This is a genomic window from Kribbella sp. CA-245084, assembly GCF_050942355.1.
Classification (GTDB): Bacteria; Actinomycetota; Actinomycetes; order Propionibacteriales; family Kribbellaceae; genus Kribbella.
Map to the genome: position 1 here is coordinate 7,125,588 of NZ_CP192053.1, position 56,580 is coordinate 7,182,167.

The following is a 56,580-nucleotide window of genomic DNA, read 5'->3' on the forward strand; positions in this document are numbered from 1 at the left end:
TGAGCTCGGCGCTGAGGATGAGGTACTCCGTGTTGACGACGTCGGGCCGCAATTCCGCGAGAACCTCTGCGGACGGCAGGTCGCGGCGATCCCACGGGAGCCAGATGCTCGCCTCGGGGTCGAGCGCCCGGACGGTCCTCAGCGCGTCGAGCGCTCCGCACCAGGCGACCCGTACTCCGGAACCCAGCACGACCTGCATCGCGGCATCGACGATCTCCGGCGCGCTGCTGTCGATCAGCAGTGTCGACGGCGTCCCGGCCGCGAGGCTGAGAACGTCCGCGAGGAGCGGGATGCCATCCTCGCCTTCGCCGAGCGCCGCGACGTCGGCCCAATCGACCTGCGAGATCTCCCGGTCAAGACCCCAGAGACGCTCGAGGGTCGCATCGTGCAGGAGTACGACGCGACCGTCCCGGGTCACCCGGAGGTCGATCTCGATGAACTCGGCGCCCGCGTCGACGGCCGAGCGCACCGCCGCGATCGTGTTCTCCCGGTGCCGTTCGACATCCCCGCGGTGTGCGGTGGCAGTACTCATGCCGCCGTTCCCTGGCCGGCGAGCTGACCGTCCTCGAACTCGAGCCACTTCTCGATCCTCGCCCAGCCGCTGGCCCCGACGGCGGGCGGTACGCCGGTCACATACGCACGCAGTACGGCGTCCTCGCGGCGCAGGTGCAGTTCGGCGAAATGCCCGCGCGGGACGACCCGCTCGACGGTCGCGGCGAGCCCGCGGGGATGCGCCTCGGGACCGAAGACGACGTCCTCGGGCCGGATCCCGAGCACGCCCGGGCCCGACACGACCCGGCCGTCCTTGATCGCGCCTTCGAGCCGGTTGAGACTCCCGATGAATGTCGCGACGAACTCCGTGGCCGGCGTTCCGTAGAGGTCGGCCGGCGTACTGAACTGTTCGATCCGGCCGTTGTTCATCACCGCGATCCGGTCCGAGACCGACATCGCCTCCTCCTGGTCGTGGGTGACGATGACAGTGGTGATGCCCAGCCGCTGCTGGATCTCGCGGATGTCCTCGCGGACCTTCACGCGCAACTTCGCGTCGAGGTTGCTGAGCGGCTCGTCGAGCAGCAGCAGTTCCGGCTCCTGGACGAGCGCCCGCGCGAGCGCCGTCCGTTGCTGCTCACCGCCGGAGATGCGCGCCGGGCGCGAGTCCTTGTGGTGCGTGAGGTTCACCAGCGCGAGGGCGGCGTCGACGCGTTCGGCGATCTCTGCCTTGGGCCGCTTACGCAGCTTGAGCGGGAAGCCGACGTTCTTGGCCACGGTCATGTGCGGCCAGAGCGCATAGTTCTGGAACACCATCGCGCTCGGACGGCGCTCGGGGCCCAGGTCCACGACCTCCCGGCCGCCGACCTTGATCGAGCCCGCGTCCGGGGTGAGGAAGCCCGCGATCATCCGCAGCGTCGTGGTCTTGCCGCAGCCGGACGGGCCGAGCAGCGAGACCAGCTCACCCGGACGGACCGTCATGTCGAGGCTGTGGATGATGCTCCGGCCGCCGAGCACCTTGTGCAGGCCCTCGATCTCGAGACCGCCAGAAACTGATGTCGTCATGGTGCCCTTACTTGATCTGGAAGCCCTCGGCGAGGTGTCCGCCGACGATGTGCTTGTGCGCGGCCAGCAGCAACGCCACGGAGGGGATGGCGAGCAGGATCGAGAAGACCGCCGCCACCTGGGTCGGGTAGTTGAGCACGAGGCTGTACATCTGGGTCGGCATCGTCATGTAGTCCGGCGCACCGACCAGGTACGTCCCCTGGGCCTCGTCGAAGGAGGACAGGAAGCTCATGATCGCGGCCACCAGGATCCCCGGCAGGGCCATCGGCAGCGTCACGCTGAAGAAGGTCCGCAGCTTCGACGCGCCCGCGTCCCGCGCGGCTTCCTCGAGGCTGCGCGGTACTGCGGCGAACGCCGCGGCCGGGATCCAGGTCATGAACACGACCGTGCCGAGCACGTGGACGACGAGGATGCCGAGGATCGTGTTCATCAGGTTGAGCGCGTAGAACAGCGCGGCGAGCGAGACGAACAGACCCATCTTCGGGAACGAGTTCGCCGCGAACACCCCGATCAGGAAGAACCGTCGCCCCGGAAACTCGAAACGCGCGAACGCGTACGCGGCCGGCAGGCAGATCACCGCGGAGACGAGCACGGTGATCGGAGCGAAGAACAGCGAGTTCTGTACGGCGACCCCGAGCGCCCGGTCGCTGAACACGACGCTCCACCAGCGGAAGGTCCAGGCATCCGGGAGCAGGTCGGGATACGTCCAGCTCGCCGCGAACGCCCGCATGGCCAGCCACAGCAGCGGTCCGATGATGAACAAAGCCAGGAGTGCGGCGAGCAGGACGACCACGCCGCGGGAGATTGCCCTGGGCATCAAACCGCCCCGCTTTCCTTGGCCGAGCGGAAGTTCGCCCAGACGTACACCGCCGCGATCCCGGACGCGATCGCGAACACGATGAAAGCGATCACGACGGCCTGCTGCGGCTGGTTGAACGCGGAGAAGTAGTTCGACATGTCGACCCCGAGCATGTTCGGCGAGTTCGGACCGGTGAAGTACGGCACGGTGAACGAGCCGAGGATCCCGATCGCGGTGAACGTCGTCGCGATGATGATCGGCACACCCGCCATCGGAACCACGACGCTCCCGACCACCCGCCAGAACGAGGCGCCGGCGTCACGCGCGGCGTCGATCATCGCCTGCGGGACGGCCTGCAGTCCCGAAGTGACCAGCAGGGTCGCGAACGGCAGCGACGTCCACACCGAGCCGATGACGACGGTCACCAGCGTGTAGGACCAGACCGGGAAGCCCAGTCCGAAATTGGCCGCCACACTGCGCAGGAACCCGTTCGCGGAGTAGAAGCCGAGGATGGCCCAGGAGGCGATGACGACCGGGATGAAGAGCGGGATCACCGCGAGCGCGGACAGCAGCTTGCCGATCAGCCCGCCGGAGAACTTCAGGTACAGCCCGATGCCGACCGCGAGCAGGATGACGACGGTGGTGCTCACGACCGTCACGACGACCGTGACGACCAGATCGCCGAGGAACCGCGCGTTCGTGAACATCTCGGCGTACGCCGAGAGCGTCGGGACGATGCCGTGCGCCGTGTGGACGTTCTGGCCGATCAGCGCGACGGTGCGGTTCAGGCCGCCGGTGAACCCGAGGCTGAAGCCGAACGCGAGGACGACCGGGAAGCCGATGAAGAACGCGATCAGCACCATCGGCGGCAGCGCCATCAGCAAGCCCCGCGTCCGGCCCGCCGCCGCAGGGGCAGCGGGCCGGACCACGACCGCGGGGCGGGCTTCGACCTCAGCCGTCACTTGCCGGGGACCTTCTGGTCCCAGAGCTGGTTGAGGTCCTTGGTCATCGAATCGAAGTAGCCCTTGCGCAGGTTGTTCGTGTCGGCGTTCGCGAACTTGGCCTGGAGCTCCTGCGGCACCTTGTCGATCGAGATCGCCGGGTAGCCCGAGATGTCCTTGACGATCATCGCCTGCTGCTCAGGCTGCTCGACGAAGTTCACCAGCTTCAGCGCCGCGTCCTTGCTGGGGCTGTTGGCCGGGATGCCGAGGTACGCCGCACCGCCGGTGAACGACGGGTCGGAGATCTGCGTGGACTTGACCGTCGCGGGGATCGCGCCGTTCGCGACAGCCGTCGTGAACATGTCGGACCAGACCGGGGCCATCGAGATCTGCCCGTTGGCGAGCAGGTCCAGCACCTGCTGGTTGCCGTTAGGGTAGACGCCCTTCTGGTACACGTACGGATTGAGGCCGTGCAGTGTCGCGAAGCCCTGGTTCCAGTTGGACTCGAGGCCCTTGTCGTAGCCGACCGTCATCTTCTGCCGGGCGTCGGCGGGGACGTACTTGTCGAGCACCGTGGCCACGAACGATCCACCGGAACCGCCCGACTTGGGCGAGTTGTAGGTGAACTTGCCCGGGTGCGCCTTGATCCACTCGAGCAGGTCGTCCAGCGTCTTCGGCGGGGCCGGGACGGTCTTGGTGTCATAGGCGAGCAGCACCGAGGATCCGCGGTACGGGATCCCGCCGGTGCCGCCGGCCTTGACGACGTCGGCCGGGATGTCGGCCAGCGCAGAGATCTTCGAGGGGTCCGCCGGATCGAGGAGGTTCGCGGTCGACGCCTTCGGCACGAAGCCGCCGTCGACCACGTCGAAGCCGGGGTCCTTCTTCTGCGCGACCGACGCCGACAGCTTCGCCATCGTCTGGGCGTCGTGCTCGCCGTGCAGGTCGAGCGTGACCTGCACCTTGTAGCCGGGGTTGGCCTTCTCGAACGCCGGGCCGAGGTCGTTCGCCCAGAGCTTCTGGATGTTCGTGTCGCCGCTGATGAAGACCCTGACCGTCTTCACGTCGCCGGCCCCGCCGCCCTGCGCGGCGGTGCTGCTCTTCGCACACCCACCCAGTGCGAGGGTCGCGGCGACGACCGCCGCGACGGCTCCGAATGCGGGCCTGAGCTTCATGGAAGCCTCCAACCATCGGTCCTTGTGTGGAATGCCCGGCGGGCAAAACCACGCCAATGGTGGCTGCGGCAGTTTCTTAAGTCAATAGGTTTCCAAGAAGCGTTTGATAACTGGTGGAAAACAACCAACGACGCAAAGGGAAAGTTGCTCTGAGCAACACTTCGGATCAGGCCGGGCGGGCTACCCCGTCGGTCGCGGCGGCTGCGGCGACCGCGGCGGCGACCGCCGGGGCGACACGCTCGTCGAACGGGGACGGGATGATGTAGTCAGGGCGCAGGTCGTCGGCCGAGATCAGCCCGGCGAGGGCGTTGGCGGCGGCGAGCTTCATACCCTCGGTGATCCGTGACGCGTTGGCGTCGAAGGCACCGCGGAAGATCCCCGGGAATGCCAGCACGTTGTTGATCTGGTTCGGGAAATCCGAGCGTCCGGTCGCGACCACCGCGGCGTGCCGCTGCGCGATATCCGGGTGCACCTCGGGATTCGGGTTCGCCAGCGCGAAAATCATCGCGTTCGCGGCCATTTTCGCGATGGCCTCCTCCGGCACGGTTCCGCCGGAGACACCGAGGAAGAGGTCCGCGCCCTCGAGCGCGTCGACCAACCGGCCCGACAGGCCGCCGGTGTTGGTGTCGCGGGCCAGCGACAGCTTCACCGGGTTGAGGTCGGCGCGGTCCTCGTGCAGCACGCCCTTGCTGTCCACCACGGCGAGGTCGCCGACGCCCGCCTGCAGCAGGATCCGCGCACACGCCACCCCAGCCGCACCTGCACCTGAGATCACCACTCGAATGTCCTCGATGGACTTGCCCGTGACCCGCAGCGCGTTGCGGAGCGCGGCGAGTACGACGACCGCCGTACCGTGCTGGTCGTCGTGGAAGACCGGGATGTCGAGCCGCTCCTTCAGCCGGCGCTCGATCTCGAAGCAGCGCGGCGCGGAGATGTCCTCGAGGTTGATCCCGCCGAACGTCGGCGCCATCCGCGCGACCGTCTCGACGAACTCGTCCACATCGGTGCAGTCCAGCGCGATCGGCACCGAGTCGACGCCGCCGAACTCCTTGAACAGCAGCGCTTTGCCCTCCATCACCGGCAGCGACGCGGCCGGGCCGATGTCGCCGAGCCCGAGGACGGCGGTGCCGTCGGTGACGACTGCGACCACGTTGGACTTCCACGTGTACCGGCGTACCAGCGAGGGGTCTTCGGCGATCGCGGTGCAGACCCGCGCGACGCCGGGCGTGTACGCCTTGGAGAGATCATCCGCGTCGCGGACGTGGATCGAGGACGACACCTCGATCTTGCCGCCGCGGTGCAGCTCGAAGACCGGATCACCGGCGTACGCATCGGAAACAGGAGATTCAAGGGGTTGGGCGACCATGGACGGACCCTTTCGGAAGACTCGGATCGGGTCCTGTCTGGTGATCCAGCGCCGTAGCGAGGAGGTGCTCGGTGCGGTGCATCGGCGCGCGGGGGCGAAGGGGTCGATGCAGAGCATCGTTCCCTTTGCACCCGTGCGGCGAGGCGCCGTGCCGAGTGCCCCGCAGTAGGCGCTGGATCACCAGACAGGACCCAAGTGTTCAGAAGCAGGGGATCGCCCGTGCGGAAAGTAAACCACAGACCTCACTGGTCTGCTGTGAGGGGTCCCACACCCCCCTCGTATGCCAGGATGCGGGATTCACAATCCCTGTCGAGGAGAACTCGCGATGAATTTCGTCCCCACTCTCCGCAAGACTCGAGCTGCTGTCGCGCTGGCCGCCGTACTCGGACTGTCCCTGTCCGCCTGCGGCAGCGACTCGGGCAGCAGTGGTTCCGATGACAAGGCGAAGGCGGCCGGCATCACGCTGGTCAAGCCCGGCAAGCTCACCGTCTGCACCCACCTGCCGTACAAGCCCTTCCAGTTCAAGGACGGCACCGACGTCGTCGGCTTCGACGTGGACCTGCTCAACCTGGTCGCCGACGACCTGGGCCTCAAGCAGGACGTGGTGAACATCGAGTGGGCCCAGGTGACGTCGGGCGCCGCGTTCCAGGCGAAGAAGTGCGACATGGGCATGGGCGCGATGACGATCACCAAGGAGCGTCAGGCCGCGATCAGCATCACCGATCCGTACATGGACGCCACCCAGGTGCTGATGGCCAAGAAGGACTCCGGCATCAAGTCGCTGGCCGACCTGCGGGGCAAGAAGATCGGCGCGCAGGCCGACACCACCGGCAAGAAGTACGCCGACGAGAACGCCGCGGCCAACGGGTACACGGTGATCCCGTTCAACGACCTCGCGCTGCAGGAGAACAACGTCAAGTCCGGCCGGGTCGCCGCCGCGATCAACGACAACGGCGTGCTGTACCCCTTCGTCAAGGACAACCCGGACATGGCGGTGGTCGCCGAGTTCAACACCGGTGAGCAGTACGGCTTCGGCGCGCTCAAGGACGGCAGCGGCCCGAAGCTGGTGTCGAAGTTCAACGAGCTGCTGACCAAGGCGAAGTCCGACGGCAAGTACAACGAGATCTACAAGAAGTGGTTCGGGGTTGAGCCGACGAAGTGAGCACCTCGACCCAGACAACCGTTGAGCGGAAGGGGCTGAGCCCGCGCCGGCGGGCCCAGCGCTCCCGCTGGATCCAGTACGCCGTACTCGTCGTGCTGATCCTGGTCGCCGTGTTCGTCGCGAACTGGCACCAGATCGGCAGCGTGTTCTTCAAGCCGGAGTTCATCAAGTCGACGTTCACCGACGGCGTCCTCAAGGCCCTGCTGAAGACGCTCGAGTACACGGCCGGCGCATTCGTCATCGGTCTGGCCGGTGGCACGTTGCTCGCGTTGATGAAGCTCAGCCAGGTCGGCCCGTACCGGTGGATCGCGACGGCGTACATCGAGTTCTTCCGCGGACTGCCCGCGATCGTGGTGTTCATCGCGTTCAGCCTGCTGCCGCTGGCGTTTCCGGGCATGACGATCCCGTGGGACCCGTACGGCGTGGTGTGGCTGGCGCTCGGGATCGTGGCATCGGCGTACATGGCCGAGGTGATCCGCGCCGGCATCCAGGCCGTGCCGAAGGGACAGGTCGAGGCGGCCCGTTCACTCGGTATGCCGGCCGGGCTGGCGATGCGGAAGATCGTTCTCCCGCAGGCGTTCCGGATCGTGCTGCCGCCGTTGACGAACGACCTGATCCTGCTGGTGAAGGACTCTTCGCTGGTGTTCATGATCGGCGTCGCCGCGGACGGCTACGAGCTGACCGGCTTCGGCCGGGACCTGGCCAACACGTACTCGAACCTGACCCCGATCGTGGTCTGCGGCTTCTGCTACCTGGTCATCACCCTGCCGCTGGGCATCCTGGCCCGCAGGCTCGAGGCCCGAACGGCGAGGACCCGCTGATGGCACTGGTAGAGATCAAGAACCTGCACAAGTCGTTCGGCAGCAACCACGTCCTGCGCGGTATCGACTTCACCGTCGAGCAGGGCGAAGTGGTCTGTGTCATCGGCCCGTCCGGATCGGGCAAGTCGACGCTGCTCCGCTGCGTGAACCTGCTCGAGAAACCCCAAGAGGGACAGGTGATCGTCCGCGGTGAGGACATCACCGACCCGGACTGCCACCTGGACGCGGCCCGGCAGCAGATCGGGATGGTGTTCCAGCAGTTCAACCTGTTCCCGCACCTGTCCGTGCTGGCCAACTGCACCGTTGCCCAGCGCACCGTTCTGAAGCGCGGGCCGCAGGACGCGGACCGGATCGCCCGCGCCAACCTCGAGCGGGTCGGGCTGAGTGACAAGATCGACGCGTACCCGGCGCAGCTGTCCGGCGGCCAGCAGCAACGGGTCGCGATCGCGCGGGCGCTGTCGATGGACCCGGCGCTGATGCTGTTCGACGAGCCGACGTCCGCGCTCGACCCGGAGCTCGTCGGCGACGTACTCACGGTCATGCGCAAACTCGCCCTGGACGGTATGACCATGCTCGTCGTCACGCACGAGATGGCCTTCGCCCGCGAGGTGGCCGACCGGGTCGTGTTCATGGATGCCGGCGTCATCGTCGAGCAAGGCCCGCCCGCCGACGTCGTCGGCAACCCCAAGGAGGAACGGACCCGCACCTTCCTGCGCCGCGTCCTCGATCCGACGCACGTCGAACCCACCTGATCGTCACGCTGCGTGCCCGGGTGATCGACGGGCCGCAGCGTGACGGGCGGTGACGACTACGAATAGGTCTCCTTTCCCGGTTGGTCCGTGCGCTGCCCGCAGGTCGTTGTGTCAAGATGCGGACACATGGCACCGGGGCCGACCGGTGCCCGGGTTTGGAGGACCTAGATGTCTGTCCTGCGTAGGACACTCGCGTTGTCCGGTGTCCTGGTTCTCGCCGCCGCCGGTTGCGGTTCGAACTCTCTCGAAGGTGGTTCGTCCACTTCCCCGTCGAGCGCCCCCTCCAGCGCTCCATCCAGCAGCGGCCCGGATCTGAGCGGCTCACTGCCGCCGAAGATCAAGTCGGCCGGGAAGATCGTCGTCGGCGTGGATGCCAGCTACCCGCCGAACGAGTTCCTGCAGGGCGGCAAGACCGTCGTCGGCATGGACGTCGACCTGTTCAACGCGGTGGCGCAGAAGTTCGGCGTCACGGTCGAGTGGCAGCCGGCCGGCTTCGACACGATCATCACCGGCGTCCAGAGCGGCAAGTACGACGTCGGCGTCTCGTCGTTCACGATCAACGACAAGCGCAAGGCGCAGGTCAACATGGTCAGCTACTTCAACGCCGGCACGCTGTGGGCGACCGCGAAGGGCAACCCGAAGGGCGTCAAGGCCGACGACGCGTGCGGCAAGACCGTCGCGGTGCAGAAGGGTACGACGCAGCTCGAGGACGACATGCCGAAGCGCCAGGCCGCGTGCAAGGCCGCCGGCAAGCCGGAGATCAAGCTGGTCGTCCGGGAGAAGCAGGACCAGGCCACCGCGGACCTCGTCGGCGGCAAGGCCGACGCGATGCTGGCCGACTCCCCCGTCGTGCTGTACGCGATCAAGCAGACCAACGGTCAGCTCGAGCAGCTCGGCGACATCTACGACGCCGCGCCGTACGGCTATGTGATCCCGAAGGCGGAGACCGCGTTCGCGCAGTCGATCACCGAGGCGCTGAAGTCGCTGAACACCGAGGGCACCTACAAGAGCACGCTGCAGAAGTGGAACAACGACTCGGGTGCGCTCACCGATTTCGCCGTGAACCCGTGAGGCTTCGATGAGCACGGATACCGCTGAGACCCGGCCGACGGACGCAAGCGCCGATCGGCCGGGCGCGATCGACGCCGTACCGGTGCGGCATCCGGGCCGCTGGGTCGCGATCGCCGTGATCGTCGTCCTGGCCGCGATGCTGGTGCACCTGCTGGTGACGAACAAGGCCTTCGACTGGAGCTTCGTCTTCAAGGCGATGAACCAGCAGCCGGTGATCAACGGCTTCATCAAGGGCACGCTGCTGGTCACCGCGCTGTCGATGATCGTCGGCGTCGGGGGCGGCGTGCTGCTGGCCGTCATGCGGCTGTCGGACAACCCGATCCTGGCCGGGGTGTCGTGGGTGTTCACCTGGTTCTTCCGGAGCATCCCGCGGTACATCCTGCTGTTCACGATGGGCACGCTGGGGATCCTGTTCCCGCAGGGCATCGCGTTCGGGGTCCCGTTCGACTGGAAGATCATGGACTGGCTCGGGATGTCCGGGGACTGGCGGTTCGGCACCCTCGACGCCAACCAGGTCTTCACCGGGATCGTCGCCGGTGTGATCGGGCTCGGGCTGTCCGAGGCGGCGTACATGGCCGAGATCGCGCGCGCGGGCATCATGAGCGTCGACCCGGGCCAGGCCGAGGCGGCCGAGGCGCTGGGGATGAGCAGCGGCAAGGTGATGCGCCGCGTCGTACTGCCGCAGGCGATGCGGGTGATCGTGCCGCCGACCGGCAACGAGACGATCGCGATGCTGAAGGACACCTCGCTGCTGCTCGCCGTACCGGTGATCGGCGAGCTGTTCTACCAGCTGCAGTCGATCGGCAGCACGTACTACAAGACGTTCCCGATCGCGGTCGCCGCGACGCTGTACTACCTGGCCGCGACCAGTGTGTTGATGGTCGGCCAGTACTTCCTCGAGCGGCACTTCGGTCGCGGCTTCGGGACCAAGGCGCCGCGCGCCGCGCGGCCGGCCGGGGCAGGAGGCGCCTGATGCCACTGGTTCACGCGGTCAATGTGACCAAGTCCTTCCACCACAACGAGGTGCTCAAGGGCATCGACCTCGATGTCGATCGGGGGCAGGTCGTCTGTCTGCTCGGGCCGTCGGGTTCGGGTAAGACGACGTTCCTGCGGTGCATCAACCAGCTCGAGACGATCGACGGCGGCCGGATCTGGGTCGACGACGAACTGATGGGGTACGCCGACCGCGAGGGGAAGCTGTACCGCCTGAAGAACAAGGAGATCGCGGCGCAGCGGCGCGAGATCGGGATGGTGTTCCAGCGGTTCAACCTGTTCCCGCACAAGACCGCGCTGGAGAACATCGTCGAGGCGCCCACCCAGGTCAAGCGTGAGTCGAAGAAGACCGCGCGGGAACGGGCGATGAAGCTGCTCGACCGGGTCGGCCTCGCGGACCGCTGCAACGCCTATCCGGCGCAGCTGTCCGGCGGTCAGCAGCAGCGGGTGGCGATCGCGCGGGCGTTGGCGATGCAGCCGAAGCTGATGCTCTTCGACGAGCCGACGTCGGCGCTCGACCCCGAACTCGTCGGCGAGGTGCTCGCGGTGATGCGGGAGCTGGCGCTCGACGGGATGACGATGATCGTGGTCACCCACGAGATGTCGTTCGCCCGCGACGTCGCGGACACGGTCGTGTTCATGGACGGCGGCGTGGTCGTCGAGGCCGGTCCGCCGAAGGACGTCATCGGCAACCCGCAGCACTCCCGCACCCAGACGTTCCTCTCGAGGCTCCGTTCGGAGCACGAACACCCCTGATTTCAGGGGATTTCCCGCGGTCGGCCCCGTTCGCCGTGCATCAGCGTCCGTGAGGTTGGATGATGTACGGCGTTGGGACCGATCCGAGGGAGACGATGTGAGCAGCACGGGACGAGCCGCCGAGGTCCGCCTGAGTATCCCGGCGGACAGTGCCTACATCGCCGTACCGCGATCCGTGGTGGGCAACCTGGCTGCCCGCAACGACTTCACCCTGGACGCGATCGACGACCTGCGGATCGCCGTCGACGAGGCCTGCGCGATTCTGCTGCCGGAGGCGGCCGACGGCGTACTGGACTGCGTGTTCGAGATCGAGCCGCCGCAGCTGACCGTGCGCGCGAGCGCGCTGGTGCGCAGCGGCTGGATGCCGGACACCGACTCGTTCGGCTGGACCGTCCTGACCGCACTGGTCGAGTCCGCCGCGGCGGAAACCACCGACGGCCGGCTGACCATCACCGTCACGGCAACCGCCACCGCGACGGAGACCGCGTGAGTGACGCGCAGATCCCGAGCGAGCCTCGGGAGACTTCGGATCTGCGTACCCGGACGGCGGACTTCTTCCGGCGGATGGGCGCGGCCGCCGGGCCGGGCGATGCGGCACATACCGCGGCGCGGGACGGCCTGGTCTCGCTGCACATGCCGCTGGTGGAGCATCTGGCCCGCCGGTTCCGCAACCGCGGCGAGCCGTACGACGACCTGGTCCAGGTGGCCACGATCGGCCTGATCAAAGCGATCGACCGTTTCGACTCCGATCGCGGGGTCGAGTTCTCGACGTACGCGACGCCGACGATCCTGGGTGAGATCAAGCGGTACTTCCGGGACAAGGGCTGGGCCATCCGGGTGCCGCGCCGCTTGCAGGAGCTGCGATTGTCACTGACCGCGGCCACCGCCGAGCTGACCCAGGAGCTCGGCAGGGCGCCGACCGTGGCCGAGCTGTCCGACCGACTTGGGCTGTCCCCGGACCTGGTCATCGAAGGGCTCGAGTCCGCAAACGCTTACAACACCTTGTCCTTGGACGCTCCCGACCAGAACGAGACCGACGCGACCACGGTCCTGGACGGCCTCGGCGGCGAAGACGAAGCGCTGGAGAGCGTCGAGTATCGGGAGTCGCTCAAACCCTTGCTGGCTCAGCTCGACACCCGCGAGAAGCGGATCCTGACACTGCGGTTTTTCCGCGGTATGACGCAGTCCCAGATCGCCGAGGAGATCGGGATCTCGCAGATGCACGTCTCCCGGCTGCTGGCCCGGACGCTGACCGAGCTCCGCGCCGGTCTGCTGAAGGAGTAGCGGTCTAGAGCACCGGGTGATCGTTGGTCTCCCCACCGGCCAGAGCGTCGGTGGAGGCCTTCTGGAACACGCAGATCAGTACGGCGAGGGCCGCGACAGCGAGCGCGATCGTCACCGCCTTGGTCGATCCGCCCCAGAAGCTGTACGCCACCAGGAGCTGGATCAATTGAGTGAATACCGTCGGCCCGCGACTCCAGCGCATGGCCTTCCACAGACCGCGGGCGACGAAGCCCAGAGCCACGCCGTAGACGAGGAAGAAGCCGGCCGTGGTCAGACCGAGCACCAAGCGATCGCCATGAATCGTCAAGGCTTCGCCAATTCCGAGAACGATCAGTGCGAGGCCTTCCAAACCGACCACTGCCGCAGCTAGCTTGAGCGGTCTCGGGACGGCGGCAGCTGGGGAGTCGGTCGGCACTTCGTCAGCTTAATGCGGCCATGCTCTCGGGAGCCTCGCGGACCCAAGGCCCTACAGGGATTTGAGGGTTGTGCGTAACCAAAAGATGGTTGGAACGGTTACCTGCAGTGAACGGGTGATTGCGGAAGAGCGGCTCTGTCCGATAACCGGATGGGGAGTACGACGCTGCGCCAGTTCCGAGTGTTAAGGAAGCGTTGTGATCGGATCGACAACTCCATAACCCTTGTTTCGATCCGCCAAGATTGGGAACATGGTCTCGTTCGTGAATGCGTTCACAACGCGTCGCACTAAGACCCCCCAGTGCGAGACGAACCGACGAGTACAACACCGCTGATCGGGCACAGACCTACCCGTCAGCTTACGTCAACTACTGAGAGAGATGGGATCCGCCATGGATTGGCGCCACCGGGCCGTATGCCTCGACGAGGACCCGGAACTGTTCTTCCCCATCGGCAACACCGGCCCCGCGATCATGCAGATCGAGGAAGCCAAGCAGGTGTGCCGACGGTGCGACGTGCGTGAGCAGTGCCTGGCATGGGCGCTGGAAGCCGGCCAGGACCACGGTGTCTGGGGCGGTCTGAGCGAGGACGAGCGCCGCGCTCTCAAGCGCCGCAACGCCCGCCAGCGCATCCGCACCGCCTGAGTAAGTCCTCTCGGGGCCCCGCGGGAATCACCGCGGGGCCTTTGTGTTTCCCGACCTAATCCTTCACGGGGATGTCCAGGGTGACCTGCGTGCCGGGTTTTCCGTCGTGGCGGTTGCCGAACTCGAGCGTTCCGTCCAGCTCCCCGATGACCAGGGTGCGGACGATCGACAGGCCGAGGTTGCCGGACAGCTCGGAGTCGAAGTTCGTCGGCAATCCCTTGCCGTCGTCGATGACGTTGATGTGCAGACGTCCGACCGACCGCTCGGCGGTCAGCTCGATCCGGCCGCTCGCCTCTCCCCCGTCCCGGGCGCCGAAGGCGTGCTCGACCGAGTTCTGCATCAGTTCGGTCAGCACCATCGCCAGCGGAGTGGCCACTTCGGAGTCCAGTACGCCGAACGTCCCGCTCCGTCGCGTCTCCACCACGGTCGAGACCGTCGCCACATCCGCGACCATCGCGCCGACCCGGTCCGCCACGTCGTCGAAGTCCACGTGCTCGTCGAACGACTCCGACAGGGTCTCGTGGACGATCGCGATCGACCCGACCCGGCGTACCGCTTCGGCCAGCGCGGCCTGTCCTTCCGGGACGGTGATCCTTCGGGCCTGCATCCGGAGTAACGCGGCGACCGTCTGCAAGTTGTTCTTGACGCGATGATGAATCTCCCGGATGGTCGCCTCCTTGGTGACCAGCTCCCGCTCCCGGCTCCGCAGCTCCGTGACGTCGCGGAGCAGGATCAGCGCTCCGACATGCGCGCCGTCGGCCCGCAGCGGGATCGCCCGGAGGAACAGCGTCGCGTCGGAGTTCTCGATCTCGATCTCCTTGGCCGCACGCCCGGTGACCACCGACGCGAGTACGTCGTCGACCTTGTGTCCGGACTGCAGCAACTCCGCGGTGACGTCCTTCAGCCGGCTGCCGACCAGGTCGGTGACGAGCCCCATCCGCCGGTACGCCGACAACGCGTTCGGGCTCGCGAACGTCACCATGCCGTGCCGATCGACCCGGATGCAGCCGTCACCGACGCGTGGCGTGGTGGACAGCAGCCGCTCCCCGCCGTACGGGAAGATGCCGTCGGTGATCATCCGGGCCAGGTCGGTCGCGCTCTGCAGGTAGGCGATCTCCAGCCGCGACGGCGTGCGGACGCCGAGCAGGTTGGTGTTGCGCGCGATCACCGCGATCACCCGGGTGCCCCGGCGTACCGGGATCGTCTCGACCCGCACGGGGACGTCGTCGCGCCATTCGGGATCGCCCTCGCGGCAGATCCGGCCGCCGTCGTACGCCTGGTCGAGCAGGTGCCGGCGGCCGCGCGGGATGAAGCTGCCGACGATGTCGTCGAGGTACGCCGTCGGGCCGGTCGTCGGGCGCATCTGGGCGCCGGCCCAGAACCCGAGTCCTTCGGTGTCCGGCAGCCAGAGCACGAGATCGGCGAACGACAGGTCGGCCAGCATCTGCCAGTCGGAGATCAGCAGCTGCAGCCGATCCAGGTCGGCGGAGTCCAGGGTGGTGTGGTTTCGAGCCACGTCGGTCAAAGACGGCACAGGTTCGATGCTACCGACGGTGTTATACCACCACGCGTCGTGGTCCGCTCGACAAGTTGGTGTAGACAGGTGTTAGTTGATTCAGCACAGATGAAAGGATGCTCGGGTGGAGTCGACGTACTGGCAGGACGTGATGGCCGCGGACTACGCGGTACCGCACGACCGTACGCTGACCGAGCTCACCGAGGAGCTTGTCCGCGGGCTGGCCAGCACCAACCCGCAGGTCCGTGACGCCCTCGCCTATCCGACGCTCGCCACCTGGCTCGAGCGCGGGGTGTACGACGATCTGCTGCCCGGGTTCGGCGACGGCCTCTGTGCCGGACTGAACTACGGGCTCGGCGAGGACGGCACCGACAGCGTGTTCCGCCGCTCCTTCACCGCGCTGACGCTGGCGGAGGTCATCCACCGCGACAACGCCGAGTTCCTCGTCCACGACGAGGTCGTGATGCGCTGGGGCGACCGGCTGGCGACCTGGCTGCTGCGCGAGCGCGACCTGCGCGGGTACGTCAAGGACTGCGGCTGGGCGCATGCCGTTGCCCACGGCGCCGACGCGATCGGCGCGCTGGCCCGGTCCCGGCACTGCGACGCCGGCGTACTGCGGGCGTTGCTCGACGTACTCGCGGACCGGATCGTCAAGGACACGCCGTACCGCTGGGTGCACGAGGAGCACGACCGGGTCGCCCACGCGGTGATGACGATCCTGCACCGGAACATGCTGAGCAGCGACGAGCTCGAGCGCTGGCTGAAGCCGATCGCGGCGACCGCGGGCCAGCAGCCGTTGATGCACGAGACGTTGCCGGAGTGGCCGACGCCGGCGGTCTTCAATGCTCGCGGCGTCCTGCACGTGCTGCTGAGCCAGCTCGCGATCGGCGTGAAGGGGTTCCCGATCCCCGGCGACGACGAGCTCTTCGGCCGCCCGATCGAGGCCCGCGCCGACCTGCTGCTGATGCTGACCGAAGCCGTCCAGGCCTCGCAGCCCTACATCTACCGCCCGGCCACTAATCCGTCTTGAGCGCGGCCGTCGCGACCACGGCCCGGTGGTCCGTCCCCTCGATCGGGTACGTCGTGAACCGGCCGGGCTCGAACTGCCGCGTCACCACGACATGATCGATCTGCGTCCGCAGTAAGGCCGGCTGGTCGGCCGGCCAGGTGCCCTGCAGACCACCGCCGACGGTCGGTCCGACGCTGCGGCAGTAGCCGCCCAGGGCGTTCCGGAAGTCCGCGTGGTCGAGGGTCGCATTGAAGTCCCCTGCAACTATCGTCGGCGCGTCCTCGGTGCACCATCGGCGTACGTGCAGGAGGTCGCTCTTCCACGTGTTGACCGAGTCGGTCAGAGGCGGGAAGCCGTGGTAGGCGATCAGGCGGATCGAGCCGAGGTTCCCGCCGGTGACGATGATGTTCCCGAAGGCCGTCCCGGGCTCAGTGGCGAACGAGACGTTCCCGAGCGAGGACGACACGAGCACGCTGGTCGCACTCTCGACCGCCTTGCTCGGCTGGGCCGTGTAGCCCTTGTACTGCTGGTCCTGCAGCTGCGCCCGGATCTCCTCGCGGACGTCGACCTGTGCCTCCGGCAACGAAACCAGGTCCGGCTTGCGGTCCCGGATCACCTGGGCCACGTCCGCGGCGCGGGCCCCGCCGCCGAGCACGTTCGCGACCATGATCGTCAGCAACCGGGCGCCGGCCGGAGCGGGCCTGGCGTCGGAGAACTGGCGTGGGGCGACCAGGGCGCCGCCGACCAGTGCGAGCGAGGCGACGAGTACGGCGGCGATGCGCCACCCCCGGCGTACCAGCATCAGGAGGGCCAGGAGCAGTACGACGACCAGTCCTTGCGGGCGGAACGCGGCCAGCTGGGCGAACGGGGTGACCTCGTCCAGACCGAACAGTTCGGGATACAGCGGCACGGCAACGATGACGAGGAACAGCACAGACAGCACGACGCGCCGTACGAACCATGCCTTTTCGTTATCCATGCACCAACCTGAAGCTCTAGTACCTACTGTCATCGAACGGTAGCGTGCTGCGTTGCGCCTGTGTCCCGAGGAGGTTTGCAGTGTCTCGATTGTCCGCGGTCAGACCCGCGTACTGGATCTCCGGTGTGCTGCTGGTTGTGGCGGTCGTCGTACCGCTGCTCGTGCCGACGTACGCCAAGCCGGATCCCCACCTGTGGGGTTTCCCGTTCTTCTACTGGTACCAGCTGATGTGGGTCTTCCTGTCCGCGATCCTCGTCAGCATCAGCTACCGCCTGCTCCGCGCCGAGGAGCGCAGGCGCCGGGCGGCGCAGGGCCTTGGTGACCCTGATGCCGCTGACGCCGACGCTTCGTCGAAGGAGGGTGAGCAGTGAACACGAGTGTCGACTGGGTGCAGCTGATCATCGTCATCGTCATCTTCGGCGCCGTCACGGTGATGGGCTTCATGGCGTCCCGCTGGCGCAGCGCCGGCCATCTGGACAACCTCGACGAGTGGGGTCTGGGCGGCCGGAACTTCGGTACGTTCGTCACCTGGTTCCTGCTGGGCGGCGACCTGTACACGGCGTACACGTTCATCGCGGTGCCTGCGGCGATGTACGCGACCGGTGCGATCAGCGGCTTCTTCGCCGTTCCGTACACGATCGTCGCGTATCCGATCGTGTTCGTCTTCATGGCCCGGTTGTGGTCGGTCTCGCATCGCCACGGGTACGTCACCCCGGCCGACTTCGTCAGCGGCCGGTACGGCAGCAAGGCACTCTCGCTGGCGGTGGCAGTCACCGGCATCCTCGCGCTGATGCCGTACATCGCGCTGCAGCTCGTCGGTATGCAGGCGGTCTTCGAGACGATGGGTCTCGGCGGCAACAACACGCTGGCCAAGGACCTCCCGCTGCTGATCGCGTTCGCCGTACTCGCGGCGTACACGTACTCCTCCGGGCTGCGGGCGCCGGCGATGATCGCGTTCGTCAAGGACTTCCTGATCTACGTGGTGATCCTGGTCGCGATCTTCTACCTGCCGCACGTGCTCGGCGGCTGGGACTCGATCTTCGGTGCGGCCCAGGAGAAGATGGCCAAGCCGAACCCGGTGACGGGCAAGCCGACCGGGTCGTTCATCCCCGGCAACGCGGGCTACGTGTCCTACTGGACGCTGGGTCTGGGTTCCGCGATGGCCTTGTTCATGTACCCGCACTCGGTCACCGCGGTGCTGTCGACGAAGACCCGCAACGTCGTACGGCGGAACGCGGCGATCCTCCCGGCGTACTCGTTGCTGCTGGGTCTGCTCGCCCTGCTCGGCTTCATGGCGATCAAGGCGAACGTGAACGTGAAGGGCCTGGACGGGCTGGCCAACCCGCAGCTGGCGATCCCGCGGCTGTTCGACCAGGAGTTCCCGTCGTGGTTCGCCGGGATCGCGTTCGCGGCGATCGCGGTCGGCGCGCTGGTGCCGGCGGCGATCATGTCGATCGCGGCCGCGAACCTGTTCACCCGCAACATCTACCGCGCGTTCATCAAGCCGTCGGCGTCACCGGCCGAGGAGGCCAAGGTCTCCAAGCTGGCGTCGCTGCTGGTGAAGGTCGGCGCGCTGGTGTTCGTGCTAGCGATGGACAAGACGATCGCGCTGAACCTGCAGCTCCTCGGCGGAATCTGGATCCTGCAGACGTTCCCGGCGATCGTGGTCGGCCTGTACACGCGCTGGTTCCACCGGTGGGCGTTGCTGACCGGCTGGGCTGTCGCGATGGTGTTCGGCACGGTGTCGGCGTACAACGTGGTGAACCCGGCGACCAAGAAGCACTTCGGCGGATCGCTGGCGAACATCCCGTTCACCAACACGCCGGCGTACATCGCGCTGACCGCGTTCGTGCTGAACCTGATCATCGTGATCGTGCTGACGGCCGTGCTCCGGGCGCTGAAGGTGCCGGACGGGCAGGACACCACGCACCCGTCGGACTACACCGCCGACCGTGGCGACCCGGGGGTGGAGGACCTGCCGGAGATCCTCGACGACGGCGGAGCAGCAACCGCGAAGTCCTGAAGTAGTTCTGTGTGACGGCGGCCCTTCTGGGCCGCCGTTACCTTTTGAAGCTAAGTCGACACGCTGCGGGGTCAGCTTGCCCGGTTTCGGGCCGCGGGTTCGGCAGAATCGCACACGTGCTGCTGGTCCTCCTCGTCATGGTGCTCGCCGCCGGGGCGGCGCTCGCGACCGGCGGCGGCTTCGGACGGCTTGCGCACAACACCTTGACCGGCGTGCACTGGCTGGCCGCGGCCGCGATCGGGCAACTGCTCGGCTCGGCGTTCGGAGGCACGGTCTACCCGGTCGGGCTGATCGGCTCCGCGGTCTGCATCGCGGTCTTCCTGCGGCTCAACGTGCGCCATCCCGGCGTCGGCTTGCTGGCGTTGGGTTTCTTCAGCAACGCCCTTGTCGTCGCGTTGAACGGCGCGATGCCGGTGTCCCTCGCAGCGCTGTCACGTGCGGGCGTGGGGTCCGCTGTCGTCAACGATCCGCGGCACGAGTTGTCCGACGCCGCGACACGATTGCCTTGGCTCGGGGACGTCGTACCCGTGGCTCTTCCCGGGCTCGGTCAGGCTGTCAGCCCGGGCGACGTACTGATCGCCGCCGGCGCCGGCCTTCTGCTGTACGCCGGGATGGGCGCCTCGGGGCGGGTGCCCGCGACCAGCGCCCCGGTCTGGGACGAACTGGAACCCTGCGCCGGAACCCAAGCGCTGCTCAGGCTATCGCCCGAGGCCTGCTCAGAAGCGGAAGCCGCGACCGATCACGCGCCTGAGTGACTCGACCACGACCGGGTCGTACTCCGCGCCGATGCCCAACCCGATCGACTCCATCGCCTTGTCCGGCGACTGCCCCGACCCTTCCCCCACCAGTTGCTCGTAGGCCAGCGCAACATTCACGATCCCGCTCTCGACCGGGATGTCCGCGTTGTTGGCCCGCCCCTGCCGGTACGGATCGTTGGAGTGCCTGACGATCTCCGCGACATGATCCAGCACCCCCGACCGCTCGATCACCGAAGCCCCGATCTCCGCAGCCCGCTGCCGCTCCTCCCGCGTCCTCAGCAACGAAGCCCCACCCGGACTAGGATCCGCCAACGCCAACTGCCCCACCCCCGACAGCAACGCCGCATACTCCAACGCCTCCATCCGCGCCGGCGTCAACCCCAGATCGTTGCCCACAGCCACCGCCAACGTCGCAGTCCGCGCGTTCTGCCCGGGACTACTGAACCCGGCAATCTCCGTACTCCGCGCCATCGACCGCACCGTCGTCCGATAAGTCCGCTGCGCCGAAGCAAACCGCCGAAACGCAAACTGCGTCAACAACAACGGCACCAGGACAACCGGTGGTCCCCAGAGTCCGATCAGCGACGTGGCCGCGGCAAGCAGCATGCCGGTGATGCCCATCGCCAGGCCGATCCGGGTCATCACGACGAGCTCGTCCCGCAGAGCCGCGGGAAACGGACGGTTGTATCGCTCCGTCGCCTGCCCCGCACCGATCAGGGCGTCAGTGACGCCGGCGCTCAGCACCGCTGCCAGCATCGCCCCGGCAATCCAGATCGCCTCCTGCCACCGTCCGGTCCAGACGAGGTCCGGCGTCGTCAGTCCGGCGAAGACTGCGGCCGCGCAGGCCACCGAGATTCCACGACGGAACGAAACGACGACGTCCCAGCGCAGCCCGGAGATCGCCCGAGGCAGGATGCCGGCTGCGGTCGAGACCGCTGTGACGGCGATGATCTGCGCAACATCGGGCGGTACCGCGAGCGACGGCCCACGGAGAGTCGCATACGCCAGAGCCGCACTGGTCGCGATTGGCGCCCGGTTCCGGATCCGATCGACGCGGAACTGCACCATCTCGCCCACGGCGATCAGGATCCCGAAGATGAGCGCGTACCGCCATTCGGTCACGCCGTGGCGAGCAGTCATCACGATCGCGATCAGCGCCAGCGCTGCGCCGGCCGCGATGATGACGACTCCGCTGCCGCTGCCCATCCGCCGCAGGTCGAGTCCATCGGTCATGACGCTCCCCGCCATCAGTCCGGTCCCGCCGCTGTGCCGGTCGCGCCGCCTCCGCTGCCGAGGCTCAGGTCGTCGTGGTCGATCGCAACGACGACCGAACCGTCAGGCGCCGGCTGGTCGGCGGCAGTCTTCCAGCCGCGAGCCCTGACGACCTCGACGAAGGCGTCCACCAGCGCGGGATCGAAGTGCGTGTACCGGTCGTGGATCAGGATGGCGAGCGTCTCCTCGACGCTTCGGGCCGGCCGGTACGACCGGGTCGACGTGAGTGAGTCGAACGCGTCGACGATGCCGATGATCCGGGCGAAGTACGGGATGTTCACGGCGCTGAGTCCGGCGGGGTACCCCGTCCCGTCGTACTTCTCGTGATGATGCAGAACGGCGGACTTCACTTCCTCGAGAAACGGGATGTTGCCGATCAGCTCGACACCCCGCGCGGGATGCAGCCGGATCGCGTCCATCTCCGAGTCGTCCAGTCGCCCGGGTTTGCGGATGATGCTCGTCGGCACGCCGACCTTGCCGACGTCGTGGAGCAGCCCGGCATGCTCGAGCGCCTGCTGGCGGTCTTCGGGCAGCCGCAACTGCCGACCGAGCATGCCGACGCCCTCGCTCACTCGCTCGGAGTGACCGCGGGTGTACAGATCCTTGGTCTCGATCACCTGGATGAAGGCGCGCATCGTCGCAGCCTGCGCACGGCGCTCGACCTCGTACTGCGACAAGGCCCAGCGACTGACGTAAAGCGGAATGAAAATCAGGACGATGGACAGGAAATTCAGCCCGGACAGCCAGGCGACCGCAAGCAGCAAACCGAGAAGCCCGTACCCCAGCAGGGACGGGGACGTCGGCAGCGCTACCTTGCGCAGGAAGACCAGTGGCGTCGGATCGCCCGGCTCGAGCGAAAGCACGACGCACAGCAGCAGCGCGTTCACGACGAGCCACGTGGCGTTGGCCGCGGTCGTCGTCCAGATGGCCTCCCACGGATGCCCGAGCACCGCATCACCGGTCGGACCTCCGGCAATATGGAACACCACTCCACCGGCCGCCGCGCAGATCACGGACTGCGCACCGTTGAAGACCTTCTTGACCAGGGGGTGGCGCCGGTCCTGCCCCAGCGCACCGACAGCGCCGACCAGGATGGCCGAACTCACGCCGGACAAGAGATAGAGAGCAATGACAACTACGTAGTCGAGCGAGGTCCTGTAGATCTGCCCGACTCTCGGCCGGAGCACGGTTCCGGCCAGCATCAGCAACCCGAGACAGATGGTCGGCGCATCAACTTTTGCGTGTGTCACCGCGAACCCGAGAATGATCACAGCCATGGTGGTCGCGGCCACCACCACTAGCCGAAGCATCACCCGCCGGTTCACGCGCGCAACGCTACCCGGACGGGGGCCATCGGACTACCAGTCCCAACCGTCGGCAGACATGTCGCACCTCCGTTCAGCGCTCGCAGTCTTACGTCCCGTTGATCGACAGGACGTAGGGGGGCAGACAGCTTGTCGCTGACTCATCAGTATTTTTACTCATCAGGCCCGCGCCGAAACACTGTAAGCCCAACCGTGACCCGCCGCTGACTGCGAACTCCGTGCCGTGGTATGAGAGACTGTGACTCTTTGCAGTTGTTTCAAGGAGGCTTAGAAATGGGTAAGACCGGTCGGAAGCGCCGTGCACGCAAGAAGAAGGGCGCTAACCACGGCAAGCGCCCGAACGCCTGATCTCAGGCGGCTACAGACAGCGAGGACCTCGGAGAAATCCGGGGTCTTTGCGATTTGGTCACAGCTTTACAGCAGACCACCTTTATTAGAGGTCCTGTATTCGGAGAGTCTCCGGTCGCATACTTAATGCTATCTTTCAAACGACCGTTGGAAATTCGAACACCCAGTTTCGGGCCGATCCGCACCGGCTGTGGATAAGGTCGGCACGCCGTCGACCGATCCCCCTAGAGTTGGCTCCGGAAGGTTTCCGGTGCTGACCGTATCCAGCCGGGTCGGAGGAGTGAGGGAGGTGGTCGCGCTGTCCTCGAGCCTGGGCGAACTGCTGCGAACCTTCCGTGCACGGGCGGGACTCACCCAGGCCGCCCTGGCAGAGCGAGCCGGTCTCAGCGAACAGGCCATCAGCGTCCTCGAGCGTGGCACCCGCAGCCGTCCCCGGATCGACACCATCCGCGCCCTCACCAAAGCGCTTGATCTCACCCCCGACGAAGCCGAGCAGTTCCTGGCCGTTGCCCGTGGCAAGCGCAGTGACACGGTCGCGCCGGCACGGAGTGTCGACGAACCCGCCACCGCCAGTGAATCTCGGGTGCCATGGCAACTACCTCCGGCCGCGCGCGACTTCACCGGCCGCGACGCCCAGCTCGAGGCCATGCTGTCCGTGCTACGCAATCCCGACGGGACAGCACCGGTCGGACTGGTCGCGGTGACCGGCATGGGCGGGATCGGTAAGACCACGCTGGCTGTGCAGGCCGCTCACCGGCTGGCCGACAGCTACCCGGACGGCCACCTGTACCTGAATCTGCGCGGCTACGGTCCGGGCACACCGATGACTGTCACGGACGCGTTGCGTCAGCTCCTGCGCTCCGTGGGCGCCGATATCCAGCTCATTCCCGACGGTGTCGAGGAAGCCGCGGCTCTGCTGCGCTCTCAGCTGGCCGGCCGTCGGATGCTCATCCTGCTCGACAACGCGGCCGGAGTACAGCACGTCCTTCCCTTGCTGCCTGGGAGCCCCGGATCGTCGGCGATCATCACCAGTCGCGGGTCGCTCGCCATGCTGCCCGGCGCACGGCAGATCCATCTCGACGCGCTCTCCGAGTCGGAGTCCGTCGAACTCCTGACCGGTGTCATCGGCCAGACTCGTGTGGCTGCCGAGCCCGAGGCGGCACGAGATCTTGCCGCAATCTCGGGTCGGCTGCCGTTGGCGGTCCGGTTGATCGGCGGCCGTCTCGCTTCCAGGCCCTCGTGGCCGATTCAGCACCTCGTTGCCATGCTGCAGGACGAGGAGCGTCGGCTGGACAGTTTCGGCTCCGACGAGACCGGTGTCCGGGCCAGCATCGCCAGCTCCGTGGATTTCCTGGACGCGAGCGAGCGCCCCCTCGATCGCGGGGCCGCAGGTGCGCTGCCAACGCTCAGCGTCCTCGACGGCTCCGATGTCCTGACCGACGTCGCCGCGAGCTTGCTCGACCTTCCAGCTCACCGGACCGACAGCATCCTCGAGCGCCTCGTCGACCTCAATCTGCTCGAATCGGTCGCTCCCGACCGCTACCGCTTCCACGATCTCATCCGCGCCTACGCTCGCGAACGCGCCGACGTACTCCTGACACCGCTCGAACGCGAGGCCGGCCTCCAGCGTGTTCTGCGCTTGTACATCCAACGCGGCTGGGCGATCCAGTCCAGGACCCATCCCACCAGCCCGCGCATCACCCTGGCGACAACACCGCCCGTGCAGGTGCCTGCGGCAAGGGATACCGAGACCGCACTGAAGTGGTTCGACGCCGAGCAACGCAACGTGACCGACCGCTATCACCAAGCCATGGGATCAAGTGTCGCCACGTCCGCCCTGATCCCGGAGCTCACGCTGGCACTGTTCGGGTTTTACGAGTCGAGGTCCCGCTGGGTGGAGATGCGTGAGATGTGCGCGACCGCACTCGGCATCGCGACGCAGCTCGAACTGTGGCCGATGGCTGCCTGGCTGCAGCACGACAACGCGATCCCCGAGGTGGAGAACGGGAGTCTCGAGGCGGCGACGACGCATCTGCTTCGGGCGCTGGAGATGTTCCGGATGCTTTCGGACCGTCGCGGCCAGGCCCGATGCTGCTCGTCGATCGCGCACGTTCTCGGTCGGAGGGGCCGCATTTCCGAGGCCATCGCGTACGCGACCGAGGCGCTGGACCTGAGCAAGGAGATCGGCGACACCAACGTCGAGGGCGTGGCGTACCTCGCACTTGGCAATCTCTACGACCGTAACGGCGACTACCGCCTCGCCGACGATGCCCATCGGCGAGGCATCGAGCTTGCCGAGGCCTCCGGTGACATCCGGTCGGTCGCCAAGCGGTATCTCAACACCGGTGTCTCACGCCTCCTCGTCGGCCGACTGGACGAGGCGATGGAGGCCCTGCTCAAGAGCCTGGAGGCGGGGAGACAGGCCAACAACAACGATCTGCAGACTCAGACCCTGGGCTGTCTGGCTGCTGTGTTCGCCGGCCGCGGCGAGTACGGCAAAGCACACGCGACCCTCGACGAAGGCATCGTCCTGGTCCGGGCCCTCGGCAACCGTCTTCGCGAGGGCGCTCTCATTCTCGAGCACGGCAAGATCAGCGCCGCTGAAGGCGACATTCCCGTCGCAACGCGGTATCTGGAGTCCGCTCTGATCGCGCTCCACAACATCTCGCCGCATTTGGAAGCCGCCGCAACGGAATTGCTGGAAGCCCTCCAGCAAGGTGGGCATTACACGTACAGCTTCGACCGCTCGCAGCTGAACTGATCGCTATTGATCGGCCCGGCTCGCGCCGACGCGGCGTCAATCCGTGGTGGTGATGGTGGTTTCTACCTGGATTTGGGTTAGGCGGAGGAGGATTTTTTGGCGGAGGGCGTCGGGGGCGTGGTCGGAGCCGCAGGAGCGGTGGACCAGTTTCTTGACGCAGCGTTCCAGGTCGTATTCGTCCAGGCAGGGGGCGCACTCTTCGAGGTGCTGCCGGATCTCGTCGGAACTGGCGTCCTCGAGTTCGTTGTCGATGAAGACATAGACCCGCTGCAGGATCTCTCCGCAGTCGACGTCGTGGGGCTCGCCGCAGCTCACGACTCCTCCTTCTCCGCGTCCGCGCCGGTGCTCGCCGCGGTCGCGTCCGTACTCTCGTCCACACTGTCGGGCTCAGCCGGGATCAGGCCGCGATCCCGTGCGTAATCGCCCAGCAGGTCACGCAGCTGGCGCCGGCCGCGGTGCAACCGCGACATGACGGTGCCGACCGGCGTGCCCATGATCTCGGCGATTTCCTTGTAGGCAAAGCCCTCGACGTCGGCCAGGTACACAGCCAGCCGGAAGTCCTCCGGGATCGACTGCAGGGCCGACTTGATGTCGGAATCGGGCAGGTGCTCGAGAGCGACCGCCTCGGCCGACTTCAGCCCACCGGGAGTGTGCGACTCGGCAGCGGTGAGCTGCCAGTCCTCGATCTCCTCGGTCGGCGACTGCGTCGGCTGACGCTGCCGCTTCCGGTAACCGTTGATGAAGGTGTTGGTCAGGATCCGGTACAGCCACGCCTTCAGGTTGGTACCCGGCGTGAACTGGTGGAACGAGCTGTACGCCTTGGCGAAGGTGTCCTGCACCAGGTCCTCGGCGTCGGACGGATTACGCGTCATCCGCATCGCCGCGGCGTACATCTGGTCCAGGAACGGCAGCGCTTCGCGTTCGAACCGCGCGGTGCGCTGCTCGGGTGTCTCGGTCGTGGTGGGAGTCGGCATCGTGATCGAGAATACCGGTGTCTTCCCAGTACTCCGCTCCGGAGCCACTCTCGTCGCCATCATGTTCGTCACAACGCGCCCGGCAGCGGGGTCATTCCCGGCCGCCGACCGTTATCCGGACACCTCGCGGGTGACCCACTCGAACACGGCTTCGACCAGCAGGTCGTACGTCTCCTGCTGGTCCAGCTCCGCCCGCTTCGGCACCTTGAACGCATGGTCCGCGTCCGGCACGACAGCCATCTCGGTCAGCGGCGGGAACTCTTCCGGCGTACCGAACGGATCCCGCTCCCCCTGGACGACGAGGGTCGGCAGCCCGGCCTGATGCAGCTCCTCGACCCGCGACTTCTCCGGCTTGCCCGGCGCATGCAGCGGGAACGACATCGCGAGTACGCCGGAAGCGCCCAAGCTGCTCGCCGTACGACACGCCACCCGGGCGCCCGCGCTCCGGCCGCCGATCACCAGCGGCGTACGCACGCGCAGCTGCCCGATGATCGCGATCCAGGCCTCGTCGAGCACCTTCGGCGCCGGCGCGAGCTTGCGGCCGGCGCGACGCCACGGCTGCTCGATCAGGAACACGTTCATGTCCTGCTTCGGCAGCCGGCCGGCCAGCGCGGCCAGATCACCCGACTCGATCCCGGCCCCGGCGCCATGACCGAGGGCCAACGTCGCCACCGGCCGGCGGGCCCGGTACGCGACGATCCGGGCCTCCCCGTGCGGCGTCCCCACAATGCGTTCGTCGGTCACCCGCCCCATCCTGTCATCAGCGACCGGATTCGGTGGACAGGAAACTCAGAACAGCGTGGTCTCCTCAGGAGCCACAGGCTTGTCCAAAGGGTCAACACCATCCGGCGGCAATGGATCGAGCAGCTGACGGCCGTTGTTCTTCACCGAGCTGACCGCCTTCGACACGGCGTACGCCTCGAGGCGGCCGGGTGCTGCCGGGACCAGGAGGTCGAGCAGATCGTCGGTGTCGGACGACAGCGGATCGAGCCACGCGTCGTACCGCTCGCGCTCGACGAGGAGCGGCATCCGGTCGTGGATCCGGCCGAGGTCGTCGGTCGCCGAAGTGGTCAGGACCGTGCAGGTCCACAGCCAGGCCTCGTCGGAGTCCGCATCCTCGACCGACTTGTCCCGCCAGATCTCGTACAGCCCCGCCATCGAGAGGATGCTGCCGTCCGGCGGATGGATGAAGTACGGCTGCTTGACCGGCTTGCCGTTGACCTTCTGCTCGGCGGTGTACCACTCGTAGTACCCGTCGGCCGGCAGGATGCAGCGCCGGGTCTGGAAGGCCTTCTTGAACGCCGGCTTCTCCGCGACCGTCTCCATCCGGGCGTTGATCAGCCGGTTGCCGATCGAGGTGTCCTTGGCCCAGGACGGCACCAGCCCCCACTTGACCGTCGTCAGCTTCCGGATCGTCTGGTCCGGGACCTCGCGGTTCTTGCGCTCGACCACCGCGACCACCTGGTCGGTCGGCGCGACGTTGTAGTTCTCGCCGAGCTCCTCGACGGACTCGCGCACGTTACCCACCTCGATCTCGAACTCGTCGACGAGATCGGACGGGGCCCGGCCGGACGCGTATCTACCGCACATACCAGCAGCCTAGTGATCGCCAGGGACAAAAACCCGCGTTTCATCACCAGATCTATATAGACGCGCCTATACTTATCGTATGACCACAGGCAACGACGCCGTGGGCGAGGTCCTGTTCGGGCTCGCCGCCGTGGCGATCAGGCGCCGGGACCGCACCCTGAGCCTGACCGCCATCTCCGTGCTGTCGACGCTGGAGCGCACCGGCCCGCGCCGGCTGACCGACCTGGCCGTCAGCGAGGAGGTCACGCAGCCGTCGATGACGGCGCTCGTGACCCAGCTGACGGACCTCGGCCTGGCCGAGCGCCGGCGCTACCCCGGAGACGCCCGCGTGGTCCTGGTCGCCGTCACCGATGCCGGGAGCCGACAGCTTCGGGCGATGCGCGCAGCCGGCGCGTCGGCGCTGACCGAGCTGATCGGCAAGCTCGACGACGAGGACAACGAGTCGCTCACCGCGGCCCTGCCCGCACTCCTCCGCCTGATGGAGCTCGCCGGCGAAAGTCAGGACAGTCGTACCCCGTTGCCGAAGAGGTGACCAGATGAACTACGACGCCGAAGAACGGCGCATCCAGCTCCGCCAGGAAAAGACCCCCGGAACGCTGGCCATCGTGGTCGGGATCGACGGGTCCGCCACGAGTTGGGACGCGTTCGCCTGGGCCGCGGGCGAGGCCGTCCGTACTCACGGCCACCTCGTCGCGGTCTACGTGATGCCGTACGCCGAACCCACCGCCATCCTCGCTGCGCCGTACGCGTACGGAGCGGCCGCGAGCAGCAGGCAGGAGCTCGCCGACGAGATCAAGGCCGACGCGGTCCGCCGGGCCGGGGAGGCCGGCGTACCGATCAGCTTCGTCAGCGAGTACGGCGACGCGATCGGCACCCTGACCGAGATCGCCCGCACCGTCGACGCCCACCTCATCGTGGTCGGCCGGTCGGCGAAGCGATGGCACCGCCTGACCGGATCGCTCGGCCACCGGCTCACCTGCCGCAAGGACGCACCGGTCGTCGTGGTCGTGCCCTGACGGGGCCGGAGGGCCACCTCCGGTAGCGAGGTACCGTTAGTTTTGCTAACGAAATCTATCCCGTGGGGAAGTGCCTTGTGAGTGCAGGCAACAGGCCGGCGTCCCGGTTCGCGGTCGAGAAGGATCACCCCCATTACAAGTGGGTGGCGCTGTCCAACACGACGCTCGGGGTGCTGATGGCAACCATCAACTCCTCGATCGTGATCATCTCGCTGCCGGACATCTTCCGGGGCATCAAGCTCGATCCGCTCCGTCCCGGCAACGTCAGTTATCTGCTCTGGATGCTGATGGGCTTCCTGGTCGTCACGGCGGTACTGGTCGTGACGCTGGGCAGACTCGGCGACATCTACGGCCGGGTGAAGATCTACAACCTCGGCTTCGCGGTGTTCACGATCGGGTCGATCGCGTTGGTGTTCGATCCGTTGACCCAGAGCAGCGGCGCGCTCTGGCTGATCCTGTGGCGCATCGTCCAGGGCGTCGGCGCCGCGATGCTGTTCGCCAACTCGACGGCGATCCTGACCGACGCTTTCCCGGTCGAGCGCCGGGGCTTCGCGCTGGGCATCAACCAGGTCGCCGCGATCGGCGGCTCGTTCATCGGGCTGATCGTCGGCGGCGTGCTGGCGCCGGTCGACTGGCGCCTCGTGTTCTTCGTGTCGGTCCCGTTCGGCCTGCTCGGCACGGTCTGGTCGTACCGCAGCCTGCGCGAGACCAGCACCCGATCGGCGGCGAAGATCGACTGGTGGGGCAACGCGCTGTTCGCGGTCAGCGTGACGGCGATCCTGGTGGCGATCACCTACGGCATCCAGCCGTACGGCGGACACAACATGGGCTGGACGAGTCCGTGGGTGTTGAGCGGGCTGATCGGCGGCGTCGCTCTGCTGGTCGCGTTCTGCCTGGTCGAGGCGCAGACGGTCGATCCGATGTTCGACATGTCGCTGTTCCGGATCAAGGCGTTCTCCGCGGGCAACCTGGCCGGCCTGCTGGCGTCTGTCAGCCGCGGCGGCCTGCAGTTCATCCTGATCATCTGGTTGCAGGGCATCTGGCTGCCTCTGCACGGCTACAGCTTCTCGAGTACGCCGCTGTGGGCCGGCATCTATCTCCTGCCGCTGACGACGGCGTTCCTCGTCGCGGGACCGCTGTCGGGCTACTTCTCCGACCGGCTCGGCGCCCGCGCTCTGTCGACCGGCGGGTTGTTGCTCGTGGCCCTCAGTTTCCTCGGCTTCATGCTGCTGCCCACCGACTTCAGCTACTGGGCCTTCGCCGGCCTGCTGGTGCTGAACGGCGTCGGCTCGGGACTGTTCTCCGCGCCGAACACCAGCGCGATCATGAGCAGCGTTCCCGCCAACCGGCGGGGTTCCGCGTCGGGCATGATCGGCACGTTCCTCAACTCGGGCACGTCGCTGTCGATCGGCGTCTTCTTCACGCTGATGATCATCGGCCTGGCGCAGACCCTGCCCCGCACGCTGACCGAGGGCCTGCGGTCCCACGGCGTCTCCCAGGCCGCAGCAGTAGCCATCGGCAACCAACCCCCGGTCGGCAGCCTGTTCGCCGCCTTCCTCGGCTACAACCCGATCGGCACGGCGCTCAGCGGATTGCCCCCGTCAGCCGTCAAGGGCGCAGATGTAGGCACGCTGACCAGCAAGGCGTACTTCCCCCAACTGATCTCCGACCCCTTCCACCACGGCCTGGTCATCGTCTTCTCCATCGCCATCGCCATGTCGCTGATAGCAGCCTGCGCCTCACTGTTCCGCGGCCCCCGCTACATCCACACCGATCCCGAGCCGACAGTCCTGCCGACGACAGCCGGCGCCGCAGTACCCGAGTGAGCGCGGATGAGCGACGGTGGATCGCCCACCCCGTGTTAGGCGATCCACCGTCGGACTGATGCGCCCGGCCGCCCCCCTGTTGGCGCCCGGACGCAGGTCTCAGGGTCTGGCGAGCTCGTCGAGCAACCTCCCGGCCATCTCGTCGCTGCCGGGCAGACCTTCGATCCAGATCCGGGCGAGCTGGGGTACGTCGGTGTCCAGCCGCCACTGCGTGATCAGGGCTCGTACCGTCGCGACCTGCTCCGGCAGGTTCGGCTCGCGGCCGACGAGCGCCGCCGCGCGGCGTGAGCCGACGCGACCCAGTACGTCACCGCCGCAGAAGACGATCCGCAGGCATTCCGCGACGTCGACGAGGCGGAGCTCGCGGTCGAACGGCGACGTACCCGCGGGATTGAGCGGTTCGACAACCACCAGTGCATGGGTCTGCGGTACGGAAGTTCCACGGAACTCCGCCTCTCGATAGAGCTCTCCCAGGCGGGACCGCAGGTGCGCCAGGCTGGACAGCCCGGTCAGCGGGTCCTCGCAGGACAGCGAGTGCAGGTACACCAGCGAGGCCTCGGCCCAGCTGGAACTGAGTGCGCGTACCGCTTCGAAAGCCGGCTCGCCCCCGGCGATCGAGCGGTACAACGCACTCAGCCCATCAAGTGCCTCCACCAGCGAGACTCCGTCGGTCGCCAACTGACGACCGACCTCGTCCGATGCAGGCACGACGTCGGCTCCGTCCGCGAGCGCCTCCGCGATTGCGAGGTAGGCGCTGTGGTCGATGCCGTCTGTGCCGTGCGGCTCCCTCCGTCCGCACGGTTCCACCCCCGTGAAGTCCCCCGTGTCTTTTGACGACGCCTCCGGCCGGGTCCGGGCGGGCGACCCCGCCAGGTTCAGGGACTTGGCCGGACGCAGGTCGAACCGTCTGCGGAGATCCGCGAACAGCGACATGGCCCTCCTCGAAACAGCCCCGTCAGTCTCCCGACCGGTCGGCCGGAAGCGTCGTACGCCGAAGAGACAGGCGGTGACGCGGTTCATGACGCGGATTCGCAGAAGTTTTTTCGCGTAACTTCTGCACTGGCGTCGTCGTCAGAGAAGGAGCACAGTTCCGCGTCAGGGATAGTGCGCGAATCCGTCTCTGTGGGAGCCTTGTCTCCGGCAACTAAGTAACGGACCGTCACGTTGTCGCACAGACAGTCAGACCCACGGGGAGATCGATGGACACGCCGCCAGGCCAGCCGGATGTAGCCGGCGACGCCGAACTAATCGCGCGCGTCCGCAACGGCGACCTGGAGGCGTACGGCGAGCTCTACGCGCGGCACCACCACGCGGCCGAGCGGATGGCCCGCCAGCTCGTCCCGGCCAACGACGCCGACGACCTGGCCAGCGACGCGTTCGCCAAGGTCCTGGACGCGCTCCGGGCCGGCGGCGGACCGGACATCTCTTTCCGCGCCTACCTCCTGACGACGGTACGGCGGGTGCACGTCGACCGGATCCGCTCCGGTAAGAAGGTGCAGTCCACCGACGACATCGCGTCGTACGAGCGCGAGCCGGAGACGTTCGACGACCCGACCGTCACCGGCTTCGAGAGCGGTGCGGCGGCGAAGGCGTTCGCCAGCCTGCCCGAGCGCTGGCAGGCCGTGCTCTGGCACACCGAGGTCGAGGGTGAGAAGCCGGCCGCGATCGCTCCCCTGCTCGGCCTGACCGCGAACGGCGTGTCCGCGCTGGCCTACCGGGCCCGTGAGGGTCTACGCCAGGCGTACCTGCAGCAGCACCTCGCCGACGTTGCCGGCGATCGTTGCCGCTGGACGACCGAGCGCCTCGGCGCCTACGTCCGCGGCGGCCTGACCAAGCGCGAGAACCGGAACGTCCGCGAGCACCTGGACGACTGCGCGAAGTGCACTGCGGTGTACCTCGAGCTCGTCGAGGTCAACAGCGCTCTGCCGGCGCTGCTCGCCCCGGCCCTGCTGGGCACCGCGGGCCTCGGCTACCTGGCCGCCGCATCTGGCGCGAAGGTCGGACTGGTCGGTTTCTTCGTCACCGGCTGGAAGAAGGCCACCGAGAACAGCACCCGCACCGCAGTCGGTGCGGGCGCTGTGGTGGTCGTCGCGATCGCCGCCGTACTCGCGGCAATGGCGCTCACCGGCAACGACAAGCCCCAAGCGGCGATCGAGAAGCCACCGACACAGCAGCCGACGCAACCGCCCGGACAGAAGCCGACGGTCCCGCCGGTCGTGCCGCCATCGGTGAAACCCCCGGCGACCCAGCCGCCGGCGTCCAACCCGACGACGGCTCCGACAACTGTGCCGACCACTGCTCCGACGACGGTCCCAACGCAGCCCAGCGCGACCCCCACGCCGACGGCGACCACACCGATCCCGACGACGCCGACTCCGACACCCACGACGCCGACGCCGACCACTCCGGTGCTCGACGAGGCCCTGGTGACGATCAGCATGCCGGGCGGCGGCGGTAGCCCGTCCAACCGGGAGACCGCGGCGGCCGCTGCCAGCGGGATCCGGTTCGTGATCACGATCAAGACCCCGGCCGCGAACGCCAACCCGGTCGTCATCGGACTCAAGTACGGCGCCGAGCTCGACTGGCCGCTCACCGGCAACCCGCCGGGCTGGAGCTGCAACGCGACGGCCGGCACCTGTACGGCGAGCAACCCGGCCGCACCGTCACCGCTACCGGTGACCTTCGCCGGACCGACCGGAGGCACGGCCGCGGACCGGACGTTCACCGTCTCGGCCAAGACCGGCCGGCTGTACGACGACGACTCGGCGACCGTGCAGGCCCAGCCGAGCACCGACGAGAACCTGCTGAAGATCCTCGACGGCAAGGCGGACCCGGACGTCCACCACCGGATCATCACCGTTGCCCCGCGCACCGACCGCACCAAGGTCACGCTGAAGCTCAGCTACGGCTCGGAGCTGGAGTGGCCGATCGCCGCGAACCCGGCCGGCTGGAAGTGCTCGTCGTCGACCAAGACGTGTACGGCGCTGAACCCGGACCGTCCCGCATCGCTGCCGGCGAACTTCGACGTACCGGACGACTCGTCGAACGCGGCGCGGACGTTCACCGTGGCCGCGACGGCCGACCTGGTCAGCGACACCGACTCCGAGGTGCTGCCAGAGGTCCGGCAGGACGAGTCGCTGCTGCAGATCCTGACGCCGACGCCGCAGACCGACCCGAACCCGTTCGTCTACAACCGGTTCCTGCAGGTCAACGGCGCCACCGGGCGGAAGGTGACCCTGGACATCTCGTGGGGCCGCAACCTGGTGTTCCTGCCGTCGTGGGCCAACGGCTGGACCTGTGACCGGACCAGCGACATCCGGCGCGCGACCTGCTGGACGAACAACTACAAGAAGCCGCTCAACTCCGAGTGGAACGCGTGGCTGCCCGGCACCGGCTCGAACAACGCGCTCACCGTCCACGCCCGGCTCGGCGGCCGCGAGGACACCGACAGCGTCCAGATCCCTCCGACGACCTCCCGGCGATGAAATCGATTTGCCGGGTCCCCTATCCTGGATTTGTTCGCGCTGACGGAACCGAGTAGCGCCGTACACCACGTTCGAGAGAGTCGCCGGTAGCTGTGAAGGCGACACGTGGAGCGGTGGCGAAGACACTCCCGAGCGAATGCTGTGCAAGAGGCCAGGCCACTGCGACATCACAGGGTCTGGTGAAGGTGTGGTGGCACCGCGAGATTCCCCTTCGCCCACACCTCCGGGGTTCGAGACAGACCTGGAGGTGAAACAGCAATGCGCATTCTCAGTCATGAGATCCCCTCAGCAGTAGGCCAATCCGTCACGGTGGCCGGCTGGGTGCACCGAAGACGACGGCTCGCCGCCGTCAGTTTCCTGATCCTGCGCGACCGGTCCGGCCTGGCCCAGATCGTCGTCAAGGGTTCTCAGGAGCAGCTGGACGAGCTGAGCGAGGAGACTGTCGTTCAGGTGACCGGTACGGTCGCCGCCAACCCGCAGGCTCCCGGCGGCGCGGAGATCGTCGACCCGGTGATCGAGCCGTTGACCGAACCGGCCGCGACACCGCCGATCGAGCTCTGGCGGCCCACGGTCGGCGCGGGGCTTCCCGTCGTACTGGACAACGCACCGGTCGCTCTCCGGCATCCGGTCGTCCGGGCCGGGTGGGAGATCGCCGCGGCCGCTCTGCACGGGTTCCGCGAGGCGTTGAGCGGTCAGGACTTCACGGAGATCCAGACGCCGAAGATCGTCGGTACGGCGACCGAGTCCGGCGCGAACGTGTTCGCGTTGGACTACTTCGGCGGACCGGCGTACCTCGCGCAGTCGCCGCAGTTCTACAAGCAGCAGATGGTCGGGGTGTTCGAGCGGGTCTTCGAGGTCGGCCCGGTGTTCCGGGCCGAGCCGCATGACACGGTCCGGCACCTGGCGGAATACGTGTCGCTGGACGCGGAGTTCGGCTTCATCACCGACCATCGCGACGTTCTCGCCGTACTGCGGTCCACCGTCGCCGGAATGCTTGCCGCAGTGGGCGAGCGGGCCGGTGGTGCGTTGGAGCGGCTCGGAGTGGAGTTGCCGGAGATCCCGGTCGACGTACCGGTCGTGCACTTCAGCGAGGCGCTGAAGATTGCCAGCGCGGACCCGGACGAGTCGGACCTGGCGCCGGCCGACGAGCGCGCGATCGGCGAGTGGGCGCGGCGCGAGCACGGCAGCGAATTCGTCGCGGTCGAGGGCTACCCGATGGTGAAGCGGCCGTTCTACACGCATCCGCAGCCGTCGGACCCGCGCTGGTCGAACTCGTTCGACCTGCTGTTCCGCGGGGTCGAGCTGGTCACGGGCGGCCAGCGTCTGCACCGGTACTCCGAGTACGTCGCGGCTCTCGAGGCCCGCGGCGAGTCCGCGGAGGCGCCGGCGTACAGCTCGTATCTGCAGGCGTTCAAGCACGGGATGCCTCCGCACGGCGGGTTCGCGATCGGGCTGGAGCGGTTCGTCGCGCGGCTGACCGGCGCGGAGAACGTCCGTGCGGTCACGCTGTTCCCCCGCGACCTGCATCGCTTGACACCGTGATGTCGTGATGGACACCACCGAGTCGGTTGTCGCCGAGATAAATGTTGCCCTAGGCACCGATTGTCAGCTCGTGCGGCAACTGACCGGTGGTTTCCAGTCGGGCGCGTTCGAGCTGACCGGCGGCGTCGTGCTCAAGTGGACCGACGACCCCGGATGGGCAGCACGGGTACGGCGGGCGGCGGAGCTCGTCCGTCGCGCCCGTGCGGTCGGCTATCCGACGCCTGCCTGGTTGACCGTGGGCACGACGGCCGCGGGGTCGCCGTACCAGCTGCAGGAGTTCGTGTCCGGTACGCCGGTACGCGACTACTCGGTCGTCGACGAGGCCCTTGCCCGCGAGCTGATCGCCGTGTGCGAGTTGCAGCGCGATCTGGTGCCCGAGCCCGGGATCAGCTGGTCGGCCTGGTCCCGCGGCGTGGTTCTGGAGGGCTGGGACGGCGTGTGGGAACGCGTCAGCAAGTACGGCGGCGAGACCGACGAGCTGCTCCGCCGCTATGAGCTGCTGTGCCGGCCGTACCGCGACGAGGCCCTGCCGGACAACGACTTCGTGCACGGCGATCTGAACCTCGGCAACCTGATCGTCGAGGACGGACGAATCACCGGGATCATCGACATCGAGGCCGCCGGCGCGGGCTCCCGCGCGTACGACCTGATCTCGCTCGCGACGTCGGCGGCGCGGGATGGCGCTGCACCCGGCGTGGACGAGCTGTTCGTGGAGGCGGCGCTGCAGGCCGCTGGACGGGCGACGGTCGCGTTGTGCGCCGGGGCGGCGTACGTGAGCATCGCCGAGTTCGTCCATGACCGGGTCGGATCGGCCGAGTTGATCGAGCACGGCGCCCGACGGGTGCTGGAGTTGCTCGAGGGCTAGTTGGCGACCGTGACCGGCGTGCTGCTGCTCGGCTGGCTCACGTTCGTCACGTTGTCGGTGCTGACGGCAACGACTCGGTAGGCGCCGTTGGCCGGTTGCGACGTCCAGCTGACCTGGTAGTTGGTGCCCGCGCTGGTCGACGATCCGATCGTGGTCCAGTTCGCGCTCGTGCACGTCCCGGAGTATCCGGCGCAGAAGAAGTACGCCACCGACTTCACCCCGGAGCCGGAACCGTCGGACGTGGTGTCGGTGAGCGTCGCGCCGCTGCTGACCGCGACCGTGACGTTGAACGTCGCGGACGGTCCGGTCGAGGTGAGACCTGACGCGGATGCTGTGAGACTCAGACCGAGTACGGCGGTGTTGATCGTCACGCCGCTGAACGTCGCTCGTCCACTGCTGTCGGTGTTCGCGGAGGCACCGGCGTTGATCGCTCCGCCAGACGGCGTCAGCGTGATCGTCGTACCGGAGCCGCTGACGGGGTTGCCGGACTGGTCCTGGACCTGGACGGTGATCGCCGGCGACACCGCAGTACCTGCGAATCCGTTGGACGGCCCCTGGACGAAGGCGAGCTTGCTTGCCGCGCCTGCTGTCAGGGTGACCGCAGCGCCCGACGGCACCACGTTGGTGTCGCTGGACGTGGACACTGTGAAGGTGTTCGCCGCATAGGTGCCGACTGGCGCGTTGGTGATCCCGGCGAGCGTGAGGGCTCCGGTGGTGTTCTTCTGAAGCGCACAGCCGGAGCCGGCGAGGGTGACTGTGACGACGTCCGTGGTGCCCGCGGTGGCAGCCGTCGCCGTACAGCCGGTGAACCCGGTGCCGAGTGTCACCGCCGGGTTGGACGGCTCGGCAAAGTTGGTGTTGAAGGTGACGACGATCGTGTTGCCGCCCGCCAGCGCGCCGTTGCCGCCGCTTGTCTTGAACCCGATCGTCCAATCGGCCGTCGCTCCACCCACGAAGGACGAGCCGTTGAAGGTGACGTTGTTGACTCCGGTGGCTGCAAAGGCCGCCGGACCGGTGACGATACCGACTCCAACGAGCAGCGCGAGGAGTCCGGCCAGCCAGATGCGTTTGAGGCTCATCAGGAGTGTCCGTTCACTGTCGGGCGGCTGACGGTCGGAGGGGTCGTGTCCACGGTGAGGGCCGTCGCCGCACTCGGTGCGCTGACGTTGCCGGCAGCATCAGTTGCCACGGCGACGACCCGATAGGCGCCGTCGGTGGCGAACGGCGCGCTCTTCGTCAGCGAGAAGCCTGCAGAGCTGGACGATCCGAGGGCAGTCCAGTTCGCCGCTGTGCAGCTGCCGGTGGCGCCGGTGCAGCGGTAGTAGGCGACCGAGGCGACCCCGGAGAAGTCGTCGGTGGCCGCGTCGGTCAGCGTCACCGCCGTGTTGCCGACAAACGTCCCGAAGCTGAGAGCTGCTGCGACCGCGGGTGCTGGAGCAGTCGGTGTAGTCGCGTCGTAGGTCACCGTGTTGTCCGTGCTCGTCGACGCCGTGTTGCCGGCACCGCCCGAATCGTGCACGGTGTCCGCCGCGATCGACACACTGACCGTACTGCTGCTGGTGAACCCACTGACAGCGACGTTGTACGTCGTACCGCTGCCGGTGACCACGATCGTCGCGGTGGCCGGTACGACGGTGACGTCCGCGCTGGTGAAGTCACCCACAGCCTCACTGAAGACCGCGGTGAAGTTGACCGGTGCCGTAGTGGCTGGATCGGGCTGCGCTGCGGCCTGGTTGACCGTGACGGTCGGCCGGGCGTTGTGCACGATCACGTCCGCACTGGTCGCGCTGGCGGTCCAGCTGCCGGAGAGCGCGGTCACGACGTACTGGTAGGTGCCGTCGGGGACGATGGGGTCGGTGCAGGACGTGGCAGTCGTCGTACTGCATGCCTGCACGGTCGCACTGTCGCTGGTGCGCACCCGGGTCACGGTGTAGCTGGTGGCCCGTGGCGAGGCTGTCCAGCTCACACTGACGGTTTCACTGCCTGACGCTGCCGAGGCTGTCACTGGCGCCGGTTGGGCCAGCGTGCCTGTCGATGCGGAGCCCGAGCCAGTGCCGGCTCCGGTCCAGAATCCCCAGGCGAGCTGACCGCCGGTCATCACGAGGACGACGAGGCCGATGACCAGGAGCAGGCGGCGGGTCATGATCCGCTCCCGGCGCCCGAGTACGAGAGCTTGAGGTTTGCGCCCTTGCAACCGTCCTGGTTCGACGCGGTGTTGAGCATGGCCACCTGTGGCCAGGCCGGCTGTGGGACCTGGAGCCCGGAGAGTGCGGCGCTCGTGTTGCCGGGCACGGTCAGCGGATACGTTCCGGCGTACTGCGTGAGCCTGTAGTCGGCCGGGCCGCACGGGAGGTTGTGCGCCACGGCGTACTGCGTCCGCGTGACGGAGGCCAGCGCGACAGTCAGGTTCGTCACGGAGATGGGTTTCTTGTTCGGGTTGGTCAGCGTCAGATCGAGTGGTCGGGATACTCCGGGCGCCAGCTGACCGGACAGGTTGCCGCTGATCGCGAAGTCCTTGCCGTTGCGCTGCAGGACGAGCGTCACGGTGACGTGCGCGAATCGCAGCACCCCGGTCGGGTCCGTGCCGATCGCGGTCAGGTAGAGCGGGTAGGTGCCGTCAGGAGCAGTTGCGGGAGTGGTGATCTGCAGGGCCGACGTGTTCCCCGTGACCGGATTGGGCGTGTAGGTAGCCCTCGCAGCGAGCGGCAGGCCACCGATGGCGGCCAGCAGGACAGGTCCCGGCAGGTTCGTCCGGGACAGTTGTACGGCGAACACCGCGGTTGCCCCGGGCTCTTGCGTGATCGACGCCGGGGTCGCGCTCATCGCCAGCGAACCGGAGCTCGGAGCGTTCACGACCAGGCCGGCTGTGATGGTCGCACTGACCTTCGTGCCGAGACCTTGAACGGTGATCGTGGCCGATCGGGTTGGCGTGGCGGACGAGGTCCTCGCTGTCAGCGTCGTGGTCGCGGTCCGGCCCGAGCTGAGTGAGACCGACGACGGGTCGAAGGACGCCGTCGCGCCACCCGGTACGCCGGTGGCGCCGAACGAGACCGGGCCGCTGAAGCCTCCGGTCGACGTCACGCTGAGGGTGTACGTCGCAGTCTGGCCGCGGGTCACCGACTGGCTGGTCGGTGTGATGCCCAAGGTGATGCCGGGCTTGGCCGGCTGGGCCGCGTACGACAGGCCGGCCATGGCAAGCAGGAGACACAGTCCGGCGACCAGGAACCTGATCACCCGGAACGGGCCGCTGCGCATGCCTTGCATCTACTGCTCACTCCCCCCGGAGCTCGTGCGGTCCCGGCCTGGACGGGGCGCTGGGTCGAGGAGGCGCCCCGCCCAGGCCTGGGAAACCGCGGCGGCGAACTAGTTGCTGGCGTACGACAGGTTGACCGTCGCGCCCTTGCAGCCGTCCTGGTTGGAGGCCTTGTTGTTGAACTTGATCGTCGCGCCGGTGAAGTTCGCCGAGCCGCCGGCCGCGACGTCAGCGGTGACGGACATCGTCGGGCTCGCCAGGGTGTAGTCCGTGGCGTCACAGGTGCCGCCGGCGCCCGGCGCCTGGGTCACACCGGCGATGCTCACCGTGACGGAGTTGACGTACGCGCTGTTGCCCGCGTTGTTCGTGACGGTGCCGCTGATGGTCTGCGCGCTGTCGCCCGGGTACATGTTCGCGATCGTGCTGGTCTGCGCGATCGCGAGGTTGCTGGCGCCGGCGGACGTGGTCGCGGAGCCGCTGCCGGACCCGGTCGTGCTCCAGTAGGCGAACGCCGAACCAGCGCCGATCACGAGGGTGGCTGCTGCGGCGATGATGATCTTCTTCTTGCGGTGCATTGCGGTTTCCCTTTCCCCCCGGCCCGGGTCGGGCCGTCTCCCGAGGAATGCTGTCAGCACCGGCGCGGACGTTCTGTCAGCCGAACGGTCAGTCTTTGTCGGCCGAACGGTGGTATTCCTGTGGCGTGACTTACGAGACCGAGCAGGCCGTGCTGGCGGCGATCGACGACGAGCGGATCGTCGCGGAGCTGCGCGAGCTGGTGCAGATTCCGAGCATTGACGGGACTGCGGCCGAGGGCGTCGTACAGGCGTGGTGTGCCGATCGGCTGGGCGCACTTGGGGCGTCGGTTGATCACTGGCGGCTGGATCTGGAGGGGTTGACGTCTGACCCGGAGTTTCCGGGGATGGAGGTCGAGCGGGACGAGGCGTGGGGTTGTGTCGGCGTACTGGGTGGGGACGGGACGCCGGGGTTGATCTTCAACGGGCACGTGGATGTGGTGCCGGGCGATGCCTTCGACGCCTCCATCGAGGACGGGGTGATGTGGGGGCGCGGGACGTGCGACATGAAGGGCGGTGTCGCGGCGATCCTCGGCGCGACGGCGGCGATTGTTGCCTCCGGCATCCAGTTGCGCAAGCCGCTGGCCGTGCACACGGTGATCGGCGAGGAGGACGGCGGGCTCGGTGCGTTCGCGACGCTGCGGCGCGGTCATCGGGGCGAGGCGTGCCTGATCGCGGAGCCGACCGCCGGAGCCGTGATCCCCGCCAATGCGGGCTCGCTGACGTTTCGGCTGGAGGTACCGGGGCTGGCCACGCACGGCTCGACGCGCAGTCGCGGGGTGAGCGCGATCGAGAAGTTCACCGTGATCCAGACCGCGCTGCAGAAGCTGGAGGCCGCGCGCAATTCCGATCCGCATCCACTGCTCGCCCACCTCGATCTCGCGAACCCGCTGTCCGTCGGCACCATCTCCGCCGGCGATTGGGCGAGCACCGTTCCCGACCGGCTGATCGCCGAGGGCAGGTACGGCGTACGCCTCGGCGAACCGCTGGATGAAGCGCGCAAGGCGTTCGAGGACGCGGTCGCCGGCATCGAGGACGACTGGCTGCGCGATCACCCGGTGAAGGTGAGCTGGCCGGGCGGTGCGTTCGCGTCGGGGGTCCTGCCGGACGGTGACCCGCTGCTCACCGATACCGTGCAGATTGTGATCGACACGGGTAAGCCGGCTCCCGAAGTCCGGGGCGCGCCCTACGGCTCGGATCTCCGGCTGTACGCCGCAGCGGGCATCCCGACGCTGCAGTACGGGCCCGGCGATGTTCGGTACGCCCACGCCGCGGACGAGCACGTGGCGCTGGACGACGTACTGCACGCTGCCCGCACCTACGCCCTCCTCGCTGTCCGTCGCTGCGGCTGATCCACGGTGGCGCCGCTGCGGGGACGGTCTCAGGAGCTCGGGCAGCTCCTCGACGCGCTGCGCTCGGCCGGCAACGGTCGCGCTTCGCTGGCCGTCGTCAGCGGTGAACCCGGGATCGGTAAGTCGGCGCTGCTGGCGGCCACGGTCGAGCAGGCCGAGCGGCAGGGCTTCTTGGTGGCCAGTGCGGCCGCGCACCAGAACGACAACATCAGCCCGCTCGCGTCGCTCGCACCTGCTCTGCGCGCCGGACCGGAGCCGCTGATCGGCACCGATGACTTCCTCGAACTGGCCTCACTCAACACCCAGCCGCTCTGGCTCGCCGAACGCCTCGCAGACCTCATTGGTCGCCGACTGGCCGGCAGCCGCACGCTGATCGTGCTGGACGACGCCCAGTGGTCAGACCCGCTGACTGCCTTCGTACTGCGGGTTGCGATCGCCCGCCTGTCGGCCGCCAAGCTGCTCTGGCTGCTCGGCAGCCGTCCGGGCACCATGCCCGACCAGCTGATCGACGCGGTCAGCGACCAGGTTCCGGTCCACCACCTCCCCCTTCAGCCCCTTACCGCTGACGCGATCCAGGACCTCGCTGCGGACCGGCTCAATCACGCGGTCGACCCAGCTCTCGCCGCCCAGCTCGCGGGTGTGCAGGGCATCCCGTTCCTAGCCGAACAACTGGTCGCCGGTCTGTACCTCAGCGATGCCAACGTCTCTGGTCCGCTTCCCACCGGTCTGGTCGAGGGCGTACGCCGTCGGACCAGCGGCCTGTCCGAGCTGAGCCGTGACCTCGTGCGGACCGCGGCAGTCTTCGGTAGCGAGTTCAACCTCGAGGACGTCGCCGTACTGATGGCCGCCCCTGTGGCCCGGCTTGCAGCACCTCTGGAAGAGGCGATCCAGGCCGGTCTGGTGACGGACGCCGGTTCGGTACTGCGGTTCCGCCATGAGCTGCTGCGGTCGGCCGCGCTGGCCGACGTACCGCCATCTGCTCAGCGGGCCTTGCATGGTGCGATTGCCAACCAGCTGATGTCTGCGGGACGCGGTGCGGCTGCTGCGGCACCGCACGTGCTCGCGGTCGCGCAGGCCGGTGACGTGGCTGCGGTGGAAACACTCCGCGAGGCGGCGCGCGATCTCCTGGCGACGATGGCGACCACAGCCGCGGAGATCATCCACGATGCGTTCGACCTGACGCGTGTGGACGATCCGCTGCGTGCTGAGGTCGGTGTGGAGGTGGTGAGCGTCCTGCTCGCCGCACGGCAGTACGACCGCGCCAAGGCGTTCGCCGACGACCTCCTCAGCGGTACGGCGCTCTACCTCGGGCCGATTACCCCTGAGCTGCAGGCGACGGTCCGGCTGCACCTCGCGCCGTACCAGTGGGCCGGCCGACGTCTCGACGTACAGGAGCTCGCCGGCGCTGACCCGCGGCTGGCTGCCTACCGCGCGCTCGCTGGAGCAGACGTTCCGGGGCCATCAGACGACCCGGTGGCGCAGGCGGTTCTGCAGGTGGCTGCGGCGGAGCGGGCGCGTGCTGAGGGCAGCTACGCCGACGCCCGCGACCTGTACGTCGCGGCACGGCAAGCGGAGACCGGTCTGGGGAGCTTGCCCGACACTCTGGTCGAGGTCGGTGAGCTGTACTGCCGGGCCGAGGCTGACGAGCTGCCGGCTGCCCTGGAGCGAGTGCGCGAGCTGATGACCGCAGGTGAGTCCTGGTGGGCGCCGCAGCTCGCAGTGCTGCGCGCGCGACTCGAGTACGCCGCCGGCAACCTGCAGGAGGCGGAGAGCGCCGCCAACTCCGGTCTGCGCTGGATGGATCAGTTGCACGACCGGACACTGGCTCCGGCAGCGGACCAGGTACTCGCCCTCATCGCACTGGCTCGCGGTCACCTGACCCAGGCCAGGAAGCTGGCCGGGAGCGATCCGACCATCACCACCTTGCTGGCGATCGCGGACGGCGATGCGAACGCCGTCCGCCGCCTGGCTGTCACCCGGCAGGACTTCCCCGACCGGATCACGCTGTTGCTGCAGGCCGATGCCGCAGACGAATTGGCACGGCTCAGTCCGTCCGCAGCAAGCCGCGGCGCACTCGCGGTCGTGGCTGCGGGCAACGATGTCACTCAATTGCTGGAGGCTGTTGAAGTGGTACGTACTGCGAACCGACCCCTGCTGCTCGCCCTGGCCGAAGAACGCCTGGGCCGAGCAGCTTTGGCGGCCGGTGATCGCCAGACGGGTGTCCCGGCGCTGGAGCGGGCATTGGACAGGCTGACTGCTCTGGGCGCGACCGCACCGGCCGGGCGGATCCAGGCGGTGCTGCAGGCAGCCGGAGTACGGCGACGACGATGGGCCGCCGTACCGCCGAGAGCGCAGGAGGGGTGGGAGGCGCTCACTCCGATGGAGCGCCGGGTCGCACTGCTGGTGGCCGAGGGGCACACCAACCGGTCTGCGGCCGAGGAGCTGGTTCTGTCGGCCAGCACGGTCGGGACGCACCTGCGGGCCGTGTTCGGCAAGCTGGGGGTCAATTCGCGGGTCCAGCTGGCCCGTCTGGTGCTGGAGCGGTTCGCCCCTCCCCCAAACGCATGAGAATCGGGTGCACCGGCGGCGCTGAGCCCGTGATCCGGCGCTGACAGGTTCACCTGTTCGCTCGATCCGGCAGGTAGGCGTTCAGCGGTTTCCTTCAACCAAGCAACCACGAAGGGAACCTCGAAATGAAACTCCGTCACCTGATCGCCGTCGCCGCCGCGGCCGTCGTCACGCTTACCGGCGTGACGACCGCGAGCGCTCAGACCGAGCACAAGCCGAAGCCGACCATCGTTCTGCTGCACGGCGCGTTCGCCGATGCCGCGAGCTGGTCCGAGGTGGCCGGCCGGCTCCAGCGCGACGGCTACACCGTCGTCGCGCCCGCCGTACCGCTGCGTGGGGTCGCCTCGGACACGGCGTACCTGCAGGGTGTCCTGAACACGATCCCCGGTCCGAAGGTGCTCGTCGGGCACTCGTACGGCGGTGCGCTGGTCAGCGAGCTGGCCGGGACTAGTGGGGTGAAGTCGCTGGTGTACGTCGCCGCGTTCATCCCACAGGCCGGCGAGACGATCGGGGCGCTGAACGCGCAGTACCCGGGCAGTGAGCTCGGTCCCGACACGACGAGCACGATCGCCTACCCGGGCGGTGTGGACCTGGTGGTGAAGCCGGAATCCTTCCACCAGGTGTTCTCGGCCGACCTGCCTGCGCGACAGGCCGCAGTACTCGGTGCTTCGCAGCGGCCGATCAACGCGGCGGCGTTCGACGAGAAGATCGCGTCGACGGCGCCCGCCGGGCTCCCGAAGTACGCCGTGATCCCGACCGGCGACCACGCCATCGCACCGGCCGCTGAGCGCTTCATGGCGCAGCGCGCGCACGCCACGATCGTGGAGGTGCCGGGGGCCTCACATCTGGTCGCCCTGTCCCACTCGAGCACGGTCACCCGCGTCATCGAGCAGGCAGCCCGCTGAAACAGCCGTCGGCCGGACCGCTTACCTCAGCGGTCCGGCCGGCTCTGCTCAGATTGCCTGGTAGAGCGTGGTCCAGAAGTCGTTCATGAGGTGGACCGACGACGGCACGGTCATACCGACCTGCGTGAGCAGGACTCCGACGATCCCGTTGACCGGGTCGGCGTACGTCGACGTACCGGCGCCACCGTCCCAGCCGAACTGACCGATCGGCGCGTAGTCGCCCCGGTAGGTGCGGACTGCCATCCCGAAGCCCCAGCCGCCCTGCTGTCCCTGGCCGAACGAGATGTGCACGTTGTCCCGGGCCAGAGCCTCGCGTGACGCCAGCACGTCCGGTGTGAGGCTGTTGCTGGTCATCAGCTCGACTGCAGGCTTGGACAGGATCTGCTCGCCGTTGTGGACGCCGTGGTTGAGCAGCATCCGGAAGTACGCGTTGTAGTCGTCGGCGGTGGAGTTCAGCCCGCCGCCACCGCCCTGGAACGCCGGCGGAGCGCTGTGCCGGCCGCCCTCCGCCTCGTCCCACACCTGGAACTCGCCGGTCGCCGGGTCCGGCGCGTACAGCGGAGGCAGGCGGTCGATCTGGTCGCCCGGCACCCAGAAGCCGGTGTCCTTCATGCCGAGCGGCCCGAAGATCCGCTCGCGCAGGAACTCGTCGTACGACTGCCCGGTGACCCTGGAGACGAGGACGCCGATCAGGTCGCTGCTGATCTGGTACTGCCAGCGCTCGCCCGGCTGGTACATCAGCGGAAGCGTGCTGAGCCGGCGCATCCACTCGTCCTGCTCGGGCATCGGCACCGGCCCGTTGGGCGTGATGCCCTGCTCGAACAGGGCGGCCATGATCGGCGTACCGATCATCGTCATGTCCATGCCCAGCCCGAACGTCGAGGTGAGCACGTCCCGGACCGTGATCGGCCGCTTCGCCGGCACGGTGTCGTCCACCGCGCTGTCGATCCGCTTCAGCACCTGCCGGTTCGCGAGCTCGGGCAGCCACTGCTCGACCAGGTCGTCGAGCCGGATCCTGCACTCGTCGAGCAGCACCATGGCCGCCGAGATCGAGACCGGCTTGGACGTCGACGCCATCCGGAAGATCGTGTCGCGCTGCATCGGGGCGCCGCCGTCGTGGCGCATGGTCCCGAGCGTCTCGACGTGCGGCTCACCGTCGCCCCGGCTGACCAGGGCGACGACGCCGGGGATCTTCCCGGAGTCGACATGCCGGGCGAGTACGTCGTGCAGCCGGCGTAGACCCGCTTCGGTGAAGCCGTTGGAGGTGGACATCGTGGCGTACTCCTTCGATCGAGAGGTGGAAGCTCAGAGGCTGCGGGCGACGATGTCGCCGACAGTGGTGGTCGCGTGGATGGTGAGCTGGGCACCGGCGCCTTCGGCGTTCTTGAGCGCGTTGTCGATCCGGCCGGTGGTGGTGCCGGCGTTGAGCGAGCCCGAGACACCGGCAGCGGCGCCGACCTCGATCTCGCCGACGTCGGTGCGCAGTTCGAGCGCGCCGCCGGCGGCCTCGGCGATCCGGATGTCGCCCTTGCTGGTGCGGATCTCCGCGGAGCCGTTCAGGCGGCCGATCGAGACGTCACCGGCGGTCAAGTTGAGCTTGGCACTCGCGACGTCCTCGAGGTCGATCGAGCCGTGCGAGCTGTTGATCGCCACGTCGCCGAGGCGCCCGGTGGACCGGAGCTCGGAGCTGGCGACCTTGACCTCGACCTGGGAGCCGGCCGGCAGCTGCACGCTGACCGCAACGGATCCGGACGGACCGAAGTACTGGTTCTTCACGGCGACCGAAACCCGCAGGACGCCGGCGTCGTACTCGACCTTGGTCGCCTCGGCCGCCTTGACGTCACGGTTCTTGGAGGGGTCGGCCGGGACGACCTCGACGACGGTCTCGGCCTGGTCGCCGGCGACGAACCGGATCGGGCCCGCGGGGATGTCGAGGACTGCGGAGATCGGCTCGGGGGTGTTGAAAGTAGACATTGTCGTACCTTTCGAATGAGCTGCGTTTGTTTGACTGGGACAAGCTTCGAAGATCGTCCTGACACCGGTCCGTCGCCGTGCTGACACGGCCGGGGAGCCGCTGTCAGCACCCGAGGCGGTCGGTGATCACACCCAACACTTGGGCCAGGTCACGGGCCATCCGGGCACGTAGACCGAGCTCGGCGATCCCGCGTGCGAAGCCGGGGTGCTCGGGCAGGACTCGGTGGACGCGGTGGATCACCTCGGTGCCTTTTGCACTGGCGCTGACGGTATGGACTCCGGCGTACCAGCTCTGTACTGCGAGCTTGCTGCGGTCCACCTGGATGTCGATCGGCTCCAGCTGTCCCGCGAGCTCGGCCCGATATGCGCCGGCAGCACCGACGACGGTCATGGCGCCCTGCCGGGCCGCCGAGGCCCTGGCCAGCACCAGCAGGTTGTCGCCGCCGACCCGCCCCTCGCCGACTGCGAGCAGCAACTCGGCGACCGCTGCGACAGGCGCAGGCACCCTGCCTTGCACCTCCCACAGCGTGGGCAGCGCATCCAGTTCGGCGAGCAACGTCGTGTTCATGGCCGAGAGCCTGGCTGAGACGCACGGTCCAGGACTAGCCGTATTCGTCCCGCCGGGACGCGGACTCTGCGGCTGACCTGCGGTTTTGCCAGCTCGAACGACTGTCCCGGGACGGGACGGGACAGACGTCAAGAGGCGCGGGACAGTCCCGAACGCGCCTCCGGGACCAGATAGCCGAGCCCCTGAGCAGTGGCGAGGTCCAGCGCCTCCTGGAAGTAGCGCGCCGCCGTCTCCCGATCGCCGGTGGCCAGGCAGGCCTCGGCGTACGGGAGGTGGACGCGGGCCATCCGGTCCGGCTCTCCGGCCAGTTCGAGGATTACGACAGCTTCCGCGTGCCTGGTGGCTGCCTCCTCCGGCCGGCCGAGGTGGAGCAGTGCGACGGCGACGTCAGTGAGGCTGACTGCCTCGAAGAACGTATGCCGGGTCGCCTGATTGACGGCCACGGCCTGTTCTGCGAAGTCGAGCGCCACCTGCGCATCGTTCTGGCCCAGTGCGGCCCGGCCTAATACGTCCAGACACATGCGCGCGGTCTGGCGGTCCGTCTCGCGCGTCGTCTCGAGTAGTTCCGCTGCGATCTCGCGTGCCGCCTCGTACTTGCCCAGACGCACCAACGCGTTGCTGAGGCTGCTGCGCAGTCGGGCGCGTACGGCGGTCGCGTGCGGCGGCACGAGGGCGACCGCGCGCTCCAGGAGCTCGACAGCACCTGCGGCATCGGCCAGGTGCTCCCGCACCTCCCCCAGCTGGAACAGCGTCATGGCCTCGCCGACGGCATCACCTTCCGCGGCCATCAGCACCTGGCAGGTCGCCAACTCCGAGATTGATTCGTCCAGCCGGCCCATGCGGAACAGAAGACTTCCTAGCAGGTAGTGGTGCGAGGCGAGCAGGTGGCGGTCACCGAGCCGTTCTGCGGCGGGCAGGCTGATCTCGAGACCGTCGCGCAGCTGCAGGGAACCACCGCGGCGCCCATGAGCCATCGTTGCGTGCTGTGCGAGTCCTACGGCTGCAGCGTCGATGCGCAGCTGCACAGTGAGCCCGAACGTCGCGACGAGGTTGCCCCACTCGGTGTCCATCCAGGTGATGGCCTTGTCGTGGTCGGACAAGTCCGGGAGGGCGGATGGCGGCTGTGACACGGTGATCGGGATCGGGATGAGGATCTGGATCAGCGTCTTCACTGCCAGCATCGCGCTCAAGTAGTAGTCGGCCAGCCGGGTGATCGCCGGCGCAGGATCAGCAGTCGGGTCGTCCGCTCGAGCAGCCTGTCGCAGCAGGTCATGCATCCGGTAGCGGCCGGCCGCCGGCTCCTGGACCAGATGGACGTCGACCAGGTCTTCCAGCAGCGAGCGCGCGTTGGCCAGGGGGATGCCGGCCAGTGCGGCTGCGGCGTACGCGTCGATGTCTTCACCGGGGACCAGACCGAGCAGTCGGAACATGCGGCGCTGGGCCGGGTCCAGCTGCCGCAGTGACATCTCGAAGACGTCCGACACCGCTAGGTCGCCCTCGCGCAGCCGCTCCACCAGAGTGTCGAGCGTCCACGCGGGCCGGTGCCGAAGTCGCGCGGCGGCGACCCGGATGGCGAGCGGCAGGTTGCCGCAACGACGCAGTACTTCGTTGACGTCGCCAGGCCGCGCCCCGCCTGCGGACTCGACGAACAGCTGAGCGGCGTCCTCGCTGGGCAAGACGTCGAGCGAGATGGGGTGTACGCCGTCCAGGTGCACCATGCGGCGCCGGCTGGTGATGACGACGAAGATCTGACCGGCACCGGGCAGCAGGTCGCGTACCTGGTCGGCGTCTGCGGCGTTGTCCAGCAGCACGATCGCGCGCCGAGTCGCCAGCTCCGACCGCCACAGCGCTGCCCGCTCTGCCAGGCCTTCAGGAATCCGGCCGGGTGGAAGCCCGAGCGCGGACAGCAGCACCCTCAGCGCCTCAGCGGGCTCCACGCGTTCTCTTCCTGGAGTGAACCCGTGCAGGTCCAGGTAGAGCTGCCCGTCGGGGAACTCCGCGGTCAGCAAGTGCGCAGCGTGTACTGCGAGCGCCGACTTACCCACTCCGCCCATTCCGTCGATCGCCACGACCGACGTGGTCCGCGCGGCATCGAGCAGTGCGTCCAGCTCAGCTCTGCGTCCGGTGAAGGCGGTGACGTCGTGCGGAAGGTCATTGCGTACTGGCGCAGCAGCAGAGGGCGCCGGCTGCGGTCCGTCCTTGGCACGCTCCCACAGCTCGCGCAGTGGTCGCGGATCGCGGCCTGCGGCTTTACAGAGCGCCACGACGGTCGGCCAGGTCGGTACAGCCTGACCGGAGAAGTACCGCGAGAGCGAGGAACTGCTGGCGTCGATGTCGCGGGCGAGCTCGCGCAGGCTCCGTCCGGTCAGGTCCCGCAGCTGTGACAGCTGCCCCGCCAACTCATCGCGCACCCTCAGCCCTTCGCCGGAATTCCCCGTATTACAGCAGGCGTTCGAGCGCCGCGTGCCCAGCCGGTCCCCAGTGTGCCTTGCCGCCAGGCAGGCCCCGCTCACCACTGATGCCCATGGCAATCAGGAACAGCGCCCGGGTCACCGCCCAGCCGCGGGCTCGACGTACCGTCGCCTCGTCCGCACCGTAGCGCTCGAAGAAGCGGTCGGCGGCGCCGTCCGGGAGCAGGATCCAGGCGGCCGCGAGGTCGCTTGCCGGATCGCCGGAGCCAATCTCCTCGAAGTCCACCACCCCGGCCAAGGTGCCATCGGCAACGACCACGTTCGCCGGGTGCAGGTCACCGTGCATCCACACCGGTGGCCCGTCCCAAGCCGGTGCCGCCACCGCGTCCTCGTGCAGCGCCCGGAGCTCGTCGAGGCGAGCGACGTACTCGTGGATGTCTGGGAAGCCCAGTCCCAGTGGCACGTCTGATCTGTCGCTGACCGGTGCGTCCGCCGGCGCCTCGGTGTGCAGTGCCAGCAGGAAGTCGGCCAGTACGTCGGCCGCGGCCGGGTCCGTGATCGGTGCATGCTCCGCTGGTACTCCGTGGACCCAGGTGGTGATCAGCCACGGGTTGGGGAAGCGGTCCGACGGTTCACACAGGCGGACCGGGGTGGGGACGGATAGCGGAAGGCGCGTGGCGAGGTCAGGCATCCAGCGGTGCTCCTTGCGGAGCTGCTCGGGCGATCCGTGGTCGCGGGGCATCCGGACGGCCCGGTCCTCACCGAGGCGCCACATCTGGTTGCCCCAGCCGCCGACGACCTCCTTCAGCTCCAGGTCGGCCAGGTCCGGGTGCTGCTCTTTCAAAAGGGTCCGCACGAGTTCGTCGTCCATAGGGCGTCAGACGCGTCACACCAGTGCCTGGTTGGGAATAGGTCCGGAGAGTGGTCAGTTGCCGACAGTTATGCGTATTGATGTGTGGTCCGACGTCGTCTGCCCGTGGTGCTACATCGGGAAGCGTCGGCTCGAGGAGGCTCTCGCCTCCAGCGGCGAGACCGCGACGGTCGTCTGGCACAGCTTCCAGCTCGACCCCTCGTCGACGAACGACGACCCGCGGGACCTGGCCACCCGGCTGGGCGAGAAGTACGGCCGCGGTCGCGACTGGGCCCTGCAGGCCAACGCCCACGTCACTGGGATCGCAGCCGAGGTCGGCCTGGAGTACCACCTCGACCAGGCGAAGCCTGCTAACACCGTCGACGCGCACCGGCTGCTGCACCTCGCTCGCGACCTCGAAGAGGCCGGTGAGGTTCCCGCGGAGACGCAGGGCCGCCTCAAGGAGCGCCTGCTCAAGGCGTACTTCACCGACGGCCGCCCGGTCGGTGACCACGCCACGCTGGCCGAGCTGGCCACCGAGGTCGGTCTGCCCACGGAGCAGGTGCGTGAGGTCCTGGCGAGTACGACGTACACCGACGACGTCGCCGCGGACCAGGCGCAGGCCTTGGCGTACGGCGCGAACGGCGTACCGTTCTTCGTCATCGACGAGAAGTACGGCGTGAGCGGTGCGCAGCCCGTGGAGGTCTTCGAGGAAGCACTGCGCCGGGCGAGCGCGGACCGGAAGCCGGTGACCCTGATTACTGCCCCGGGCGCGACGACCGACGGTGACGCCGCGTGCGGTCCGGACGGGTGCCCGATCTGAGCATCCGCATCAGCGGTGGGTACCGGAAGTCATACAAACCGTGGTGTATGAAGGAGGCATGACTGTCGTGCGCGCACTGGCCAGGCCGTTGCTGTCCGTCATTTTCGTCGCGCAAGGCGCGAACGCGATCCGCAACCCCGAGCCGCTGGTACCGAAGGCGCAGCCCGTCACCGACCGGCTGGTGCCGATGGTGAAGCGGGTCGCGCCGCTGCAGGTCAGCGACCGGCTCCCTGACACGACCGCCAACCTGGTCCGGCTGAACGGCGCGGTCCACGTGCTCGGCGGTCTCGCCCTGGCGACCGGCAAGGGCCGTCGCCTCGGAGCATCCCTGCTGGCGGTTTCGCTGGTGCCGACGACGCTCGCCGGCCACCCGTTCTGGCTGGAGAAGGACAAGACCGTCCGCAACCAGCAGCGCATCCAGTTCATGAAGAACCTGGGCATCATGGGCGGTCTGCTCCTCGCCGCGGTCGACACCGAGGGCAAGCCAGGCGTCGCCTGGCGCGCCACCCACGGCGCGAAGGCAGCAAAGCGCGAGACCAAGCGCGGCACCAAGGCCGCCAAGCGCGAGGCCAAGCACCTGGCCCGTGAGGCGAAGCAGGCCGCCAAGCTGGCGAAGGCGGAGCTCCCGTTCGGCTGAGACGGGCGGAAGGTCGGCCCCACCTGTCTCCCGGGGCCAACCTCCTCTGCTGGGCGGTCAGCCCTTCTGGACGCCACCAGCGGTGAACTTGTAGGTGGTGTCGTTGACGGTCAGGGAGCGGATCGCGCCGTGCCACGCGTTGTCGCGGCCCTTGCCGACGCCGGCCGAGATGAACTTGGCGTTGGAGCCCAGGACGGCCAGCGCCTCGTCCAGGGTGCAGCGAGCGCCGTTCAGGCCGCAGCGCGACGGGTCGGCGTTGAACCAGGAGCCGGTGAATCCCCAGTGCTTGCCGGTGTCGCCTGCCGCGTCGATCGTCGTCCAGGCGTTCGAGGCCGAGTTGTCCGGCGAGTAGACCAAGGTGGTGTAGGTGGCCGCGTCGGTCGGGTTCGAGATCTCGAACTTGATCGACGGCATATTGCCTGCCGCGATCGCGCTGTTCTCGCCGGTCTGGAACACCTCGTACCCGACCTTGCTGAGGGAGAACGACTTCCCGCCGAAGTCGGCCTCGTTGCCCCACATGATCGCGTCGGCGCTCGTGGGGACGCTGATGTTGAGGCCTTCACCGGACGACGACTGCCCCAGCTCGGCGCGGGCGTTGCCGATCGTGTTCCGGAAGATCTCGCCCCAGTTCTTCAGGTACGACGGGGACTGCGGCAGGTTGTTGACCTTGTTGAGGGCCTCGGTGGCCTTGGAGTCGGCAGCGTCCGCCTTGGTCGTCGCGGAGTCGGCCGTGGTCTTGGCGACGGTCGCGGTGTTGATCGTCTTGTTGATGTTGGCCCGGAAGTCCGAACCCATCTTCGACCACGGCAGGGTGTTGTCGAGCACATCCCAACCGCCGATCGACTTGTCCTTGATCTTGAAGGTGTCCACCGCGCCGGTCTGGATCTGCGGGGTGCCGACCGAGTTCGCGGGCAGCGGCAGCGGCGCGTACGCCGTCGGAGCCGCCGACGCGCCTCCGCTCAGGCTCACGACCGTCGCGACTGCCGCGACCCCCAGGACTGCCGCACGAGCGGTGCCGATGTGCTTACGCATGGCGCTGTTTCCCTCCGTGGATGCCCGGCCCCGTGGTCCGGATCGTCAGACGCCGGGAGTCGAACCCGATAACTGCTCCTGGCAACCACCGCCAGCGCCCGCCGCTGCTTCAGAAGGTGGCCTCCGCGGTCACCTTGTCGTACGCGCCCTTGCCCAGCAGGCTCGCTGCGCCGTCAACGGTGTTCAGGCACTCCACCGCCTCCTGCTGGCCGGGCTCCAACTCGTTGCTGGTGCACTGCATGTTCCCGACGACCTGGCTGCCCTTCAGAAACTTGACGGAGAAGATCGCGGTGCTGGTGGACTTGCTGACGTTCGTCACCGTGCCCGTGAGGCTGGTGCCGATGTACTCGGTGTACTTCAGCTTCCAGCCGGCGTCGAGCTGATGCTTGCCGATGGTGAACGCTTTGCCGACCTGGACCGGACGGGGCTCGTTGCGAGCCGGGGCCGAGCCGGACTTGTTTGCGGTGGTCGGGTCGGAGCCGCCTCCACCGCTGGAAGCCGCCGAGATGATGATGATCAAGGCGATCAGGCCGACGAAGGGCAGGACCACGAAGTTGCGGAACTTGTGGGTCTTCTTCCGCTCGACGTAGACGACCTGAGCCGGCGGCTGAGGCTGGCCTGGGTACTGAGGCTGCTGGTAGCCCGGCTGCTGTCCCCCCGGGTTCTGCGTCTGGTTCGGGCCTTGCGGGTACTGCTGCGACATCTGGATTCCCCCCTTGTGAAGTACAACTGATCAGCCCGCCCCCGGCCTAGACCGGTGGTGAAGCCACCCGGTCGTCCCATCGAGTTTGGAACACGGAGCGTTACATTCGTCACGTAACGAGTTGGTTACGTGATTCAGCCTGTAGCCGTCGGCGACGCTTGCGGTGGGGCGAAGCCGTGCCTGCTGCGAGCTGGCAAGTGCAGTAGCACGACATGGCCTAGGCTCGGAGCCGAGATGACGAGCTTTGGGAGTGGGATGAGCGAGCAACACGGCTGGCCGGCGCCGCGGGCCGAAGGTGCTGTGACCGGCACGGTCACGGTGCCCGGGTCGAAGTCGATCAGCAATCGTGCTCTCATCCTTGCCGCGCTCGCCGACGGCCCGTCGCACCTGACCGGGCTGCTGGCGGCTCGCGATACCTCGCTGATGCGGTCCGCTCTGGTCTCGCTCGGCGTCGGCATCAGCGAGAGCGGTACGACGGTCACCGTCACCCCGGGCTCGCTCAAGGGCCCGGCCAACGTCGATTGTGGTCTGGCCGGCACCGTGATGCGGTTCGTGCCGCCGGTCGCCGCGCTGGCTGACGGCGTGGTGGCCTTCGACGGCGACGAGTACGCGCGGGAGCGGCCGATGGGCGTGATCCTCGGCGCGCTGCGGACACTCGGCGTACAGATCGAGGACGGTGGCACCGGGCGGATGCCGTACACGGTGTCGGGCACCGGCTCGGTCCGAGGCGGGAAGGTGACGCTGGACGCATCCGGGTCGAGCCAGTTCGTATCGGCGTTGCTGCTGGCCGGCGCACGGTACGACGAGGGTGTCGACATCCGGCACGACGGGAAGCCGGTGCCGTCCCAGCCGCACCTGGACATGTCGGTCGGGATGCTGCGCGAGCGCGGCGTGCAGGTCGACGACGCCGAGCCGAACCGGTGGGTCGTTGCCCCGGGCCCCATTCGCGCGCTGGACACGGCGATCGAGCCGGACCTGTCGAACGCGGCGCCGTTCCTGGCCGCGGCCGTCATCACCGGCGGGACGGTGACCGTCACCGGATGGCCGACCCAGACCACGCAGCCGGGCGGTCAACTGCCTGAGATCTTCACCCGTTTCGGGGCCTCGGTCACGCGGACCGACGACGGGCTCACCGTCAGCGGCACCGGCCGGGTCGCCGGTGTTGACCTCGACCTGAGCGAGGTTGGCGAGCTGTCGCCAGTCATCGCTGCGGTCGCGGCGTTCGCCGACGGGCCGTCGTACCTGCGGGGTATCGCACACCTGCGCAACCACGAGACCGATCGGCTCGCGGCGCTCGAGACCGAGTTCAACGCGCTCGGCGGAGACGTCACGCAGCTCGAGGACGGCCTGGCGATCCGGCCGAAGGCCTTGCGCGGCGGGCTTTTCCACACGTACGCCGACCACCGGATGGCGCACGCCGCAGCCGTAGTCGGCCTGCTCGTCGACGGCCTGGAGATCGAGAACATCGGAACCACGGCGAAGACCTTGCCCGAGTTCCCCGACATGTGGTCGGAGCTCGCCAGCTGATGTCGCGGTACGACGAGGAGGCCAAGTACGACCGGCCCAAGCGCCGGACCCGGCCGCGGACCAAGGACCGCCCCTCGTACGACGACGCGGCCGAAGGCATCGTCATCACCCGCGACCGCGGCCGCTACACGACCTGGGTCGGTGACACCGCCACAGGTCACGAGGTCACCGCGATGAAGGCCCGGCAGCTCGGCCGCACCGGAGTGATCGTCGGCGACCGGGTCAAGCTCGACGGCAATGCCACCGGCGACGACGGCACGCTGGCCCGGATCGTCGAGGTCTTTCCCCGTACGACGCTGCTGCGCCGTTCCGCCGATGACGACGACCCTGTCGAGCGCCCCCTGGTCGCGAACGCGGACCAGCTGGTCATCGTCGTCGCCGTAGCGA

At 68.0% G+C, this 56,580-nt stretch carries 55 protein-coding genes (2 of these 55 running past the window's edge); 28 read left to right on the top strand and 27 right to left on the bottom strand.

Features of this window, described 5'->3' with window-relative positions; genetic code table 11:
* From ACQPYH_RS33770 to ACQPYH_RS33795, 6 genes are all read right to left on the bottom strand, one after another.
* Positions 1-532 carry the start of an inositol monophosphatase family protein gene (locus ACQPYH_RS33770; protein ID WP_432879769.1) on the bottom strand. Its footprint begins 989 nt before the window's first position, so the window shows 532 of its 1,521 coding nt (coding positions 1-532); the start codon lies at positions 530-532; its stop codon lies beyond the left edge, outside the window.
* On the bottom strand, positions 529-1,554 hold the full coding sequence (locus ACQPYH_RS33775) for an ABC transporter ATP-binding protein (protein WP_432879772.1): 1,026 nt from the start codon (positions 1,552-1,554) through the stop codon (positions 529-531). Before ACQPYH_RS33775 ends, ACQPYH_RS33770 begins: the two co-directional genes overlap by 4 nt.
* Positions 1,555-1,561: 7 nt before the next feature.
* Positions 1,562-2,371 (bottom strand): ABC transporter permease, encoded by an 810-nt coding sequence (locus ACQPYH_RS33780; protein WP_432879774.1) that lies wholly within the window; start codon positions 2,369-2,371, stop codon positions 1,562-1,564.
* A complete protein-coding gene (locus tag ACQPYH_RS33785) occupies positions 2,371-3,315 on the bottom strand; it encodes an ABC transporter permease (RefSeq protein WP_432879777.1) in 945 nt (314 codons plus the stop codon). The genes ACQPYH_RS33780 and ACQPYH_RS33785 overlap by 1 nt, the downstream gene beginning before the upstream one ends.
* Positions 3,312-4,466: an extracellular solute-binding protein gene (locus ACQPYH_RS33790; RefSeq protein WP_432879779.1), complete on the bottom strand. Its 1,155-nt coding sequence runs from the start codon at positions 4,464-4,466 to the stop codon at positions 3,312-3,314. Before ACQPYH_RS33790 ends, ACQPYH_RS33785 begins: the two co-directional genes overlap by 4 nt.
* A 166-nt stretch (positions 4,467-4,632) precedes the next feature.
* Positions 4,633-5,832: an NAD(P)-dependent malic enzyme gene (locus ACQPYH_RS33795; protein ID WP_432879781.1), complete on the bottom strand. Its 1,200-nt coding sequence runs from the start codon at positions 5,830-5,832 to the stop codon at positions 4,633-4,635.
* A 325-nt stretch (positions 5,833-6,157) separates the two neighbouring features.
* Here ACQPYH_RS33795 and ACQPYH_RS33800 point away from each other — a divergent pair, with 325 nt between their 5' ends.
* The 8 genes from ACQPYH_RS33800 (at position 6,158) to ACQPYH_RS33835 (ending at position 12,671) form a co-directional block, all read left to right on the top strand.
* Positions 6,158-6,994: an ABC transporter substrate-binding protein gene (locus ACQPYH_RS33800; RefSeq protein ID WP_432879784.1), complete on the top strand. Its 837-nt coding sequence runs from the start codon at positions 6,158-6,160 to the stop codon at positions 6,992-6,994.
* Positions 6,991-7,815, top strand: coding sequence for an amino acid ABC transporter permease (locus ACQPYH_RS33805; RefSeq protein ID WP_432879786.1), 825 nt, complete (start codon positions 6,991-6,993; stop codon positions 7,813-7,815). The genes ACQPYH_RS33800 and ACQPYH_RS33805 overlap by 4 nt, the downstream gene beginning before the upstream one ends.
* On the top strand, positions 7,815-8,567 hold the full coding sequence (locus ACQPYH_RS33810) for an amino acid ABC transporter ATP-binding protein (RefSeq protein ID WP_432879788.1): 753 nt from the start codon (positions 7,815-7,817) through the stop codon (positions 8,565-8,567). The genes ACQPYH_RS33805 and ACQPYH_RS33810 overlap by 1 nt, the downstream gene beginning before the upstream one ends.
* 168 nt (positions 8,568-8,735) lie before the next feature.
* A complete protein-coding gene (locus ACQPYH_RS33815; protein ID WP_432879790.1) occupies positions 8,736-9,638 on the top strand; it encodes an ABC transporter substrate-binding protein in 903 nt (300 codons plus the stop codon).
* A 7-nt stretch (positions 9,639-9,645) separates the two neighbouring features.
* Positions 9,646-10,611 (top strand): amino acid ABC transporter permease, encoded by a 966-nt coding sequence (locus ACQPYH_RS33820; protein WP_432879793.1) that lies wholly within the window; start codon positions 9,646-9,648, stop codon positions 10,609-10,611.
* On the top strand, positions 10,611-11,387 hold the full coding sequence (locus ACQPYH_RS33825; RefSeq protein WP_432879795.1) for an amino acid ABC transporter ATP-binding protein: 777 nt from the start codon (positions 10,611-10,613) through the stop codon (positions 11,385-11,387). Before ACQPYH_RS33820 ends, ACQPYH_RS33825 begins: the two co-directional genes overlap by 1 nt.
* Before the next feature lie 97 nt (positions 11,388-11,484).
* Positions 11,485-11,877, top strand: a complete 393-nt coding sequence (locus tag ACQPYH_RS33830) for an ATP-binding protein (RefSeq protein ID WP_432879798.1) — start codon at positions 11,485-11,487, stop codon at positions 11,875-11,877.
* On the top strand, positions 11,874-12,671 hold the full coding sequence (locus ACQPYH_RS33835; RefSeq protein WP_432879801.1) for an RNA polymerase sigma factor SigF: 798 nt from the start codon (positions 11,874-11,876) through the stop codon (positions 12,669-12,671). Before ACQPYH_RS33830 ends, ACQPYH_RS33835 begins: the two co-directional genes overlap by 4 nt.
* Before the next feature lie 4 nt (positions 12,672-12,675).
* On the opposite strand, the gene ACQPYH_RS33840 is transcribed toward ACQPYH_RS33835, so the two are convergent.
* Complete coding sequence (locus ACQPYH_RS33840) at positions 12,676-13,086, bottom strand: hypothetical protein (protein ID WP_432879804.1); 411 nt, start codon at positions 13,084-13,086, stop codon at positions 12,676-12,678.
* A gap of 391 nt (positions 13,087-13,477) precedes the next feature.
* Here ACQPYH_RS33840 and ACQPYH_RS33845 point away from each other — a divergent pair, with 391 nt between their 5' ends.
* A complete protein-coding gene (locus tag ACQPYH_RS33845; RefSeq protein WP_130383822.1) occupies positions 13,478-13,729 on the top strand; it encodes a WhiB family transcriptional regulator in 252 nt (83 codons plus the stop codon).
* Between the two features lie 55 nt (positions 13,730-13,784).
* On the opposite strand, the gene ACQPYH_RS33850 is transcribed toward ACQPYH_RS33845, so the two are convergent.
* Positions 13,785-15,263 carry a sensor histidine kinase gene (locus tag ACQPYH_RS33850; protein WP_432879807.1) on the bottom strand — a complete coding sequence of 493 codons (1,479 nt, stop codon included), beginning with the start codon at positions 15,261-15,263 and terminating at the stop codon, positions 13,785-13,787.
* A gap of 106 nt (positions 15,264-15,369) precedes the next feature.
* Between ACQPYH_RS33850 and ACQPYH_RS33855 the strand changes: the two genes are divergently transcribed.
* Positions 15,370-16,275: a DUF2785 domain-containing protein gene (locus ACQPYH_RS33855; RefSeq protein ID WP_432879810.1), complete on the top strand. Its 906-nt coding sequence runs from the start codon at positions 15,370-15,372 to the stop codon at positions 16,273-16,275.
* On the opposite strand, the gene ACQPYH_RS33860 is transcribed toward ACQPYH_RS33855, so the two are convergent.
* On the bottom strand, positions 16,262-17,233 hold the full coding sequence (locus ACQPYH_RS33860) for an endonuclease/exonuclease/phosphatase family protein (RefSeq protein WP_432879813.1): 972 nt from the start codon (positions 17,231-17,233) through the stop codon (positions 16,262-16,264). The two genes, ACQPYH_RS33855 and ACQPYH_RS33860, sit on opposite strands and share 14 nt — an antisense overlap.
* A gap of 80 nt (positions 17,234-17,313) precedes the next feature.
* Between ACQPYH_RS33860 and ACQPYH_RS33865 the strand changes: the two genes are divergently transcribed.
* From ACQPYH_RS33865 to ACQPYH_RS33875, 3 genes are all read left to right on the top strand, one after another.
* The gene (locus ACQPYH_RS33865; protein ID WP_432879816.1) at positions 17,314-17,604 is read left to right on the top strand and encodes a DUF3311 domain-containing protein; all 291 of its coding nucleotides are present in this window, start codon (positions 17,314-17,316) and stop codon (positions 17,602-17,604) included.
* A gap of 62 nt (positions 17,605-17,666) precedes the next feature.
* Positions 17,667-19,256, top strand: a complete 1,590-nt coding sequence (gene mctP / locus ACQPYH_RS33870) for a monocarboxylate uptake permease MctP (RefSeq protein WP_432894553.1) — start codon at positions 17,667-17,669, stop codon at positions 19,254-19,256.
* Positions 19,257-19,372: 116 nt separating this feature from the next.
* A complete protein-coding gene (locus ACQPYH_RS33875) occupies positions 19,373-20,011 on the top strand; it encodes a DUF5317 domain-containing protein (RefSeq protein ID WP_432879819.1) in 639 nt (212 codons plus the stop codon).
* On the opposite strand, the gene ACQPYH_RS33880 is transcribed toward ACQPYH_RS33875, so the two are convergent.
* Entirely contained in the window at positions 19,973-21,247 is a 1,275-nt protein-coding gene (locus ACQPYH_RS33880) for an HD-GYP domain-containing protein (RefSeq protein ID WP_432879822.1), read from the bottom strand. The genes ACQPYH_RS33875 and ACQPYH_RS33880 overlap by 39 nt on opposite strands.
* 14 nt (positions 21,248-21,261) lie before the next feature.
* Positions 21,262-22,611, bottom strand: coding sequence for an HD-GYP domain-containing protein (locus ACQPYH_RS33885; protein ID WP_432879825.1), 1,350 nt, complete (start codon positions 22,609-22,611; stop codon positions 21,262-21,264).
* A 273-nt stretch (positions 22,612-22,884) separates the two neighbouring features.
* On the opposite strand from ACQPYH_RS33885, the gene ACQPYH_RS33890 reads away from it, so the two are divergent.
* On the top strand, positions 22,885-22,959 hold the full coding sequence (locus tag ACQPYH_RS33890; protein ID WP_369759046.1) for a 50S ribosomal protein bL37: 75 nt from the start codon (positions 22,885-22,887) through the stop codon (positions 22,957-22,959).
* A gap of 289 nt (positions 22,960-23,248) precedes the next feature.
* Positions 23,249-25,720 carry an ATP-binding protein gene (locus ACQPYH_RS33895; RefSeq protein WP_432879827.1) on the top strand — a complete coding sequence of 824 codons (2,472 nt, stop codon included), beginning with the start codon at positions 23,249-23,251 and terminating at the stop codon, positions 25,718-25,720.
* A gap of 36 nt (positions 25,721-25,756) precedes the next feature.
* On the opposite strand, the gene rsrA is transcribed toward ACQPYH_RS33895, so the two are convergent.
* From rsrA to ACQPYH_RS33915, 4 genes are all read right to left on the bottom strand, one after another.
* Positions 25,757-26,035, bottom strand: a complete 279-nt coding sequence (rsrA, locus tag ACQPYH_RS33900; protein ID WP_355476190.1) for a mycothiol system anti-sigma-R factor — start codon at positions 26,033-26,035, stop codon at positions 25,757-25,759.
* Positions 26,032-26,694: a sigma-70 family RNA polymerase sigma factor gene (locus ACQPYH_RS33905; RefSeq protein ID WP_432879831.1), complete on the bottom strand. Its 663-nt coding sequence runs from the start codon at positions 26,692-26,694 to the stop codon at positions 26,032-26,034. The genes rsrA and ACQPYH_RS33905 overlap by 4 nt, the downstream gene beginning before the upstream one ends.
* 111 nt (positions 26,695-26,805) lie before the next feature.
* Positions 26,806-27,447 (bottom strand): alpha/beta hydrolase family protein, encoded by a 642-nt coding sequence (locus ACQPYH_RS33910; protein WP_432879834.1) that lies wholly within the window; start codon positions 27,445-27,447, stop codon positions 26,806-26,808.
* A gap of 36 nt (positions 27,448-27,483) precedes the next feature.
* Complete coding sequence (locus ACQPYH_RS33915; protein ID WP_432879837.1) at positions 27,484-28,284, bottom strand: SOS response-associated peptidase; 801 nt, start codon at positions 28,282-28,284, stop codon at positions 27,484-27,486.
* Positions 28,285-28,363: 79 nt separating this feature from the next.
* On the opposite strand from ACQPYH_RS33915, the gene ACQPYH_RS33920 reads away from it, so the two are divergent.
* The 3 genes from ACQPYH_RS33920 to ACQPYH_RS33930 all read left to right on the top strand — a co-directional run bounded on the left by ACQPYH_RS33920 (position 28,364) and on the right by ACQPYH_RS33930 (position 31,126).
* Positions 28,364-28,816, top strand: a complete 453-nt coding sequence (locus ACQPYH_RS33920) for a MarR family winged helix-turn-helix transcriptional regulator (protein ID WP_432879839.1) — start codon at positions 28,364-28,366, stop codon at positions 28,814-28,816.
* Positions 28,817-28,820: 4 nt separating this feature from the next.
* The gene (locus ACQPYH_RS33925) at positions 28,821-29,300 is read left to right on the top strand and encodes a universal stress protein (protein ID WP_432879841.1); all 480 of its coding nucleotides are present in this window, start codon (positions 28,821-28,823) and stop codon (positions 29,298-29,300) included.
* A gap of 77 nt (positions 29,301-29,377) precedes the next feature.
* Complete coding sequence (locus tag ACQPYH_RS33930; protein ID WP_432879844.1) at positions 29,378-31,126, top strand: MFS transporter; 1,749 nt, start codon at positions 29,378-29,380, stop codon at positions 31,124-31,126.
* 99 nt (positions 31,127-31,225) lie between these two features.
* On the opposite strand, the gene ACQPYH_RS33935 is transcribed toward ACQPYH_RS33930, so the two are convergent.
* Positions 31,226-32,059: a hypothetical protein gene (locus ACQPYH_RS33935; RefSeq protein WP_432879846.1), complete on the bottom strand. Its 834-nt coding sequence runs from the start codon at positions 32,057-32,059 to the stop codon at positions 31,226-31,228.
* Positions 32,060-32,325: 266 nt separating this feature from the next.
* On the opposite strand from ACQPYH_RS33935, the gene ACQPYH_RS33940 reads away from it, so the two are divergent.
* From ACQPYH_RS33940 to ACQPYH_RS33950, 3 genes are all read left to right on the top strand, one after another.
* Positions 32,326-34,611: a sigma-70 family RNA polymerase sigma factor gene (locus ACQPYH_RS33940; protein WP_432879848.1), complete on the top strand. Its 2,286-nt coding sequence runs from the start codon at positions 32,326-32,328 to the stop codon at positions 34,609-34,611.
* Between the two features lie 258 nt (positions 34,612-34,869).
* Positions 34,870-36,153, top strand: a complete 1,284-nt coding sequence (gene aspS, locus ACQPYH_RS33945) for an aspartate--tRNA(Asn) ligase (protein WP_432879850.1) — start codon at positions 34,870-34,872, stop codon at positions 36,151-36,153.
* A 7-nt stretch (positions 36,154-36,160) separates the two neighbouring features.
* Positions 36,161-37,018, top strand: coding sequence for a phosphotransferase family protein (locus ACQPYH_RS33950; RefSeq protein ID WP_432894558.1), 858 nt, complete (start codon positions 36,161-36,163; stop codon positions 37,016-37,018).
* Here ACQPYH_RS33950 and ACQPYH_RS33955 read toward each other — a convergent pair.
* The 4 genes from ACQPYH_RS33955 to ACQPYH_RS33970 form a co-directional block, all read right to left on the bottom strand.
* Positions 37,015-38,097, bottom strand: coding sequence for a hypothetical protein (locus ACQPYH_RS33955; RefSeq protein WP_432879852.1), 1,083 nt, complete (start codon positions 38,095-38,097; stop codon positions 37,015-37,017). The two genes, ACQPYH_RS33950 and ACQPYH_RS33955, sit on opposite strands and share 4 nt — an antisense overlap.
* Positions 38,097-39,161, bottom strand: coding sequence for a hypothetical protein (locus ACQPYH_RS33960; protein ID WP_432879854.1), 1,065 nt, complete (start codon positions 39,159-39,161; stop codon positions 38,097-38,099). The genes ACQPYH_RS33955 and ACQPYH_RS33960 overlap by 1 nt, the downstream gene beginning before the upstream one ends.
* The gene (locus ACQPYH_RS33965; protein ID WP_432879856.1) at positions 39,158-40,282 is read right to left on the bottom strand and encodes a COG1470 family protein; all 1,125 of its coding nucleotides are present in this window, start codon (positions 40,280-40,282) and stop codon (positions 39,158-39,160) included. Before ACQPYH_RS33965 ends, ACQPYH_RS33960 begins: the two co-directional genes overlap by 4 nt.
* A gap of 99 nt (positions 40,283-40,381) precedes the next feature.
* Complete coding sequence (locus ACQPYH_RS33970) at positions 40,382-40,846, bottom strand: hypothetical protein (protein WP_432879858.1); 465 nt, start codon at positions 40,844-40,846, stop codon at positions 40,382-40,384.
* A 125-nt stretch (positions 40,847-40,971) separates the two neighbouring features.
* Between ACQPYH_RS33970 and ACQPYH_RS33975 the strand changes: the two genes are divergently transcribed.
* From ACQPYH_RS33975 to ACQPYH_RS33985, 3 genes are all read left to right on the top strand, one after another.
* A complete protein-coding gene (locus tag ACQPYH_RS33975) occupies positions 40,972-42,195 on the top strand; it encodes an ArgE/DapE family deacylase (protein WP_432879860.1) in 1,224 nt (407 codons plus the stop codon).
* A gap of 6 nt (positions 42,196-42,201) precedes the next feature.
* Positions 42,202-44,763: an ATP-binding protein gene (locus ACQPYH_RS33980; RefSeq protein WP_432879862.1), complete on the top strand. Its 2,562-nt coding sequence runs from the start codon at positions 42,202-42,204 to the stop codon at positions 44,761-44,763.
* Between the two features lie 125 nt (positions 44,764-44,888).
* Complete coding sequence (locus tag ACQPYH_RS33985) at positions 44,889-45,668, top strand: alpha/beta fold hydrolase (RefSeq protein ID WP_432879865.1); 780 nt, start codon at positions 44,889-44,891, stop codon at positions 45,666-45,668.
* 48 nt (positions 45,669-45,716) lie between these two features.
* Here ACQPYH_RS33985 and ACQPYH_RS33990 read toward each other — a convergent pair whose 3' ends face one another.
* The 5 genes from ACQPYH_RS33990 to ACQPYH_RS34010 form a co-directional block, all read right to left on the bottom strand.
* Positions 45,717-46,940: a serine hydrolase domain-containing protein gene (locus ACQPYH_RS33990; protein WP_432879868.1), complete on the bottom strand. Its 1,224-nt coding sequence runs from the start codon at positions 46,938-46,940 to the stop codon at positions 45,717-45,719.
* A gap of 33 nt (positions 46,941-46,973) precedes the next feature.
* On the bottom strand, positions 46,974-47,642 hold the full coding sequence (locus ACQPYH_RS33995; RefSeq protein WP_432879871.1) for a DUF4097 family beta strand repeat-containing protein: 669 nt from the start codon (positions 47,640-47,642) through the stop codon (positions 46,974-46,976).
* Positions 47,643-47,745: 103 nt separating this feature from the next.
* Positions 47,746-48,210, bottom strand: a complete 465-nt coding sequence (locus tag ACQPYH_RS34000; RefSeq protein WP_432879874.1) for a hypothetical protein — start codon at positions 48,208-48,210, stop codon at positions 47,746-47,748.
* Positions 48,211-48,338: 128 nt separating this feature from the next.
* A complete protein-coding gene (locus ACQPYH_RS34005; protein WP_432879876.1) occupies positions 48,339-50,621 on the bottom strand; it encodes an ATP-binding protein in 2,283 nt (760 codons plus the stop codon).
* A 28-nt stretch (positions 50,622-50,649) separates the two neighbouring features.
* Positions 50,650-51,492 carry an aminoglycoside phosphotransferase family protein gene (locus tag ACQPYH_RS34010; protein WP_432879879.1) on the bottom strand — a complete coding sequence of 281 codons (843 nt, stop codon included), beginning with the start codon at positions 51,490-51,492 and terminating at the stop codon, positions 50,650-50,652.
* 70 nt (positions 51,493-51,562) lie between these two features.
* Here ACQPYH_RS34010 and ACQPYH_RS34015 point away from each other — a divergent pair, with 70 nt between their 5' ends.
* Both ACQPYH_RS34015 and ACQPYH_RS34020 read left to right on the top strand, forming a co-directional pair.
* On the top strand, positions 51,563-52,294 hold the full coding sequence (locus ACQPYH_RS34015; RefSeq protein WP_432879881.1) for a DsbA family oxidoreductase: 732 nt from the start codon (positions 51,563-51,565) through the stop codon (positions 52,292-52,294).
* 58 nt (positions 52,295-52,352) lie between these two features.
* The gene (locus tag ACQPYH_RS34020) at positions 52,353-52,931 is read left to right on the top strand and encodes a DoxX family protein (RefSeq protein ID WP_432879884.1); all 579 of its coding nucleotides are present in this window, start codon (positions 52,353-52,355) and stop codon (positions 52,929-52,931) included.
* Positions 52,932-52,988: 57 nt separating this feature from the next.
* Here ACQPYH_RS34020 and ACQPYH_RS34025 read toward each other — a convergent pair whose 3' ends face one another.
* Both ACQPYH_RS34025 and ACQPYH_RS34030 read right to left on the bottom strand, forming a co-directional pair.
* Positions 52,989-53,963, bottom strand: coding sequence for a hypothetical protein (locus tag ACQPYH_RS34025; RefSeq protein ID WP_432879886.1), 975 nt, complete (start codon positions 53,961-53,963; stop codon positions 52,989-52,991).
* A gap of 109 nt (positions 53,964-54,072) precedes the next feature.
* Positions 54,073-54,666, bottom strand: coding sequence for a hypothetical protein (locus ACQPYH_RS34030; RefSeq protein WP_432879889.1), 594 nt, complete (start codon positions 54,664-54,666; stop codon positions 54,073-54,075).
* A 255-nt stretch (positions 54,667-54,921) separates the two neighbouring features.
* On the opposite strand from ACQPYH_RS34030, the gene aroA reads away from it, so the two are divergent.
* A complete protein-coding gene (gene aroA, locus ACQPYH_RS34035; protein ID WP_432879891.1) occupies positions 54,922-56,193 on the top strand; it encodes a 3-phosphoshikimate 1-carboxyvinyltransferase in 1,272 nt (423 codons plus the stop codon).
* Positions 56,193-56,580, top strand: the start of a protein-coding gene (gene rsgA, locus ACQPYH_RS34040) for a ribosome small subunit-dependent GTPase A (protein WP_432879894.1). 623 nt of this gene lie beyond the right edge of the window; the window shows 388 of its 1,011 coding nt (coding positions 1-388); the start codon lies at positions 56,193-56,195; its stop codon lies off the right edge, out of view. Before aroA ends, rsgA begins: the two co-directional genes overlap by 1 nt.

Coding starts and splice junctions, on each gene's coding strand:
- ACQPYH_RS33775 (WP_432879772.1), bottom strand. CDS start 1,554: ATGACGACATCAGTTTCTGGCGGTCTCGAGATCGAGGGCCTGCACAAG.
- ACQPYH_RS33780 (WP_432879774.1), bottom strand. CDS start 2,371: ATGCCCAGGGCAATCTCCCGCGGCGTGGTCGTCCTGCTCGCCGCACTC.
- ACQPYH_RS33790 (WP_432879779.1), bottom strand. CDS start 4,466: ATGAAGCTCAGGCCCGCATTCGGAGCCGTCGCGGCGGTCGTCGCCGCG.
- ACQPYH_RS33795 (WP_432879781.1), bottom strand. CDS start 5,832: ATGGTCGCCCAACCCCTTGAATCTCCTGTTTCCGATGCGTACGCCGGT.
- ACQPYH_RS33800 (WP_432879784.1), top strand. CDS start 6,158: ATGAATTTCGTCCCCACTCTCCGCAAGACTCGAGCTGCTGTCGCGCTG.
- ACQPYH_RS33810 (WP_432879788.1), top strand. CDS start 7,815: ATGGCACTGGTAGAGATCAAGAACCTGCACAAGTCGTTCGGCAGCAAC.
- ACQPYH_RS33815 (WP_432879790.1), top strand. CDS start 8,736: ATGTCTGTCCTGCGTAGGACACTCGCGTTGTCCGGTGTCCTGGTTCTC.
- ACQPYH_RS33820 (WP_432879793.1), top strand. CDS start 9,646: ATGAGCACGGATACCGCTGAGACCCGGCCGACGGACGCAAGCGCCGAT.
- ACQPYH_RS33825 (WP_432879795.1), top strand. CDS start 10,611: ATGCCACTGGTTCACGCGGTCAATGTGACCAAGTCCTTCCACCACAAC.
- ACQPYH_RS33845 (WP_130383822.1), top strand. CDS start 13,478: ATGGATTGGCGCCACCGGGCCGTATGCCTCGACGAGGACCCGGAACTG.
- ACQPYH_RS33860 (WP_432879813.1), bottom strand. CDS start 17,233: ATGGATAACGAAAAGGCATGGTTCGTACGGCGCGTCGTGCTGTCTGTG.
- mctP (WP_432894553.1), top strand. CDS start 17,667: ATGGGCTTCATGGCGTCCCGCTGGCGCAGCGCCGGCCATCTGGACAAC.
- ACQPYH_RS33880 (WP_432879822.1), bottom strand. CDS start 21,247: ATGACCGATGGACTCGACCTGCGGCGGATGGGCAGCGGCAGCGGAGTC.
- ACQPYH_RS33905 (WP_432879831.1), bottom strand. CDS start 26,694: ATGCCGACTCCCACCACGACCGAGACACCCGAGCAGCGCACCGCGCGG.
- ACQPYH_RS33910 (WP_432879834.1), bottom strand. CDS start 27,447: ATGGGGCGGGTGACCGACGAACGCATTGTGGGGACGCCGCACGGGGAG.
- ACQPYH_RS33915 (WP_432879837.1), bottom strand. CDS start 28,284: ATGTGCGGTAGATACGCGTCCGGCCGGGCCCCGTCCGATCTCGTCGAC.
- ACQPYH_RS33920 (WP_432879839.1), top strand. CDS start 28,364: ATGACCACAGGCAACGACGCCGTGGGCGAGGTCCTGTTCGGGCTCGCC.
- ACQPYH_RS33925 (WP_432879841.1), top strand. CDS start 28,821: ATGAACTACGACGCCGAAGAACGGCGCATCCAGCTCCGCCAGGAAAAG.
- ACQPYH_RS33935 (WP_432879846.1), bottom strand. CDS start 32,059: ATGTCGCTGTTCGCGGATCTCCGCAGACGGTTCGACCTGCGTCCGGCC.
- ACQPYH_RS33940 (WP_432879848.1), top strand. CDS start 32,326: ATGGACACGCCGCCAGGCCAGCCGGATGTAGCCGGCGACGCCGAACTA.
- aspS (WP_432879850.1), top strand. CDS start 34,870: ATGCGCATTCTCAGTCATGAGATCCCCTCAGCAGTAGGCCAATCCGTC.
- ACQPYH_RS33950 (WP_432894558.1), top strand. CDS start 36,161: ATGGACACCACCGAGTCGGTTGTCGCCGAGATAAATGTTGCCCTAGGC.
- ACQPYH_RS33955 (WP_432879852.1), bottom strand. CDS start 38,097: ATGAGCCTCAAACGCATCTGGCTGGCCGGACTCCTCGCGCTGCTCGTT.
- ACQPYH_RS33960 (WP_432879854.1), bottom strand. CDS start 39,161: ATGACCCGCCGCCTGCTCCTGGTCATCGGCCTCGTCGTCCTCGTGATG.
- ACQPYH_RS33965 (WP_432879856.1), bottom strand. CDS start 40,282: ATGCAAGGCATGCGCAGCGGCCCGTTCCGGGTGATCAGGTTCCTGGTC.
- ACQPYH_RS33970 (WP_432879858.1), bottom strand. CDS start 40,846: ATGCACCGCAAGAAGAAGATCATCATCGCCGCAGCAGCCACCCTCGTG.
- ACQPYH_RS33985 (WP_432879865.1), top strand. CDS start 44,889: ATGAAACTCCGTCACCTGATCGCCGTCGCCGCCGCGGCCGTCGTCACG.
- ACQPYH_RS33990 (WP_432879868.1), bottom strand. CDS start 46,940: ATGTCCACCTCCAACGGCTTCACCGAAGCGGGTCTACGCCGGCTGCAC.
- ACQPYH_RS33995 (WP_432879871.1), bottom strand. CDS start 47,642: ATGTCTACTTTCAACACCCCCGAGCCGATCTCCGCAGTCCTCGACATC.
- ACQPYH_RS34000 (WP_432879874.1), bottom strand. CDS start 48,210: ATGAACACGACGTTGCTCGCCGAACTGGATGCGCTGCCCACGCTGTGG.
- ACQPYH_RS34010 (WP_432879879.1), bottom strand. CDS start 51,492: ATGGACGACGAACTCGTGCGGACCCTTTTGAAAGAGCAGCACCCGGAC.
- ACQPYH_RS34015 (WP_432879881.1), top strand. CDS start 51,563: ATGCGTATTGATGTGTGGTCCGACGTCGTCTGCCCGTGGTGCTACATC.
- ACQPYH_RS34020 (WP_432879884.1), top strand. CDS start 52,353: ATGACTGTCGTGCGCGCACTGGCCAGGCCGTTGCTGTCCGTCATTTTC.
- ACQPYH_RS34025 (WP_432879886.1), bottom strand. CDS start 53,963: ATGCGTAAGCACATCGGCACCGCTCGTGCGGCAGTCCTGGGGGTCGCG.
- ACQPYH_RS34030 (WP_432879889.1), bottom strand. CDS start 54,666: ATGTCGCAGCAGTACCCGCAAGGCCCGAACCAGACGCAGAACCCGGGG.
- aroA (WP_432879891.1), top strand. CDS start 54,922: ATGAGCGAGCAACACGGCTGGCCGGCGCCGCGGGCCGAAGGTGCTGTG.